The sequence below is a fragment of the Kribbella sp. NPDC055110 genome, from assembly GCF_053607525.1.
This window is the reverse complement of record NZ_JBSGTS010000018.1, coordinates 112961-156271: the sequence shown is the minus strand read 5'-3', so window position 1 is coordinate 156271 and position 43311 is coordinate 112961. Positions and strand designations below refer to the sequence as shown.

The window sequence follows — 43311 nt, the reverse complement described above, 5'->3', positions numbered from 1 at the left end:
GGGTGCCCCCCAGCGTCCGCCCACCGCCCCCCCGCCCCCGTTGGCTCCACCCGGGGGGGCGGCCCCCCCCCCGGTGTTCCGCCCCCCCCCCCCCGGACTGGTGCGCCCGGCCGCCCCCCTGTAGGCGTCCGGACGCAGGTCTCAGGTTCTGGCCAGCTCGTCGAGCAACCTCCCGGCCATCTCGTCGCTACCGGGCAGTCCCTCGATCCAGATCCGGGCCAGCTGGGGTACGTCGGCGTCCAGCCGCCACTGGGTGATCAGGGCTCGTACCGTCGCGACCTGCTCCGGCAGGTTCGGGTCGCGGCCGACGAGCGCCGCCGCGCGGTGTGAGCCGACGCGGCCCAGTACGTCACCGCCGCAGAACACGATCCGCAGGCATTCCGCGACGTCGACGAGGCGGAGTTCGCGGTCGAACGGCGACGTACCCGCGGGATTGAGCGGCTCGACAACCACCAGTGCATGGGTTTGCGATACGGAAGTTCCACGGAATTCCGCCTCTCGGTAGAGCTCGCCGAGCCGGGACCGCAGGTGCGACAGGCTGGACAGCCCGGTCAGCGGGTCCTCGCAGGACAGCGAGTGCAGATAGACAAGGGACGCCTCGGCCCAGCTGGAACTGAGTGCGCGTACCGCGGCGAAAGCCGGCTCGCCCCCGGCGATCGAGCGGTACAGCGCACTCAGCCCATCAAGTGCCTCCACCAGCGAGACTCCGTCGGCCGCCAGGCGGCGTCCGGTCTCGTCCGACGCAGGCACGACATCGGCACCGTCGCGCAGCGCCTCGGCGATCGCGAGATAGGCGCTGTGGTCGATACCAGCTGTGCCGTGCGGCTCCCTCCGGCCGCGCGGTTGCTCTGTTTCATCGAGCTGGGTTTCATCGAGCTGGGTCGACGACGCCTCCGGCGCGAACCGGGCGAGCGACCCCGCCAGGTTCAGGGACGGTTTGCCGGGCCGTAGGTCGAACCGTCGGCGGATGTCCGCGAACAGCGACATGGCCCTCCTCAGTTGTCCCGTCAGTCTCCCGACCGGTCGGCCGGAAGCGTCGTACGGCGATGAGACAGAGCTGGATGAAGTTCATGACGCGGATTCGCAGAAGTTTTTTCGCGTAACTTCTGCACTGGCGTTCTCGTAAGGAAAGGAGCACAGTTCCGCGTCAGGAAAGATGCGCTGGACCGTCCTATCTGGGAGCCTTGTTCCCGGCGGTACGTGACGGTCTGTCACGCGCTGCACACAGAGTTGTCAGAACCCACGGGGGAGATGGATGGAGACGCCGGACGGCCAGCCCGATCCGCTGAGCGACGCCGAGCTGATCGCACGCGTTCGCAACGGCGACCTGGAGGCGTACGGCGAGCTGTACGCGCGGCACCACCACGCCGCCGAGCGGATGGCCCGCCAGCTGGTCCCGGCCAACGACGCCGACGACCTGGCCAGTGACGCGTTCGCCAAGGTCCTGGATGCGCTCCGGGCCGGCGGCGGACCGGACGTCTCCTTCCGCGCCTATCTGCTGACGACCGTACGGCGGGTGCACGTCGACCGGATCCGCTCCGGGAAGAAGGTGCAGACCACCGACGACATCGCGTCGTACGAGCGGGAGCCCGAGACCTTCGACGACCCGACCGTCACCGGTTTCGAGAGCGGCGCCGCGGCGAAGGCCTTCGCCAGCCTGCCCGAACGGTGGCAGGCAGTGCTGTGGCACACCGAGGTCGAGGGTGAGAAGCCGGCCGCGATCGCTCCCCTGCTCGGTCTGACCGCGAACGGCGTCTCCGCACTCGCCTACCGAGCCCGTGAGGGCCTGCGCCAGGCGTACCTGCAGCAGCACCTGGCCGACGTCGCCGGGGACCGCTGCCGCTGGACGACCGAGCGCCTCGGCGCGTACGTCCGCGGCGGCCTGACCAAGCGCGAGAACCGGAACGTCCGCGAGCACATGGACGAGTGTGCGAAGTGCACCGCGGTCTACCTCGAGCTCGTCGAGGTCAACAGTGCGCTGCCGGCACTGCTCGCCCCGGCCCTGCTGGGCACCGCGGGTATCGGCTACCTGGCCGCCGCATCGGGCGCCAAGGTCGGTCTGGTCGGCTTCTTCGTCACCGGCTGGAAGAAGGTCACCGAGAACAGCACGCGCTCCGCGGTCGCCGGCGGCGCGGTCGTGGTCGTCGCGATCGCCGCCGTACTCGCGGCGATGGCGCTGACCGGCAACGACACTCCCCCGGCCGCGATCACCCAGCCGTCGGCGCAACCGACCCAGCCGCCCGCGCAGAAGCCGACCGTGCCTCCGGTCAAGCCGCCCGTGAAACCACCGTCGGCCAAGCCTCCGGCGTCCAACCCGACGCAGGCTCCGACGAGCGCACCGACGACGGCTCCGACCACGACCACGCCGACCACCGCGCCGACGCAGCCCAGTGTCACGCCGACGCCGACGGTCCCGACGCCGCCTCCGACTACGCCGACGCCGCCGAAACCGACCCCGACCACTCCGGTGCTCGACGAGGGTCTGGTGATGATCAGCATCCCGCAGGGCGGTGGCAGCCCGGTGCTCGAGGAGACCCCCGCGCCGCAGCCCCGATCGGCGCGGGCCCAGGCCGGTACCGCCGGCGTACGGTTCGTGATCACGATCAAGACCCCGGCCGGGAACGCGAACCCGGTGGTGATCGGGCTCAAGTACGGCGCCGAGCTCGAGTGGCCGCTGAAGACCAACCCGCCGGGCTGGACCTGCACCCAGGCGTCCGGCTCGTGTACGGCGAGCGACCCGGCGAACCCGAAGCCGATGGCGGTCACGTTCGACGCCCCGACCGGCGGCTCGACCGCCGACCGCACCTTCACCGTCTCGGGGAAGACCGGCCGGCTGTACGACGACGACTCGGCGACCGTGGACGCGAAGCCGACCACCGACGAGAACCTCCTGAAGATCCTCGACGGCAAGGCCGACCCGGACGTCCACCACCGGATCCTGACCGTTGCCCCGCGCACCAACCGCAAGAGCGTCGCGCTGAAGCTCACGTACGGCGACGCGCTCGAGTGGCCGATCGCGGCGAACCCAGCCGGGTGGAAGTGCACCCGGTCGACCGCGACGTGTACGGCGACCAATCCGAGCAAGCCCGCTCCGCTGGCGGCGGACTTCGACGTACCGGACAAGTCGTCGGATGCGGCGCGGACGTTCACCGTGGCGGCGACCGCGGACCTGGTCAGCGACACCGACTCCGACGTGCTGCCTGCGGTCCAGCAGGACGAGTCGCTGCTGCAGATCCTCACGCCGACGCCGCACACCGACCCGAACCCGTTCGTCTACAACCGGTTCCTGAAGGTCAACGGCGCGCAGGGGCGGCAGGTGACTCTCGACATCTCGTGGGGGCGCAACCTGATCTTCCTGCCGTCGTACGACCTGGGCTGGACCTGCGAGCGGACCAGCGACATCCGCAGCGCGACCTGTACGACGACGAACTACCAGAAGCCGCTGAACTCCGAGTGGAACGCCTGGCTGCCCGGCAACGGCTCCAGCAACACCATCACCGTCCACGCCCGGGTCGGCGGCCGCGAGGACACCGACACCGCCGTGATCCCACCGTCGACGTCGCGGCGGTGAAACGCAGTTGCCGGATCCCCTATCCTGGAACTGTTCGCGTTGAGGGAACCGAGTAGCGTCGTACGCCACGTCGGAGAGAGTCGCCGGTAGCTGGGAAGGCGATACGTGGAGCGGTCGTGAAGACACTCCTGAGCGACTGTTGTGCAAGAGGCCGGCCCGTTGGGGTCCGGTGAAGGTGTGGTGGCACCGCGAGATTCCCCTTCGCCCACACCTCCGGGGTTCGGATGTAGACCTGGAGGTGAAAACAGCGATGCGAATTCTCAGCCAAGAGATCCCCTCAGCAGTAGGCCAGACCGTTACGGTGGCCGGCTGGGTGCACCGAAGACGACGGCTCGCCGCCGTCAGTTTCCTGATCCTGCGCGACCGGTCCGGCCTGGCGCAGATCGTGCTCAAGGGCTCTCAGGCCCAGTTGGACGAGCTGGGTGAAGAGACTGTCGTTCAGGTGACCGGTACGGTCGCCGCCAACCCGCAGGCTCCCGGCGGTGTGGAGATCGTCGACCCGGTGATCGAGCCGCTGACCGAGCCGGCCGCGACGCCGCCGATCGAGCTCTGGCGGCCGACGGTCGGCGCGGGGCTGCCCGTCGTACTCGACAACGCGCCGGTCGCACTGCGGCATCCCGCGGTGCGAGCGGGGTGGGAGATCGCCGCGGCCGCGCTGCACGGGTTCCGGTCCGCGCTGGACGGTCAGGGTTTCACGGAGATCCAGACGCCGAAGATCGTCGGTACGGCGACCGAGTCCGGGGCGAACGTCTTCGCGCTGGACTACTTCGGCGGACCGGCGTACCTGGCGCAGTCGCCGCAGTTCTACAAGCAGACGATGGTCGGCGTGTTCGAGCGGGTCTTCGAGGTCGGTCCGGTGTTCCGGGCCGAACCGCACGACACGGTTCGGCACCTGGCCGAGTACGTGTCGCTGGACGCGGAGTTCGGGTTCATCACCGACCACCGCGAGGTTCTCGCCGTACTGCGTTCCGTGATCGCCGAGATGTTGTCGGCGGTGGGCGCGCGAGCGGGTGGCGCACTGGAGCGGCTCGGGGTGACGGTGCCGGAGATCCCGGTCGACGTACCGGTGCTGCATTTCAGCGAGGCGTTGAAGATCGCCGGCGCGGACCCGGAGGAGCCGGACCTCGCGCCCGCGGACGAGCGTGCGATCGGCGAGTGGGCGCTGCGGGAGCACGGCAGTGACTTCGTCGCGGTCGAGGGCTACCCGATGGTGAAGCGGCCGTTCTACACACATCCGCAGCCGTCGGACCCGCGGTGGTCGAACTCGTTCGACCTGCTGTTCCGCGGGGTCGAACTGGTCACCGGCGGCCAGCGTCTGCACCGGTACTCCGACTATGTCGCGGCCCTCGCGGCGCGCGGCGAGTCGGCGGACGCTCCGGCGTACAGCTCGTACCTGCAGGCGTTCAAGCACGGGATGCCGCCGCACGGCGGGTTCGCGATCGGGCTGGAGCGGTTCGTGGCGCGACTGACCGGGGCGGAGAACGTCCGCGAGGTCACGCTCTTCCCCCGCGACCTGCACCGCCTGACGCCCTGATGTTGTGCTGATGGACACCACCGAGTCAGTCGTCGCCGAGCTGAACGTTGCCCTCGGCACCGATTATCAGCTCGTGCAGCAACTGACCGGTGGACTCCAGTCGACCGCGTACGAGCTGACGGGCGGCGTGGTGCTGAAGTGGACCGACAATCCCGCTTGGGCACCACTCGTCCGGAAGGCGGCGGACCTCGTCCGTCGGGCACGCGCCGTCGGGTATCCCACCCCGGCTTGGCTTGCCGTCGGCACGACCGCCGCCGGGGCGCCGTACCAGCTGCAGGAGCTCGTCCCTGGCAGCCCGCCGACGCTCGATGACGCGCTGGCACGGCAGCTGATCGAGATCTGCGAGCTCCAACGGGACCTGATCGCCAAGGACCACGACGTCACCTGGTCGGGGTGGTCGAGCGGCGTCGTCTTCGACGGCTGGGACGGCGTGTGGGAGCGAGTGCTCGCGTACGACGAGGAAGCGTCCTCGCTCCTGCGGCGGTACGGCGAACTGTGCCGGCCCTATAGAGATGTCGAGCTGCCGCACCATGACTTCGTGCACGGTGATCTGAACATGGGCAACCTGCTCGTGGCCGACGGGCGGATCACCGGGATTGTGGACATCGAGGCGGCCGGTGGCGGGGCGCGGGCGTACGACCTGGTGTCGCTGGCGGCCTCCGCGGCGCGCGACGGTGCGGACGCCGGCGTCGACGAACTGTTCCTCGAGGCGGCCTTACGCGCGAACGGACGCGCCGCGGTCGCCGTGTGCGCAGGCGCCGCGTTCGCGAGCGTGGCGGAGTTCGTCCACACGCGCCCGACGTACGCCCAGGAACTGGTCAACCACGGCGGTCGCCGACTCCTCGAACTCCTCAGCGCCTAGTAGGCCTGTTTTCGGAAACAAATTTGCACTCCGCGACGAAAAAGTTCCGCAAAGCACTAGCTGGTGACTGTGACCGGTGTCGCGGTGGTTGGCTGACTCACGTTGGTCACGTTGTCGGTGCTGGTGGCGACGACCCGGTAGGCGCCGGGCGCGGGGGTCGACGTCCAGGTCACCTGGTAGTTGGTGACTGCGGTGGTGGAGGATCCGATGGCGGTCCAGTTCGCGCTTGTGCAGGCTCCGGAGTAGCCGGTGCAGTAGTAGTACGCGACTGACTTCACGCCGGAGCCGGTGCCGTCGGATGCCGTGTCGGTGAGGGTCGCGCCGCTGCTGACCGCGACGGTGATGTTGAAGCTCGCTGATGGCGCGGTCGGAGCGAGGGTGCCCCCTGATGCGGTGAGGGTGAGGCCGAGTGCGGTCGTGTTGATGACCACGGCGCTGAAGGTGGCCTTGCCGGTGGCGTCGGTGTTCGCGGTCGCTCCGGACGTGATCAGTCCAGTCGAGGGATTCAGCGAAACGGGGATCCCGGACGTCGACACGGGGTTGCCGACCTGGTCCTGGACCTGCACGGTGATCGCGGGCGTCAGCGCCGTACCGGCGAACCCGTTGGACGGTCCTTGGACGAAGGCGAGCTTGCTGGCTGCACCTGCCGTCAGGGTGATCGCACTGGCCGGCGAGACCGGGTTGGTGTCGCCGGAGGTGGACACGCTGAACGTATTCGCCGGGTAGGTGCCGACCGGAGCGTTGGTGATCCCGCTCAGTGTGAGGCTCGCGGTGGCGTTCTTCGGAAGCGTGCAACCGGTGCCCGCGAGGGTCACCGTGACGACGTCGGTGGACGCGTTGGTCGAGGCCGTCGCCGTGCACCCGGTGAACCCACTCCCGAGCGTTACCGCTGGATTGGCCGGCTCCACGAATGCGGTGTTGAACGTCACCGCGATCGTGCCACCAGCACCCAGTGCGCCACCGCTGCCGTTGCTGGTCTTGAATCCGATCGTCCAGTCGGCCGTCGCGCCACCGACGAAGGACGAGCTGGTGAAGGTCACGTTGCTGACGCCCGACGCCGCGAAGGCCGCCGGACTCGCGACGATGCCGGCACCGGCCAGCGCTACCGCGCAGCCCACTGTCCACAGACGTTTGATGCTCATCAGGAGTGTCCGTTCACTGTCGGGCGGGCCACGGTCGGCGGGGTCGTGTCGACGGTGAGCGCCGTGGTCGCGCTCGGGCCGCTGACGTTGCCGGCGGCATCGGTCGCCACGGCGACGATGCGGTAGGCGCCGTCCGCGGCGAACGGCGCGCTCTTCGTGACGGCGAAGCTGGCGGCCGCCGAAGTGGACGATCCGACAGCGGTCCAGTTCGTCGCGGTGCAGCTGCCGGTCGCGCCGGTGCAGCGGTAGTAGGCGACCGAGGCGACCCCGGAGAAGTCGTCGGCGGCCGAGTCTGTGAGGGTGACGGCCGTGTTGCCGACGAAGCTCCCGAAGGATCCGGTGGCGGTGGCAACTGGCGCCGACGCAGTGGGTGACGTCGCGTCGTACGTGACCGTGTTGTCGGTGCTCGTCGACGCCGTGTTCCCGGCACCGCCCGAGTCGTAGGCGATGTTGGCCGCGATCGACACAGAGACCGAGGTGCTGCTGGTCAATCCGCTGATGGCCAGGTTGTACGCCGGACCGCTGCCGCTCACCACGACTGTCGCGGTGGCAGGGCTGACGGTGACGTCCGCACTGGTGAAGTCGGTCACCGCCTCGCTGAAGACCGCGGTGAAGTTCACGGGTGCGGTAGCGCTCGGGTCGGCCTGCCCCGCGGCCTGGTTGACCGTCACGGACGGCCGTGAGTTGTGCACGGTCACGTCGGCGCTCGAGCCGGATGCCGTCCAACTCGCGGAGATCGCGGTGACGACGTAGTGGTAGATCCCGTCGGGAACGTTCAGATCACTGCACGAAGTAGCAGTCGTACTGCAGGCGGCTGCCGCCGTACTGTCGCTGTTCCGTACGCGCGTCACGGCGTAGCTCGTCGCCCTTGCCGATGCGGTCCAGGTCACGTTGACCGTTCCGCCGCCGGGCGGAGCCGAGGCTGTTACGGGCGTCGGCGGAGCGAGCGTTCCGGTGGTTGCAGATCCAGAGCCGGCGCCGGCTGCGGACCAGACTGCCCAGGCGGTGCCCCCGCCGGCCATCGCGAGGATGACGAGTCCGAGGACGAGCAGCACACGGCGAGTCATGATCCGCTCCCCGCACCCGAGTAGGCGAGCGTGACGGTGGCGCCCTTGCAGCCGTCCTGGTTCGACGCGGTGTCGAGCATCGTCACCTGCGGCCAGCTCGATTGCGGCACAGAGAGGCTAGACAGTGCGCGACTCGCGGTGCCGGGAACAGCCAGCGGATACGTTCCGCCGTACTGCGTGATCCGGTAGTCCACCGGTCCGCACGGGAGGTTGTGCGCGACGGCGTACGGCGTCCGTGTGACCGAGCTCAGCGCGACCGTCAGGTTGGTCACGGAGATGGGTTTCTTGTTCGGGTTGGTCAACGTGAGGTCGAGTGGTCGCGAGACTCCGGGCGCGAGCAGGCCGGACAGGTTGCCGCTGATCGCGAAGTCCTTGCCGGTGGTCTGCACCACCAGCTTGACGCTCGCGTACGCCGACCGCGTGACACCTGCTGGATCCTGGCCGCTCGCGGTCAGAGAGAGCGTGTAGGTGCCGTCGGAGGCTGTCTCTGGCGTGCTGATCTGCGCGGTCGCGGAGTTTCCGGTGGCCGGGTTCGGCGTGAACGTGGCCACCGCTCCTTGCGGCAGTCCACCAGCGGCGCCGAGGGTGACAGGTCCCGGGAGGTTCGTCCGGGTCAGTTGGATGCTGAAGACCGCGATCGTTCCGGGCGCTTGCGTGATCGAGGCAGGTGTGGCGGTCATCGACAACGAACTGGAGAGTGGGGCGTTCACCACCAGGCCGGCGGTGATGGTGCTGCTGACCTTCGTGCCGGCGCCTTGGACGGTGATCGTGGCCGATCCGGTCGGCGTACTCGCCGTGGTGCTCACGGTCAGCGTCGTGCTCGCCGTACCGCCGGACGTGAGCGTCACCGACGACGGGCCGAAGGACGCGGACGCCCCGTTCGGTACGCCGGTGGCGCTGAAGGCGACCGCGCCGGTGAAGCCGCCGGTCGACGTCACGCTCACCGTGTACGTCGCCGTCTGGCCCCGCGTCACCGACTGGCTGGTCGGGGTGATGCCCAAGGTAATACCGGGCTTCGCCGGCTGGGCGGCGTACGACAGGCCGGCCACCGCGAGCAGCAGGCAGAGACCGGCGATCAGGAACTTGATCACCCGGTAGCGGCCGGTTCGCGTGCCTCGCATCTACTGCTCACTCCCCCAAGAAACTGTCGCGGTCCCGGGCTGGACGGGGCGTTGGGTCGAGGTGGCGCCCCGCCCAGGCCTGGGAAACCGCGGCGGCGAACTAGTTGCTGGCGTACGCCAGGTGGACCGTTGCGCCCTTGCAGCCGTCCTGGTTCGACGCCTTGTTGTTGAACTTCAGCGTCGCGCCGGTGAAGTTCGCGGTGCCGCCGGCCGGCACGTCCGCGGCGATCGACATGACCGGGGTGGCGAGCGTGTAGTCCGAGGCGTCACAGGCGCCGGTCGCACCGGCGGCCTTGGTGACGGAGTCGATGCTCACGGTCACGGTGTTGACGTACGCGCTGTTGGCCGCGTTGTTCGTCACCGTGCCGCTGATGGTCTGGGCGCTGTCGCCGGGGTACATGTTCGAGATCACGCTGGTCTGCGCGATCGCGAGGTTGCTCCCGCCGGCGGACGTGGTGCCCGAGCCGCTGCCGGAGCCCGTGGTGGTCCAGTACGCGAACGCGGAGCCGGCGCCGATGACGACGGTGGCTGCGGCGGCGATGATGATCTTCTTCTTGCGGTGCATTGCGGTTTCCCTTCCCCCCGACCCCGAGCGGGCCGTCTCCCCGGAAGGCTGTCAGCATCGCGGCCGCCGGTCTGTCGGCTGAACGGTCAGACTCTGTCGTCCGAACGGTGGTATTCCTGTGCCGTGACCTACGAGACTGAGCAGGCGGTTCTGGCGGCGGTCGACGACGAGCGGATCGTGGCGGAGCTGCGGGAGCTGGTGCGGATCCCGAGCGTGGACGGGACGGCGGCCGAGGTCGATGTACAGGCGTGGTGTGCTCGGCGCCTGGACGCGTTGGGCATGACCGTGGACCATTGGCGGCTCGATCTGGCGACCGATGAACCGGGGTTCCCCGGGATGGAGGTCGAGCGCGAGGAGGCGTGGGGGTGTGTCGGCGTACTGGGTGGGAATGAGACGCCGGGGCTGATTCTCAACGGGCATGTGGACGTGGTGCCGGGGAACGCCTTCGACGCCCGGATCGAGGACGGCGTGATGTGGGGGCGCGGAACGTGTGACATGAAGGGAGGTGTCGCCGCGATTCTCGGCGCGGTGACGGCGATCGTTGCCGCGGGGATTCGGTTGCGGAAACCGTTGGCGGTGCACACCGTGATCGGTGAGGAGGACGGCGGCGTCGGCGCGTTCGCGACCCTGCGCCGCGGTCATCGCGGCGAGGCGTGCCTGATCGCGGAGCCGACCGCGGGGACCGTCATCCCGGCGAACGCCGGCTCGCTGACCTTCCGGCTGGAGGTGCCGGGACTCGCCACGCACGGTTCGACCCGCAGCCGCGGGGTGAGCGCGATCGAGAAGTTCATCGTGATCCAGACCGCGCTGCAGGAGCTCGAACGCGAGCGCAACCGGGACCCGCATCCGCTCCTCGCCCACCTCGACCTCGCCAACCCACTGTCGGTCGGCACCATCACGGCCGGCGACTGGGCAAGCACTGTGCCCGACCAGCTGGTCGCCGAAGGCCGGTACGGCGTACGCCTCGGTGAAGCACTCGCCGACGCCCGGAGCGCCTTCGAGTCGGCAGTCGCAGAGGCTTGCGCGAAGGACGACTGGCTGCGTGAGAACCCGGTCACGGTCAGCTGGCCAGGGGGCGAGTTCGCCTCAGGTCTGTTACCTGAGGGCGATCCGCTCCTCGCTGACACCGTGCAGGCCGTGTCCGACGCCGGCGGCCCGGTTCCAGCGGTCAAGGGAGCGCCGTACGGGTCCGATCTCCGGCAGTACGCCGCAGCGGGCATCCCCACCCTGCAGTACGGACCCGGTGACGTGCGGTACGCGCATGCCGCCGACGAGCACGTGGTGCTCTCGGAGGTGCTGCATGCCGCTCGCGCTTACGCCTTACTCGTCCTGCGCCGCTGCTCATGAATACGAACCCACCACGGAGCATCCTGTCGGCGCCCAATGACGGTCAGACGGTCCCTGGAGGCTCGTCGGACTCGGGCGAGGGCGTGCGGTAGCGCCGACCAGTTGGGCTGGTCCAGGCCGTCGTGCCATCTGGATCGGATGTGACGGTCCACCCGCCTTCATGTTTGAGGCGATGGTGGTGCCGGCATAGGCAGTGGAGATTGTCGGTGGTGGTGCGGCCGCCTTCTGCGAAGGCGACGCGGTGGTCGACATCGGCGAACTCGGCGGGCTGGTTGCAGCCGGGGAACTGGCAGGTCCGATCGCGCAGGCGGACGAAGCGGTCGGTGGCAGCATCCGGCGTATACCTGTCGGGCTTCCCGATCGGCGGCTCGTCGCTGAGCCGAAGGCCGAGCCGGGACCGGCCGCCGACACCCTCGACGAGACTCCGGGTCAAGGCCCGAGTGAGGTGCTTACGCAACGACTCCTGAGGAATCGGCCCGTAGTGCTCGGCCGTCCCGCCGGTGCCGGCTCGGCCGTCGATCAGCGCGCGAACCTCGGCCCCGGTCGCGTGGATGACTACGGTGGCGTCCGCGCCGACGGCCGAGTCGTCGTGCAGCTCGGCGTCTGCGGTGTCGACCGATTCCCCCGACCTGCGACTGGCAGTCCGCGGCAGCAGCCGATCCAGGGCAATGTCGGCGCGCAACTGGTCCATCGACCGGGGGTCGCCGTGCCGACGCCGGTACGCCGCCGCGCGAGTGAGGCTGTTCATCACCGCGCCCGCGTCCAGCGCGTCCTGGGTATGGATCAGCTCAGCCGTGCCGTCACTGTTCGGGAAGATCCGCACCGACCGCTCATCCATCGCCCGCGCGTGGGACTTGCTGCGCGCGTCCGGTGACCGCCGAGCGGCCTCCCGCTGGGCTTCCTGCTTGATCTTCTGCAACGGATGGTTCCCGGCCCACTCCAGCAGAGCGGCCTCGGCCGCACCCATCGCTTCCGGATCATCCAGGACCGACAACTCCCGCACGATCGTGAACGCGGCCCGCTCGGTCAGCAAGCCCTCCTCCAGCGCCCGCAACGTCGCCGGAAAGTTGTGCACCAACTCGCACGACAGGTGAATCCGGGCCATCGCAGCGCCCCTGTGCAGCTGCCACACCAACGCGAGCTCGTCAGCAGTCGACCGCAGATCACCCGCGACCCATCGACGCTCGCCCGGCTCCGCGGCCCGATCCCCAGGCTCGGGATGGCGGTGCCCGAGATCGGCCGACACCCCGCGCAATGACGACTCATACCCGGCCACCGCCTCTGCCTTCATCGCGGCCAACCGTGCCTCCAGCCGGCCGATCGCCTCATGCCGATCCAGCCACCCCGAATCGTTCAGGCCCGACGTGTCCTGGAACGCCACCGCCTCGAACAGCCCGGCACCACGGTCAGCGTCGTCCGGTACGTCGAACCGGCCGAGTAGCCCATGCCGCGCCGCAAGCCGCGCATCAGCGCGCACCCGGTCGACCAACGCCAAGAACGCGGTATCCCAGACATCGTCGCCATCCCGACCCGCCTCGTCCGCTACCGCCGCTGCCGGCACACCAGGCACCACAGACAACAGCGCACGTCCGATCGCCGCCCCCGACGGGCCGCTGGCCTCGTCCGTTGACTGATCGACCGAAAACTCACTCATGTATCCGATCATACGTTCGAATACATCGCAAGCCAAATCGCGCCGTCCGGACCGCGGCAAGCGGTCCGGCCGACGAGGTCTGTCAGAGAGCCTGGTAGAGGGTGGTCCAGAAGTCGTTCATGAGCTGGATCGAGGACGGGACCGTGGTGCCGACCTGGGTGAGCAGGATGCCGGTGACCTGGTTGACAGGGTCCGCGTACGTCGACGTACCGGCGCCGCCGTCCCAGCCGAACTGGCCGACCGGCGCGTAGTCGCCCCGGTAGGTGCGCACGGCCATCCCGAAGCCCCAGCCGCCCTGCTGACCCTGGCCGAACGAGATGTGCACGTTGTCCCTGGCCAGCGTCTCCCGGGCCGCCAACTGCTCGGCCGTGAGGCTGTTGCTGGTCATCAGCTCCACCGCGGGCTTGGAGAGGATCTGCTCGCCCTGGTGTACGCCGTGGTTCAGCAGCATCCGGAAGTAGGCGTGGTAGTCGTCAGCGGTCGAGTTCAGACCGCCGCCACCGCCCTGGAACGCCGGCGGCGCGCTGTGCCGCCCGCCCTCGGCCTCGTCCCACACCTGGAACTCACCGGTCGCGGGGTCCGGCGCGTACAGCGGTGGGAGCCGGTGCAGCTGGTCGGCGGGTACGAAGAACCCGGTGTCCTTCATACCGAGCGGCCCGAAGATCCGCTCCTGCAGGAACTCGTCGTACGACTGGCCGGTGACCCGGGACACGAGGACGCCGATCAGGTCGCTGCTGATCTGGTACTGCCAGCGCTCGCCCGGCTGGTACATGAGCGGAAGCGTGCCGAGGCGCTTCATCCACTCGTCCTGCTCCGGCATCGGCACCGGCCCGTTGGGCGTGATGCCCTGCTCGAACAGGGCGGCCATGATCGGCGTACCGATCATCGTCATGTCCATGCCGAGCCCGAACGTCGAGGTCAGCACGTCCCGGACGGTGATCGGGCGCTTGGCCGGCACGGTGTCGTCGACCTGGCTGTCGATCCGCTTCAGCACCTGGCGGCCGGCCAGCTCGGGCAACCAGGCCTCGACGGTGTCGTCGAGCCGCAGCCGGCACTCGTCGAGCAGCACCATCGCCGCCGACACCGAGACCGGCTTGGACGTCGAGGCCATCCGGAAGATCGTGTCCCGCTGCATCGGCGCGCCGCCCTCGTGACGCATGGTCCCAAGCGTCTCGACGTACGGCTCACCGTCGCCCCGGCTGACCAGGGCGACGACGCCGGGGATCTTCCCGGAGTCGACGTGCCGGGCCAGTACGTCGTGCAGCCGGCGCAACCCGGCCTCGGTGAAGCCGGACGGTGTGGTTGACATCGTGGTGCTCCTTCGAATTGAAACGTTCAGGTTGCGGGTCAGAGACTACGGGCGACGATGTCGCCGACCGTGGTGGTCGCGTGGATGGTGAGCTCGGCGGCGGCGCCCTCGGTGTTCTTGAGCGCGTTGTCGATCCGGCCGGTGGCGGTGCCGGCGTTCAGCGTCGCCGAGGACTCGGCGGCGGCACCGATCTCCACCTCGCCGACATCGGTGCGCAGGACGACGTTGCCGCGCACGGCCTCGGCGATCCGGATGTCGCCCTTGCTGGTGCGGATCTCCGCGGGACCGTTGAGACGGCCGACCGAGATGTCACTGGCGGACGACGTGACGCGGGCGCTCGCGACCTCCTCGAGGTCGATCGGACCCTGCGCGCTCTCGATGGTGACGTCGCCGAAGCGTCCGGTGGCCCGGACCTCGGCGCTGGCCGCCTTCAGCTCGATCTGAGAGCCGGCCGGCAGCTGCACCGTCACCGCGACGGCTCCGGACGGCCCGAAGTACTGGTTCTTGGTCACGACCGCGATCCGTAGGACGCCGTCGGCGTACTCGACCGTGGTCGCCTCGGCCGCCTTCACGTCGCGGCTCTTCGCGGCGTTCGCGGGTTGTACCTCGACGGCGGTGTCGGCGCGGTCGGCGGCGACGAGCTGGACGGTTCCGGCGGGGATGTTCAGGACTGCGGAGATCGGCTCGGGGGTGGTGAAGTTCGGCATCGTGGTGCCTTCCTGGTGTCTTCGACTGGTTGTTGACACCAAGATCCAGGCGGGCACTGACACCGAACCGCCGCGGCGCTGACACGGCCACCTACACCGCTGACGCCGATCAGAGGATGCGTTCGAGGGCCTCGCGTCCGACCGGGCCCCAGTGGGTCTTGCCGCCCGGGATGCCCTTCTCGCCGTTGATGCCCATCGCGATCAGGAACAGTGCGCGCGTCACGGCCCACCCGCGAGCTCGCCGTACCGTCGCCTCGTCCGCCCCATAGGCGTGGAGGAAGCGGTCCGCCTCCGGGAGCAGGATCCATGCGGCCGCCAGGTCGGTCGCCGGGTCGCCGGCGCCGATCTCCTCGAAGTCCACGACGCCGGTGAGCATGCCGTCGGCAACGACCACGTTCGCCGGGTGCAGGTCGCCGTGCACCCACACCGGTGCCCCATCCCACAGCGGCGCCGCGATCGCGTCCTCCCAGACCGCCTGGATCTCGTCGGCGCGGCCGAGGTGCGCCTGCACCTCGTCCCAGCCTGGGGTCGGCGCGAGCGTGCTGCGCTCGCTCACGGGCGCGTCGGCCGGCGCCTCGGTGTGCAGCGCCTTCAGGAAGTCCGCGAGTACGTCGGCAGCGGCCGGATCCGTGATCGGGGCGTGGTCCGCGGGTTCTCCGTGCACCCAGGTGGTGATCAACCACGCGCGCGGGAAGCTGTCCGACGGGTCACAGAGGTGCCGCGGGGTCGGGACGGGCAGCGGGAGTTGGGCGGCGAGGCGGGGCAGCCACCGGTGTTCTCGGCGGAGAGGTTCGGCGGCTTGGTTCATGCGGGGCATCCGGACGGCCAGGTCCTCGCCCAGGCGCCACATCTGGTTGCCCCAGCCGCCGACGACCTCCTTCAGCTCCAGGTCGGCCAGGTCCGGGTGCTGCGCTTTCAACAGGGTCCGCACGAGTTCGTCGTCCATGGACCGTCAGACGCGTCACAACAGTCGCTGGTTGGGAATAGGTCCAGAGAGCGGACAGTTGCCGACAGTTATGCGCATTGATGTGTGGTCCGACGTCGTCTGCCCGTGGTGCTACATCGGGAAGCGCCGGCTCGAAGAGGCTCTCGCCGACAGCGGCGACAAGGCCGAGATCGTCTGGCACAGCTTCCAGCTGGACCCGTCGTCGACGAACGACGACCCGCGGGACCTGGCGACGCGACTGGGCGAGAAGTACGGTCGCGGCCGCGAGTGGGGCCTGCAGGCGAACGCCCACGTCGCCGAGGTGGCGGCCGAGGTCGGGCTCGAGTACCACCTGGACCAGGCGAAGGCCGTCAACACTGTCGACGCGCACCGCATCCTGCACCTGGCCCGCGACCTCGCGGACGCCGGTGAGGTGCCAGCAGACACGCAGGGCCGGCTCAAGGAGCGACTGCTCAAGGCCTACTTCACCGACGGCCTCGCGGTCGGTGACCACGCCACGCTGACCGAGCTGGCCACCGAGATCGGTCTCCCCGCCGAGCACGTGCGTGAGGTTCTCGCGGGTACGACGTACACCGACGAGGTCGCGGCGGATCAGGCGCAGGCACTGGCGTACGGCGCCAACGGCGTACCGTTCTTCGTCATCGACGAGAAGTACGGCGTGAGCGGCGCCCAGCCCGTCGACGTCTTCAAGGAAGCACTGCGCCGGGCGAACGCGGACCGCAAGCCGGTGACGCTCATCACTGCACCGGGCGCGACCACCGACGGTGACGTCGAGTGCGGCCCGGACGGGTGTCCTATCTGAGTAGTTGCTGGACTACTGGTGTATGAAGGACACATGACTGTCGTGCGCGCACTGGCCAGGCCGTTGCTGTCCGTCATTTTCGTCGTCCAGGGCGCGAACGCGATCCGGAATCCCGAGCCGCTGGTTCCCAAGGCGCAACCGGTGACCGACCGGATGGTGCCGATGGTGAAGAAGTTCGCGCCGCCGCAGGTGAGCGACCGGATCCCGGACACGACCGCCAACCTGGTCCGGCTGAACGGCGCGGCGCAGGTACTCGGCGGTGTCGCGCTCGCGAGCGGCAAGGGCCGCCGGCTCGGCGCGGGCCTGCTGGCCGCTTCGCTGGTACCGACGACGCTCGCCGGCCACTCGTTCTGGCTGGAGAAGGACAAGACCGTCCGCAACCAGCAGCGCATCCAGTTCATGAAGAACCTGGGTCTCCTCGGCGGTTTGCTGCTCGCCGCGGTCGACACCGAGGGCAAGCCAGGCGTCGCCTGGCGGGCCACGCACGGTGCGCGGGCGGCGAAGCGCGAGACCAAGCGCGGCACGAAGGCCGCCAAGCGCGAGGCGAAGCAGTTGGCCCGCGAGGCGAAGCAGGCCGCCCGTCTTGCGAAGGCGGAGCTCAACCTCAGCTGATCCCGATGCCCTAGGCTCAGGGCAGTACAAGCCGAGCTTGAGGGAGTGGGATGAGCGAGCAGGGTTGGCCGGCGCCGCGGGTCGATGGAGCGGTGACCGGTACCGTCACGGTGCCCGGATCGAAGTCGATCAGCAACCGTGCGCTCATCCTCGCCGCGCTCGCGGACGGCCCGTCACACCTGACCGGCCTGCTCGCGGCCCGCGACACCGACCTGATGCGGTCCGCCCTGGTTTCGCTCGGGGTGGGCATCACTGAGAGCGGTACGACGGTCACCGTCACCCCGGGTTCGCTCAAGGGCCCGGCGTACGTCGACTGCGGTCTGGCCGGCACCGTGATGCGGTTCGTGCCGCCGGTGGCCGCGCTCGCCGACGGCGTGGTCGCGTTCGACGGTGACGAGTACGCGCGGGAGCGGCCGATGGGCGTCATCCTGGGCGCCCTGCGGACCCTCGGCGTACAGATCGACGACGGCGGAACCGGCCGGATGCCCTACACCGTGTCCGGCACCGGTTCGGTGCGTGGCGGCAAGGTGACGCTGGACGCGTCCGGGTCGAGCCAGTTCGTGTCCGCGCTGCTGCTGGCCGGCGCGCGGTACGACGAGGGCGTCGACATCCGGCACGACGGGAAGCCGGTGCCGTCGCAGCCGCACCTGGACATGTCGGTGGCGATGCTGCGCGAGCGCGGCGTCACGGTCGACGACGCGGAACCGAACCGCTGGGTCGTTGCTCCTGGCCCCATTCGGGCGCTGGACACCGCGATCGAACCGGACCTGTCGAACGCGGCGCCGTTCCTGGCCGCGGCCGTCATCACGGGCGGTTCCGTCACCGTGACCGGTTGGCCGGCGGAGACCACGCAGCCCGGTGGTCAGCTGCCCGAGATCTTCACGCGGTTCGGCGCCGAGGTGACGCGGACCGAGGACGGCATGACGGTGCGCGGAACCGGACGGGTGCAGGGCTGTGACCTCGACCTGAGCGAGGTCGGCGAGCTGTCACCCGTGATCGCCGCGGTGGCCGCGTTCGCCGACGGACCGTCGTACCTGCGGGGTATCGCGCATCTGCGCAACCACGAGACCGACCGGCTGGCGGCGCTCGAGACCGAGTTCAACGCGCTCGGCGGGGACGTCACGCAACTCGAGGACGGGCTGGCGATCCGGCCGAAGCCCTTGCACGGCGGGCTTTTCCACACGTACGCCGACCACCGGATGGCGCACGCCGCCGCCGTCGTCGGCCTGCTCGTCGACGACCTGCAGATCGAGAACATCGCCACCACGGCGAAGACCCTGCCCGAGTTCCCCGCGATGTGGTTGGGGCTCACGAGCTGATGTCGCGGTACGACGAGGAGGCCAAGTACGACCGTCCGAAGCGCCGTACGCGGCCACGGACCAAGGACCGCCCCTCGTACGACGACGCCGTGATCGGGTTCGTGTTCACCCGCGACCGCGGGCGCTACGCCTGTTGGGTCGACGACCCGGACGGCGGGCGGGAAGTGACCGCGATGAAGGCCCGTCAGCTCGGCCGCACCGGCGTGATCGTCGGCGACCGGGTCAAGCTCGACGGCAACGCGAGCGGCGACGAGGGCTCTCTCGCGCGGATCGTCGAGGTCGTGCCCCGGACGACGCTGCTGCGCCGCTCGGCCGATGACGACGACCCGGTCGAGCGCCCGCTGGTCGCGAACGCCGACCAGCTCGTGATCGTCGTCGCGGTCGCCAACCCGGAGCCCCGGACCGGACTCATCGACCGCTTCCTGGTCGCGGCGTACGACGCCGGCATGCGGCCGCTGCTCTGCCTGACGAAGACCGACCTGGCCGACCCCGACCCGCTGCTCTCGATCTACCGCCCGCTCGGCGTCGAGTCGGTCGCCACGCACCAGGGCGGCGACCTGAGGGAGCTCCGCGAACAGCTCGACGACCGGACGAGCGTGCTGGTCGGCCACTCGGGCGTCGGCAAGTCCACACTGGTCAACGGCCTGATCCCGGGGGCGGACCGGGCAATCGGCGTCGTCAACGAGGTGACCGGCCGCGGACGGCATACATCGACCAACACTCTGGTGCTGCGGCTGCCTGAGGGCGGCTGGATCATCGACACCCCGGGCATCCGCTCCTTCGGCCTGGCCCACGTCGACCCGGACAAGCTGATCGGCGCGTTCCCCGATCTGGCCGACCTCACCGCGGATTGCCCCCGGGGCTGCACGCACACCGAGACCGCTCCCGACTGCGCTTTGGACGACGCGGTTGCCGCCGGCCGAGCCGACGCCGACCGGGTCGCGTCCTTCCGCCGCCTCCTGGCAAGCCGCGAAGGACGCGAGACCCGCCAGGACGCCGTACCGGAGCAGGACGCTACTTCTTAGGCAGCGTGCCGCTCCACACGGCCTTGGCGCCCGCGTCACCGGTGCGGATCGTCTGGTAGATCACGACGGCTCCGAGTACGACGACCGCCGCGGTGACGACCAGTTCGAGCGGACGGTTCTTGGTTGCCTTCGCACCCTTTCCGTTCGCCAGCGCCGTCGGCCCGCTCAGCAGCAGGAACGCGGCCACCACCAGCACAGCGAACGCCAGGACGAACCACAGCAGCAGGTTCCCCCGGGACCGGTGCAGGGCGACCAGCTTGTCCAGTTGCGGGATGGCCGCCACGAACGCGTCGCCGCTCTTCTTCGCCACGAACGCGCACACCAGCGCACCCACCCCGAGCACAAGGGCCGGCCAGCGAAGGAACCAGCGCCACTTCGGCACCAGCGCGAAGACGATCGCGGTGAGCGCGGCCACCGGCAGGACCACCACCGCGAGGTGGATCACCAGCACATGCAGCGGCAGATCCCCGAAGCGCTCGAACATGGACAGCCTCCATGGCAGTCGTGTGACGTGATCAGACACTAATGGCACGTTCAACGAGCCCGTTCGGTTCAAACCACACCGCAACCGATCCGCAACTGATCCCGGACACCCGGCCCCGCTCGGGAGCGGTTCAGGCTAGCCTTCCGGCATGCCTTCGCACACGGATGACCTGCGGCTCGCCCACATCCTGGCCGACGACGCGGACTCGACCACGATGGACCGCTACAAGGCGCTCGACCTGCACGTGGCCACCAAGCCCGACCTCACCCCGGTGAGCGAGTCGGACAAGAAGGTCGAGGACGTGATGCGTAAGACGCTCGCCCGGGCCCGTCCGCGGGACGCGTTCGTGGGCGAGGAGGAAGGCACCACCGGCTGGGGCGTCCGGCGCTGGGTGGTCGACCCGATCGACGGCACCAAGAACTACATCCGCGGCGTCCCGGTCTGGGCCACCCTGATCAGCCTGATGATCGAGGACCAGGTCGTGGTCGGCGTGGTGTCGGCTCCCGCGCTCGGGAAGCGCTGGTGGGCGTCGTACGGCGACGGCGCCTGGACCGGCCGCGCGCTGCACTCGTCGCAGCCGTGCCGGGTCAGTGACGTGAGCAAGATCGAGGACGCGTCGCTGTCGTACGCCTCGCTCAAGGGCTGGGAGAAGCTCGGCAAGAAGAACCAGTGGGCCGACCTGATGGACTCGGTCTGGCGGACCCGCGCGTACGGCGACTTCTGGTCGTACATGCTCGTCGCGGAAGGCGCCGTCGACATCGCCGCCGAACCGGAGCTCAACCTCTACGACATGGCCGCCCTGGCGATCATCGTCGACGAAGCCGGCGGCAAATTCACCTCCGTCGAAGGCGCCCCCGGCCCCAACGGCCCCAACGCCGTAGCCACCAACGGCCGCCTCCACGAAGAAGTCCTCAAACGCCTCGCGTAACCGGCCGGAGAAACGTCTTTGGGCACGGGCCAACCAGATCTTGCGGTGGATTTTGGTTGGTGGGGGCTCAAAGTTGTGCTCGCCGCTGCAGGAACTCTGCCTCGGTGGGGTTGGTGGTGAAGGCGAGTGCTTCTTCGTACGCCGCGCGCGCCTCGTCTGTGCGCCCGAGCCGGCGGAGCAGTTCGGCGCGCGTGGAGGCGAGATACGGGTACGTCGCCAACGCCGGGTCGTCCGGTAGTTGTTCGAGTGCGGCTGCGGGGCCTGCCACGTAGCTGAGCGCCACCACCCGGTTGAGCGCTACCACCGGCGACGGCCATTTTGCGAGCAGTACGTCGTACAGCCCGAGGATCTCGACCCAGTCGGTGTCCTCCCACCGCGCCGCCTCCGCATGCACCGCCGCAATCGCCGCCATCAGCCCGAACCGCCCACCCGGCCCCACCGCTCCCGGCACCAACTCGAGCCCCTCGGCGATCAACCCCTGATCCCAGAGCGAGCGGTCCTGATCTTCCATCAGCACCAGATGCCCGGAATCGTCCACACGAGCAGGCCGCCGCGCCTCGGTCAGCAGCAGGAGCGCAAGCAGTCCGGCAGCCTCCGCATCGCGCGGCAACAGCAGCCGAATCATCCGCGCAAGATCAATCCCCCGCTCCCCCAGAACCGGCCGAGTGAGGCTCGGTCCGGGGCCTGCCGACTGGCTCACCTCACCGTCGGTCGCGGTGTGTCCGGCTGTGTAGACGAGGTGGATTACGTCGAGGACTGCGGTGATGCGGTCGGGGAGTTCCGGCGTACGGGGGATGCGGTAGGGGATGCTGGTGCGGGAGATCTTGTGTTTGGCTCGGGTGATTCGGGCTTGCATGGTGGCTTCTTTGACCAGGAACGCCTTGGCGATCTCCGCTGACGACAGGCCGCATACCAGGCGCAGCGTCAACGCGATCTGGGCTTCCTGCGACAGCGCCGGGTGGCAGCAGGTGAAGACCAATCGGAGGCGGTCGTCCGGGAAGGTCTCGTCGACGACGTCCTCGTCCGGAATCAGCAACGGGAGCTTCCGGCGTACGACGTCCGCGCGCCGCCGGTGCTCCAGCGCGCGCCTCGTCGCGACCGTCGTCAGCCACGCACCCGGCTTCCTCGGCACGCCGTCGGAGCGCCAGTGCACCAACGCCTTCGCGTACGCGTCCTGAACGCAGTCCTCCGCCAGGTCGAGGTCCGCCGCCACGCGAGCAGTCGCGGCGAGTACGGCTGCCCACTCGGTCACGTGAGCCGCCGCAACCGCCTCCGCCACCGCCTCCGCCACCGGATCAACCACCTCCCGCTCCGCGCGGACCGCCGTACGCCTCGATCTCAGCCACCGTTGACCAGCGGACGGACCTCGACGCCGCCCATCGGCGACGGGACCTGCTTGGCGATCGCGAGCGCCTCGTCCAGGTCGGCGGCCTCGATGATGTAGTACCCGCCTATCACTTCCTTGGTCTCGGCGAAGACGCCGTCCGTGACGACGTACCCGCCGTTGCCGTCGGAACGGATCGAGGTCGCGGTGTCACTCCCGTCGAGCTGCCCGCCGCCGCGGACCGCGGACCCGTTGGCCTCGACGAAGGCCTGATGGTTCTTGTGGTTCTGCTCCATCACCGCCCCGTCGTCCGCGGCCCATTTCGCCTCGTCGTCGTAGATCATCACCAGGTACTTGCCCACGTGTAGGTCACCTCTCTCGGTTACAGCATCTACCACTCCGATGCGCGACCCCGGCCGAAATCGACATCACCTGGCGCGAATTTCGCGACCACGTAAGGTGGCCGGTATGCCCTTGACGTACCCCATCGCGGAGCAGACGCTCGACAACGGCCTCCGAGTCGTCGTGAGCTCGGACCGCGCGGTCCCGATCGTCGCCGTCAACCTCTGGTACGACGTCGGGTCGCGCCACGAACCACCGGGGCTGACCGGGTTCGCGCACCTCTTCGAGCACCTGATGTTCCAGGGCTCGCGCAACGTCGCCTCCGGTCAGCACTTCAGCCTGCTGGAGACCGCGGGCGCCAGCCTGAACGCGAGCACCTTCTTCGACCGCACCAACTACTTCGAGTCGCTGCCCAGCGGCGGCCTGGACCTCGCGCTCTGGCTCGAGGCGGACCGGATGGGCTACCTGCTCGACGCGGTCAACCAGGAGAACCTGGACAACCAGCGTGACGTGGTCAAGGAAGAGAAGCGGCAGTCGTACGACAACCGTCCGTACGGCGACTCGTACGAGCGGCTCGTGAAGCTCGCGTTCCCCGAGGGCCACCCGTACGCGCACATGACGATCGGCTCGATGGCCGACCTGGACGCCGCCTCGGTGGAGGACGTGCACGCGTTCTTCCGGAAGTACTACGGGCCGAACAACGCCGTCCTGACGATCGTCGGCGACGTGTCCGAGGAGGACGCGTTCGACGCCGCCAAGCGGTACTTCGGCCATCTGCCCGCGATCCCCACGCCGCCGCCGGCGCCGGACGGGACGATCGGCCCGATGACCGACGTACGGCGGGACGACGTGACCTCCGACGTACCGTCCGACCTGATCACGATGATGTTCCGGCTGCCGGTGGACGGTACGCCGGAGCTCGACGCGGCCGGCCTTGCGCTCGACATCCTCGCCGCGGGGCAGAGCGGCCGGCTGAACCGGCGCCTGGTCCGCGACGAGCAGATCGCGCAGTCGGTGTCCGGTGGTGCGCTGCCGCTGATCGGCGGGGTGTCGTTCGGGACGCTGACCGGGATCGCCTCGGACGGTATCGACCTGCAGAAGGTCGAGGACACGCTGCTCGAGGAGATCGAGAACCTCGCCGAGAACGGTGTCACCGAGGACGAGTTGGCGACCGTGCAGGCGCAGGCCGAGCGGGACTGGCTGGAGCAGCTGGCGACGTGCGCGGGCCGTGCCGACGAGATCTCGCACCACGCGTTGCTGTTCGGCGATGCGAACCGGATCAACACGCGCATCGACCAGGTGCAGGCCGTCACCGTCGAGCAGGTGCAGGAGGCCGCGCGGAAGTGGATCCGCGCCGAGGGGCGTGTGCAGGTCACGTACCGCCGTACCGAGAGCGCAGGGGAGCAAGAGTGAGCCAGGTTCTGACCACCCCGCCGGCCGTCGGTGCGCCGCGTCCGTGGCGGTTCCCGGAGGCGGTGACCACGCGGACCAGCGTCGGCGCACCGGTGCACGTCTTCGACCGTCCGGGGCAGTACGTCGCCACTGTCCGGGTCACGATCGCGATGCCGCTGATCGCCGAACCGCGGGAGCTCGAAGGCGTCGCGACGATCATGTCGCGGACGCTCGACGAGGGCACCGAACTGCATTCGGCCAACGAGTTCGCCGCCGCGTTGGAACGGCACGGAGCGGCGTACGGCGTCGACGTCAGCTCGGACGCCCTGCATGTAGAGATCTCGGTGCCGGTGTCGCATCTCGCGCCGGCGGTCGAGCTGCTGGCCGAGGCGATCACGCGGCCCGCGTTCAACCAGGCCGATGTCGGGCGGCACGTGACGATTCGGCTCGGCGAGATCAACCAGGAGCGGGCCAACGCCGGGTACCGGGCGCGGGAAGCGTTCTCGGCGCACCTGTTCGCCGCGTCGACGCGGCGGTCCCGGCCGACCGCGGGCCGGCCGGACACGATCCGTCCGCTGACAAACGTCGAGGTGGCCAACTTCTACCGGAACAACATCGGCCCGGAGCGCGCGGAGATCCTGTTCGCCGGCGATGCGACCGGCGTGGATGTCGCCGGCATCATCGATGCAGCGTTTTCCGGCTGGACGTCGTCGGCCGGTACGGCGCTGGAGACGCCGGAGCCGATCTACGTTCCGGGCAACCGGGTGGTGCTGGTCGATCGGCCGGGCTCGGTGCAGAGCCAGCTGCTGATCGGATGCGCCGGCCCCGACCGGAGGGACCCGGCGTGGGGTGCGGCCGCGGTCGCGAACCACGTGGTCGGCGGGACGATCACGTCCCGGGTCGACACCGTGCTGCGCGAGGAGAAGGGGTACACGTACGGCACGCGGACCAGCTTCGCGGCACCCCGCAAGGGCGGGACCTTCAGCCTCGGTGGCGCCGTACGGACCGAGGTGACCGGGGCCGCGATCGGTGACGCGCTGCGGATCCTGCGCGAGGCCCGCGACGGGCTCACCGAGCAGGAGGTGCAGGAGGCGAAGGACAGCCTGATCCACACCGCTCCCCTGCGCTACGAGCAGGCCGATTCGGTCGCCCAGCAGGTCGGCAGCAACATCGCGAACGGCGTACCGATCGACTTCGCCGACACGTACCTCGCCCAGATCGCCGCCACCACGGCCGCCGAGGCGACCGAGGCCTACCGCCGGTACGTCGGCACCGACGGGCTGCTCGTGGTCGTGGTCGGGGAAGCCAAGGACGTCCGTCCGCAGCTGGAACTGCTCGACCTCGGCGACCTGATCGAAGTCAGCTGATCGAGTCCCGCTGCCCCCGGCACGGTGGGGGCAGCGGGACCGACAGGTCAACTGCTGATGTAGTTGGACAGCTGCTCGGTCTCGAACTCGAGCTCGCCGATCCGGGACTTGACCACGTCACCGATGCTGACCAGGCCGGCAAGGTTGCCGTCGACAACGACCGGCACGTGCCGGATCCGGCGGTCGGTCATCAGCCGCATCAGGTTGTCGATCAGGTCGTCCGGCGTACAGGTGTGTACCTCCGACGTCATGATCGCGCTGACCCGGACGTCGCCCGCGTCCGGCGTACCGTTCCAGAGCCGGACGATGTCACGCTCGGAGACGATGCCGTCCACCGACGCTCCGTCCGCGCTCACCACGACCGCACCGATGTTGCGTTCGGCCAGCAGCGCGAGCAGTTCGGTGACAGTGGCTTCTGGGGAGATGGTGACGACCTGGTTGCCCTTACCGCGCAGTACGTCATTGATCTTCACGGAGCCTCCTGCAAGTTCGAAGGACCAATACCCCAAGGTACCGGCATTCGCCCGGTCACCCCCAGTGACAACGACGGACAAGCGTCCACCCCCGCGACAGCACTGTCGGCGGCGTTTAGCTGTTTGAACGCTCAAGTTGGGGTTCGGGGGTGGTCCTCCGGGCGTTCGCTACTTAGGGTGATCGCAGAGCGTGTGCGCGGAGGGGTGCACATGGTCGCCGGGAGGGTACCGATCGTGGGGGCGGTGAAGAGGGGGGATCGCCCGCACGATCGGTCGCTAACGTTCGTCGCGGAGCAGGTCGATGGCTGCCTGGCGGTCCTTGACCCGGAGTTTGCGCAGTACGGACGAGATGTGCACGCGGACCGTCGTCGGTGACAGGAACAGGCGCTTGGCGACCTCCTCGGTCGTGTGTCCTTCGCCGAGCAGGCCCATCACCTCCCACTCGCGGGACGTCAGTAGGGCCGCCTTCGACCGCCGGACCGTACGCCGGCGCCCCGGTTCCCGGAACTCGTCGAGGATGCGCGCGACCAGCGACCGCGGGATCGCCGCCTCCCCCGACAGCACGCCGCGCAACGCCGCGGGCAGCCGGCCGGGATCGGTGTCCTTCAGCAGATAGCCGGATGCGCCCGCGCGGAGCGAGTCGAACAGGTCGTTGTCGTCGCGGGACACGGTGAGCATCACGATCGCGATCTCCGGCAGCAGCCGGGACACCTCCGCGGCCGCCCGGATTCCGCCGCCGGGCATGTGGATGTCGAGCAGTACGACGTCCGGCCGGTGCTCCTCGGCGTACCGGACCGCCTGCGGCCCGTTGCCCGCCTCGGCGCAGACCTCGAAACCGCCCGCCTCCAGGGCCTGCCGGATGTGCGCCCGGAGCTGCGGGTGGTCGTCCGCGATCACCACGCGGCTGGGACCCCCTGGTTCCGCGTTCACCACCTGACCACCACCGTCGTCCCCTCGTCCGGCCGCGAGGTCAGGTCGAACGTCCCGGGCAGCGTCTCCGCACGCTCCCGCATGCTGATCAGCCCGAACCCGGTGCGCGATCCCCCGGGATCGAACCCGTCCCCGTCGTCGGAGATCCGCAGCCTGCTGCCCTCGCCGTCACGGCCCAGTTCGACCCTGACCCGATCCACCCTGCCATGCCGGACCGCGTTCAGCACCGCTTCCCGGGCGATTCGGACCAGGGAGTGCCGCTGCGCCCGGTCGACCACGATCGACTCGTCGAGCTCGAGATCCAGCGTCGCGCCGTACCGCTGGGCCAGCTCCTCGACCGCCCGGTGCAGCACGAGACCGAGCGGCTCGTCGTCCGACCGCCCGAGCGCCTCCAGCATCTGCCGCGCCTCGTCCTGCGCGCGGTCGCTGGCGGCGAGGATCCGTTCGGCGCGTGGGCGATCGGCGAAGGACGAGATCTCCGAGCGGATGTAGCCGAGCTCCTGCAGTACGCCGGCGTGCATCTCGCGAGCCAGCCGTCGCCGGTCCTCGGCCACCGCGGCCTCCGCCTGCAAGGCCCAGTGCCGGCTGATCTCGCGGCCCGCGGCGACGAGCAGCAGGAGGTACGACGCGGTGCGCAACACGGTGCCGGAGTACAGCCAGTCCTCGCGCGCCGGCGGAAAGATCAGATAGTTCAGCCGCGCGAACGCACCCACCGCGCAGGCGGGACCGAGCCAACGCAGCAGTACGTCGTCCCGGCTGCCAGCCTGCAACGTGAACGCCACCGCGGCCACCGCGAAGCACGTGAACGTCACGAGCGCCGGGATCAAGGGTGCATTCGTGGAGGAGAACTCCGGCAGCGAGTCTCTCCGCCAGTACAGGACCGCGCTGATCACGAGCATCACCGCGATCACCGGCGCCAACGCCCAGTGCCGCCAGCCGCGCCGACGTGCCTGGCGATCCGGGACGAGCGCCGACGCCGCGATCAGCAACGTCCCGACGGTCCGCAGCGCGGGCGGAAGCCAGTTGCCGAACGCACCGACCGGCTCGTTCTTCGCGAGCGTGACGCTCAGCAGAGCGTTCGCCGTACCGAGAACGATCAGGCCCTGCAGCAGCAGAAGATCCTGCCAGGTGTTGGTACGCCGGAATCGCCCGTAGACCAGGAACGCGAGCAGCAGCGCGACACACGAGTTGACCGTCTCGAGCACGAGGTACGCCGCCGGGCTCTGGTACCCGAACTCGCGCTCCCACCGCCCCACGGCCACAGCCGCGGCGGCCATCCCGGCTACGAGCAGCGCCAGCGTGACGCTTCCCCGTGCCGCCCAAAAACCACTCAGACGCCCCCTCACAACTACCGACCGTACTCCCGCACCACCCACCGGACCGGAGCTTTCCGGAAAGAAATCGTCACCACGCGGCAGAAAAGTTCCGGAGATCCGTGGTCCTCGGCGCGGATAGGATCACGAAGTTTGCGAGAGGGGTGGCGGGGTGGGATTTCGGCAGGATCTGGCCGTACTGCGGCATCGGGACGTCCGGATCTTCGTGTCGGCGCGGTTCATCTCGATCCTCGGATCGGCGATCGCCCCGGTGGCGCTGGTGTTCGCGGTGCTGGACGTGTCGCATTCGGCCGGCGCGGTGGGGACGGTACTGGCGGCGCGGAGCATCCCGAACATCGTGTTCCTGCTGATCGGCGGCGTGATCGCGGACCGGCTGCCCCGGCACCTGGTGCTGGTCGCGGCCAACACGATCAGCGGACTCACCCAGGGGCTGGCCGCGACGCTCGTCCTCACCGGGCACGCGACGATCTGGCAGCTCGCGGCGATCGAAGCGGTGAACGGAGTGGCGGCCGCGTTCGTGATGCCCGCGATGACCGGGATCCTGCCGTCGATCGTGGACCGCGCCGAACTCCCCCAGGCGAACGCGATCGCCGGGTTCGCGCGCTCGGCGGCGATGATCGGCGGCGGCGCGGTCGCCGGTGTGATCGTCGGGCTGACCGGTCCGGGCATCGGGCTCGCGGTGGACGGCGTCACGTTCCTGATCGGTGCGCTGCTGCTGTTCCGCCTGACGATCCCGCGGATCGAGCGGGCGGCGAGCTCGGTGCTGACCGACCTGCGGGAGGGGTGGAAGGAGTTCGCGTCCCGGCAGTGGGTCTGGGTGATCGTGCTCGCGTTCGCGCTGCTCAACCTGATCTACACGGCCTGCTACCAGGTCCTCGGCCCGGTGATCGCGGACCGCACCTTCGGCCGGACGGGCTGGGGTGTGGTCAGTGCCTGCTTCGGCGCCGGACTGATCGCCAGCGGCCTCATCATGCTCCGCCTGAAACCACGCCGCCCGCTCCGCATCGGGATGCTCGGCATGCTCCTCACGGTCCCGGTGATGCTGTGCCTCGCACTGCTCCCCCAGCTGTGGGCGATGGCGATCGCGGCGTTCGTGCTCGGCGTCGGTTTCGACATCTTCGGGATCAGCTGGGAGACCGCACTCGGCCAACACGTCCCCATCGACAAGCTGTCGCGCGTGTCGTCGTACGACATGCTCGGCTCGTTCATCGCCGGACCGGTCGGCCAACTCACGGTCGGGTACGTCGCCGTAGCGATCAGCGCGAAAGCCGTCGAACTGTACGGCGCCGCACTGTTCGTCCTCATCACCGTCATCACGCTCGTCGTCCCGTCCGTGTGGAACCTGCGTAGTGCCCCGTAAGCGCTGTAGGTCGAACGATAGCGGTGTCCAGGTGCGTGCATCGGGGTGCTTGGTCAGTGGCCTCGATGCGGAGCATCGTGGGCGCTGGGCAAGTGCCGCGAGGTGCGTGCCTGGGCGCCGATAGCGTCGAGCTACAGCGCTTACGGGGCACTAAGGTGGATGTGTGAGCTCAATTGTTCCTGGACCGCAGAAGAAGATCGGCGAGGAGATCGATGCGGCTCGCGCCGGTGCCAAGCCGCTCGACCCCAGTGCCCTCAACCCGTCCGCGCCCCGTCAGGAGGAGCTGACCGGTCTCGACGACTGGCCGGAGTCGCTGCGCGCGGCGATCGAGGCGGAGCACGCGCGCGTCGCCGCCCTGGACTCGAACCGCCGCCGGACCGCCGACAAGGCCGTACCCGAGCTCGTCCGCACCCTCGACATCCTCCTCGACGAGATCGCCGACCGCCTCCAGACCGACAAGCCCCGCCTGTTCGGCAAGGCAACTCCGGCGGCCGAACCGTCGGAGGATGTCGCGGAGCTGCTAGGCATCCCAGCCGACGAACTCGACCAGCCCTCAGGCCGCGGCGAGCACCGTACGGCGCTCCGCACGATCAAACAGCTCCGCGGCCAACTGAAGGACCTGGAGACAACCCCCGACCACTCCCGCCTGACCCGCCTGGCAACCTTCACCATCCGCCTGGCCCTAGTAGTAGAATCCGCCCCGGAATCCGCCGGCACCCTGGCCCCCATCGCCCTGTCCCGCTTCACCCAAGGCGTCTCCGACTTCCAATGGGAAACCCCTTTCGCCGCCAAACTCCAATCCTGGCAACAAACCCGCACCACCCTCACCACCCACTGACGCAGCCCCCGCCCGCCCACCGGCGACCCGCCACGACCTCAACTGCCCTGCTCTCGCCGGCCTGGCTTGTCGACACACGGACCGGCACAAGAACGGATATCCGGGTCTTCTGTCCGATGTGTGGGTGGTCGTCGCCCCCCACCAGGGACCCGGGACAGGTTGTGCGGGGCCGCTGCCCACCACGGCGGCTCACCCGTGAATGACGGAGGTCAGTGGGAGAGAACTCCCGCTCGCTCCGCGCCAATCCTCAACAGCGGGGAAACAAAGTTGCACGGAACGACGATTTCTTTCCCCGCCGCACCAGCTCGCACGGCCCGCCCGTGCAGCCTCACGTCGAGTCGTGGCGCCGCCCAACTCAGCCCAGCCGACCCACACCTGCGTCACAAGGCGGTTATCCGCTCGCGTTGGGGGTTCTCCCCTGGTGTACGAGCAGAGAACCCACCATTCGAGGGGATATCCGGTCTTCTGCCCGAGGCGGGGGTGTGGTGGTGCCGGCTGGGGGATCGGGTTGGTGGCGGCGTGGCGGCGTGCGGCGTGGTGGCTTGCGGGCGGGGGTGATGTGCAAGGTCGACAGGTAGTGCACCGGCGAGACGGTGTACGCGCGGGCACGTTCACGCTCAGGTGCACTACCCGGCCGCCCGACACCTCCTGTCGAGCGTGCACATCACGCCGAGCCCGGTACCGCCCCGGGACCTGTCGACCACCCACACACCGGTCACAAGAGCCGGATATCCATTCCCGTGCCCAGCCGGCCAACAGAACAGCTGCCGCGAAGCGGTGTTTGTTCGCGGCAGCTGTTCAGCCTTTGATGGCGCCGCCGAGGGCGAAGGCGCCGCCTAGTTTGCGGCTGAGGAGGAGGTAGAGGAGGAGTACGGGGGTGGTGTAGATGAGGGAGTACGCCGCCAGTTGCCCGTAGTTCGGTTCGCCGTACTGGCCGAAGAACGTGAAGATGCTGACCGACGCCGGCAACCGCTCCGGGGACAGCAGCAGCATGAACGGGACGAAGAAGTTCCCCCACATGCCGATGAAGGTGAAGATCAGCACGACCGCGATCCCCGGCCACATCAACGGCAGCACGATCGCCCGCAGCGCGCGCATGTTCCCGGCGCCGTCGACCCAGGCCGCTTCCTCGAGCGAGATCGGTACGCCGTCCATGAACGTCTTCGTCAGCCAGATCGCGAAGGGCAACGCCGAAGTCGCCATGAACATGATCGTGCCGCCGAGCGTGTCGACCAGGTTCAGCTGCACAAACAACCCGTAGACCGGCACCATCACCGCAGTGATCGGCAGCCCGGTGCAGAACAGCACGGTGAGCAGGAACGGCCGGTTGAACCGCGTCCGGAACCGCGACAACGGGTACGCCGCCAGCACCGCGCAGACCATCGTCAGCAACGCGGCCCCACCGCACAGCACGATGCCGTTCAGCACCGGCCGGTACGTCGTGTCGGTGTTCAGCACCGCGCTGAAGTTCCCGAGCGTCGGATGCGTCGGGAACTCGACCCGCAGCCCCGCGGTCCGGTTGATGGACGCGAACAGCACCCACAGCAACGGGAGCACGAACAGTACGCCGATGGCCAGCAGCACCAGGTTCGATGCCAGCTTGCTCATCTTGTCTCGGGCGATCATGGGGCCTCCCGGTCTGGACTGAGGAGCGCAGGGAGCGAAGCGACCGGAGCGACGAGGGAAGACCGGGAGTTACAGCCCCATGATCCCCCGCGACGGAGTCGCGGCATGTGCACTGTCATGCGGCCTCCGAATTCAGTCCGCGCAGGTAGATCAGTGAGAAGACGGCGCCGATCGCCAGCATCACCAGGGCGATCGCGGTGCCGTAGCCGATCTGGGAGAAGCTGAACGCCTGCTCGTACATGTACAGCGGCAACGTCTGGCTTTTGGTGCCCGGGCCGCCCCGGGTCATCGCGAAGATCAGGCCGAACACGCTCAGCGTCTGCAGCGTGATCAGCATCAGGTTGGTCATGATCGCGCGGGTGATCATCGGCAGCGTGACGAACGCGAGCCGCCGCCAGCCGCCGGCGCCGTCCATCTCGGCGGATTCCTCGATCTCCTTGGGGATCTCGCTCAACGCGGCGGAGTACACCAGCATCGAGAACGCCGTACCGCGCCAGATGTTGGCCAGTGAGACCGCGATGATCGGTGCCCCGTACAACCAGTCCTGACCGGGCAGGCCGACCCAGTGCAGCATCACGTTCAGCGTGCCGTCGTCGTTGAAGAACGCGCTCAGCAGGTACGCCGCGACCACCTCGGGCAGCACCCACGCGCCGATCACCGCCGTACCGACGAAGTTCCGGACCACCTTCGTCGACTTCCGCATCAGCAGCGCGAGGCCGAGGCCGAGGCTGTTCTGCCCGATGATCGCGGAGATCAGCGTGAACACCAGCGTCAGCCAGATCGCGTTCGTGAACGCGCCGCTGCTGAACGCCTTGCGGAAGTTGTCCAGGCCGACGAACTGCACGTTCGCCGCGCCGGTTCCGGTCAGCGCCATGTTGGTGAACGCGGCGTACACGCAGTACAGGATCGGGCCGGCCAGGAAGACCAGCATCAGTCCGATGGCCGGCGACAGCGGCAGCATCCGGACCAGCTTGGCGGCCCTCGGCTTCCCGCTCCCTCCGGTGGACTTACCGGAGGGAGCGGTGGCCGAGGTCGGGGCGACGGTCGTCGTCACAGGGGAGATGTCCCTTCGAGCCGGAGGCTACTGGCCGGTGCTCTGCGTCGTCGTCTTGTCCTTGCCGCCGACGATGCCTTCGACCGCCTGGTCGTAGTTCTTCGCGGCACCGTCCGGCGGGGTCTGACCGGTCATCACCGCTTCCATCGCGGTGATGATCTCGTTCGAGACCTTCGGGTACTCCGGCAGCGCCGGGCGGTACACGGTCACCGACACCAGGTCGGTGAAGAACTGGGTGCTCGCCGAGGACGACTTGTACGCCGCATCGGACGCAACGTCCTTACGTACGGCGATCTGCGCGCCGTCGGTGGCGTACTTGGCGGCGTTCTTCTGCGTCTGCAGGGTCTTGATGAAGTCCCAGGCCGCGTCGGGGTTCTTCGACTTGGCCGGGATCGCCCAGGTCCAGCCGCCGGAGAGGCTGACCTTGCCCTTGCCGCTGCCGTCCTGGGTCGGCATCGCGGTCTGGCCCATCACGGTGCTCCACTGCGGCCACGGCTTGGCGCCGGACTTCAGCCAGTTGCCGTAGATCCACGAGCCGTCCAGGTCGATCGCCAGCTTGCTCTGCGGCAGCAGTTCGGTGCCGACCTTGCTGCCCATGTTCGGGCTGAGCGCGTCCTTCGGCGACGGCGCCAGGCCCTCGGAGAAGACGGTCTTGACGAAGTTCAGCGAGTCCTTGAAGCCCTGGCTGCCGACGACCCACTTCTTCTGGTCGAAGTTGTACAGGGTGTCCTTCGTGCCGTAGAGCAGCATCTCGAAGCCCTGCATCGCCGAGGCCTCACCCATCGGCTTGCCGGAGTACATGTTGAACGGGATCACGCCCGGCACCTTCTGCTTGATGGTGCGCGCCGCGCTGAGCACGTCGTCCCAGGTCTTCGGCTGCCAGTCGGCGGGCAGGCCGGCCTTCGCGAAGATCTGCTTGTTGTACCAAAGTGCCCGAGTGTCGGTGCCGTCCGGAATCCCGTACGTCTTGCCGTCCTGGCCGCGTGCCGCACCCTTGGCGGTGTCCTCGAACTGGCTCCACTGGTCCCACTTGGCGATGTAGTCGTCGAGCGGCTTCAGGTACCCCGCGGTGATGTCGGAGTTGATCAGGAAGGTGTCCTCGTAGACGATGTCCGGCGCCGTGTTCGGCGAGCGCATCATCAGCTGGATCTTGGTGTAGTAGTCGTTCTCGCTGGCAACGACCGGAACGATCTCGACCTGCGATCCAGGGTGCGCGGCTTCGTACTCGCTCTTCACGCCGGTGAGGAAGTTCTTCATCACGACGCCCGGGCCCCACTGCTGGTACGCGATCTTGATGTGCGCGGGACCGGAGCTCTGCGAGCTGCCGGCGTCCGGCTGCTTGGTCGTCGACCCCTGGCTGCAGGCCGTGACCGCCAGGAGCAGTGCGCTGGCCACGGCGGCCACTTTGAAACGTTTCCTAGACATCATTCAGGTCCACCTTCGGGCAATCGTTGTCATGCCGGTACCACGACCCAAACCCTGCGGGCTTTCCCGCGACCGTAGGAGCCTCGATCGGCCGAAGTCAATGCTTGACAGACAACGTTGTCGCCGCAGGTACGCGGTAACGCGGTGACCGGGACGTAACGATCCGGTCACCGCGTTGTCATACCCCTACTTTGTCAGGCCGCGACTGCAGAGGCCTCGTGACGAGCCGGTACGGCGCGTCCTCGCGAGCGCAGCGCACCGAGTCCGCAGAGCAGGACTCCGGCGAGTAACCAGCACGTCAGTACGACGAGTGGCCGGGCGGCACCGGCACCGTCGAAGAAGCTCACCGAGCGCAACGCCGTACCGGCTGCTCCGGGTGGCAGGAGCTGACCGAGCGTGCCCCATCCGCTCGGCAGCATCTCGGGCGCGCTCGTCATCCCGGAGAGCGGGTTGCCGAGCAGCATCATCACGGCGCCGCCGAGCGCGAGTCCCGCCGTACCGAGCAGCCACTCGAGTCCGAGCAGCGTGAGACTGATCGCCGCGATGGACATCGCGATCACGCCCGCGTTGCCGAAGTAGCTGCCCTCGAACGAGCCGAGCCAATACTGCAGTACGGCGGCCAGCGCGAGCCCACCGGTGACGGCGAACGTGACCGCGCCGATCATCCGCTTCGCACCGGTTCGCACCAGCTGGGTGAGCGCGGCGGCGGCGATGATCCCGCCGAGCACGAGCGGCAACGCACCGGCAGCAAGCCCGGCACCGCGCGGGTCGTCCTTCGGCAGCGGCACGATATCGGTCACCTTCGCCGGGCTCTCCATCCGCGTGGCCAGCTGGGTCAGGAGTTGCGCCACGACCGGGCCGCCCGCGGACGCCGTGAGTACTTCGGGCTGCGCCGCGTCCAGCACAATCGCGCCGTACGCGTCCCGGTCCTCGATCCGCTGCACGGCCGCCTGCCGATCCGGTACGGCGGTGATCTCGAAGCCGCCGGGCATCGCCTGCTCGAGCCCGGCCTCGATCTGCGCGACCGCCGGGGTCGGGCCGGACACCGCGAGCGGGACGTTCCGCGGTTCGGAGCGTGCGGACGGCCAGGCGAAGGCGATCAGGAACACCGTGAGGACCGCGGTCAGCAGCGTGATGACGGCGATCAGCGGCGGCCGGCGACGTTCGGCCGCGTGCGCCTCAGTGGTCATGGTGGTACTCCCTCGGGCATTAAAACCGAATGATCGTTCTTTATACGTCCGAGCCTGGCAACGGCCCGGCGACTTGTCAAGAACGGACATTCGTTTTATGTTTCGAGCGTGCCCAAGGTCACCGAGGAACACCGGTTGGCGCGCCGCGCGCAGATCGTCGCGGCGGCCCGCACCTGCGTGCTCGGCGAGGGCTTCCACAAGACGACGATGGCGGACGTGATCCGCGAGTCCGGCCTGTCCGCGGGCGCCGTCTACGGGTACTTCAAGAGCAAGGAAGAGATCGTCGCGGCGATCGCCGAGGACGCGCTCAGCACCGTGGACGAGGTGTTCCAGAAGATCCTCGCCACCGAAGAGCCGCTGACGCCGCTGATGGCGCTGGAAACCGCGCTCGATCACGTGGTCGAGGTGTCCGAACGGCCCGGCGGCGACGTCACGCGGGTCGCCGTCCAGGCCTGGGCCGAGGCGCTGCGCAACCCGGCGATCATGACCACCGCCTGCGGCAAGTACACCCAACTGCGCGACCGGTTCGAGGAAGTCGCCCGCCGCGCCCAGGCCGACGGCACGATCGACGCCGACGTCGATCCCCGCCACGTCGCCCAGGTCCTGTTCGGCCTGATCCCGGGCTTCGTCCTGCAGCGCCTCATCATCGGTGACGTCACCCGCTCGACCTACAGCGCCGGCCTCCGCGCCCTCCTCCGCCCCTAACCCGTTACGTCCGAAGATTCGGCGGAACGTGTCTCCAGATGTTCGGACGTAACGGCTGTTGGTGGGGTTTCGTCCACCATCGGGCGGCGGTTCAGCACCATGGGTTGGTACGCCGCTGATCCGTAGCGTCGGCGACATGAAGAAACGGACGCAGGAAGCAGTCGACGGGACCGGGTACTCGGTCGTCCTGCAGGAGGTACGACGGGTCTACGGCCGTGGCGGGAACGCCGTCACCGCCCTCGACGGGATCTCGATGAAGTTCGCCCCCGGCACCTTCACCGCGGTGATGGGTCCGTCCGGCTCGGGCAAGAGCACCTTCCTGCACTGTGCCGCGGGACTCGACCGGCCGACGTCCGGCACTGTCTCCATCGACGGCCAGCCGCTCGCGGGGCTGAGCGAGCGCAGGCTGACCGAGCTCCGGCGGGAGCGGATCGGGTTCGTGTTCCAGTCCTTCAACCTGCTGCCCGCGCTGACCGTCTGGCAGAACGTCTGCCTGCCGCAGGAGCTCGACGGGCGCCGCGTGAACAAGGCCGCTGTACGCCAGGTTCTGGAGCGCGTCGGTCTCGCCGACCGGTCCAAGCACCGCCCGGGTGAGCTGTCCGGCGGCCAGCAGCAGCGGGTCGCGATCGCCCGCGCGCTCGTCGCCCGGCCGGCCGTGATCTTCGCCGACGAACCGACCGGCGCTCTCGACACCCAGACCGCTGCCGACGTCCTCGAGCTCCTGCGCGAGCCGGTCCGTACCCAGGGCCAGACGGTCGTCATGGTCACCCACGACCCGGTCGCCGCGTCGTACGCCGACCAGGTGGTCTTCCTCGCCGACGGCGTGCTCGCCGGCAGCCTGATCGCCCCGACCGCCGAAGCGGTCGCCGACCGGATGACCCACCTCGGTGCACGCTCGACCCTCCAGGCGGTGGCGGGATGATGCGCCTGGCCGTCCGCACCTTGCGGCATCGCAAGAGCGGATTCGTCGCCACGTTCATCGCGGTCGTCTTCGGTACGGCGATCGTGATGGCCTGTGGCGGCCTGATGGAAACCGGCATCCGGTCCAACGTGGAGCCGCAACGCCTGGCCGGCGCCTCGCTCGTTGTCACCGGCAACCAGTCCCACCTTCGCCCCGGCACCGAAGACGCCACGCCCCTCCCCGAGCGCGTCGGCGTACCGGTCGATCTGTTGGCCAAGATCCGTTCCACCCAAGGCGTTTCCGCCGCCGTCGGCGACTACACGTTCACCGCCGTCGGCGCTTCGGTTGCCGAGGGCCACAACTGGTCGTCCGCCGCGCTCGCCCCCTACCACCTCAGTTCTGGGACTGCGCCGCGATCCGGTCAGGTAGTGGTTTCGACCGGAAAGGTGGGCTCGCCTTTGACCCTCCTGATCAACGGCGAACCGAGGACCTTCACCGTGAGCGGCATCGCCCCGCAGGCGTCCAGCCACGCGTTCTTCTCCGATCGAGACGCAGCGCAGCTTGTCCGCAACCCGTCCCGCTTCGCCGATGTCGGCGTACTGGTTGCTCCAGGCACCGACCTCTCCTCCGTGAAGAACCGATTGGAAGAGGTCGACGGCAATCTGACCGTCCGCGCCGGAGTCGACCGCGGCCTCGCGGAACACCCCGACGCCGAATCACGCCGTACGGCGTTGATCGCGGTCGCCGGCTCGTTCGGCGGGATCGCGACGATGACGATGATGTTCGTGGTCGCGTCCACGTTGGCACTCGCGGCGCAGCACCGGGAGCGTGAGTTCGCGCTGCTCCGCGGGATCGGTACGACGCCTGGTCAGGTGCGGCGAATGATCCTCGGCGAGGCGCTCATGGTCTCGCTTCCGGCCGTCGTTCTCGGTTGCCTTCCAGGGATCTTCCTCGGCCGGTTCCTCTTCGACAATCTCACTTCGCACGGGGTCGCCTCGCCGGTGATCGAGTTCTCGCAGGGCTGGATCCCGTTCGCGGCCGGCGCCGGCGCGGCGGTCCTCGCGGCCATCGGCGCGGGGCTGATCGCGGCGCGGAAGTCGGCGAAGATCAAGCCGGTCGAGGCGCTGGTCGAGGCGTCGTTACAGCGCAAGTGGTTCAGCTGGATCCGGTTGCTGTTCGGCCTGCTGTTCCTCGGCGGTGGGTTGGCGTTGCTGATCGTCACCGCGACTGTGATGTCCGGTCCGCTCGCCGCGTCGACTGCGGGTCCGTCCATCCTCTGCTGGGCGATCGGTGTCGCGGTACTCGGGCCGTTCTGGACCAAGGCGGTGCTGGGGATCTGGCGCTGGCCGGTCCAGGCGCTGACCCGGGTGAACGGCCGGCTCGCGATCCGCAACCTGTCGGCGCGGTCGGTGGCGCTGTCGGCCGCGGCGATGCCGGTGATGCTTGCCGTCGGCATCTCAACCGCCAACCTGTACATGCAGACCACGCAGGTACACGCATCCTCGGAGGCGTTCACCCGGGATCTGCGCGCGGACGCCGTACTGGTATCGGATGCAGGTCTCTCGCCGACAGTTCTGTCACAGGTTCGGGCTGTGCCTGGCGTGGCGAGTGCTTCCTCGTTCGTGCGCAGCATGGGTGCTGTCGACGAGCCTCGTAACGCTCCGTTCGACGAGGACGGTGCGCCGGTGATCGGCGTGGATGCGCAGGGCGCGAACGGTACGGCGCCGGTTCGGTTGACGAGCGGATCGCTGGCCGGTCTGACCGGGGCGACCGCGGCGGTTCCGGAGTACATGGCGAACAAGACCGGTCGTGGCGTCGGCTCCTCCGTGACAATGACACTGGGCGACGGGACCACGGTGAAGCTGCGGGTGGTCGCGACATTCGCGGCCGAGCGCGGGTACGAGACGATCATCCTGCCCGCGTCGCTGGTCGCGGCGCATACGACGGACGGGTTGACGAAGCAGATCTTGGTACGGGCCGCACCGGGCGTCGACGTACGACCGGGTCTGGCGAAGCTCGCCGCCGCCCACCCGGGTGTCCAAGTAGCCGACCGCAGCACGCTGGTCGCCTCGAACGTCGAGGACCTGCAGACGCAGGCATGGATCAACTACATGCTCGTCGGCATGCTGATCGCGTACACCGCGGTCTCGGTCGTCAACACCCTGGTGTCCACCACACTGCGCCGCCGCCGCGAGTTCGCACTGCAACGGCTGACTGGCTCGACGCGCTTCCAAGTGCTCCGCATGCTCACGACCGAAAGCACTCTGGTCACGCTGACCGGAGTCACTCTGGGGACCGTGGTCGCGCTTGCCTGTCTGCTGCCGTTCTCCGCCAAGGTGTCCAACGACGCCCTGCCCACCGGCCCGATCTGGATCTACCTCGTGGTCGTCGGCTCCGCCGCGCTCCTCACCTTCGGATCCACCCTCATCCCAGCGACCACCGCCCTCCGCCACTCCCCCACCCAACCGTCATACGCCGACTGACGTCTGCTTTCCGGAACAAAGTTTGCGCTGGGTGGCAAAAATCTTCCGGAAAGCCGCCCTCGTGATGAGATGGACGGATGAGGTGGCTGGCCGAGAAGTCTCCGCAGGCAGTTGCCGACGCACTGCGAGTGGTTGCCCCGGAGTTGAGCGGGCACGAGGTTGTCGTCCGGGAGACGCTGGGCGAGGACGATCCACAGTGGTGGGCCGCCAGCGCGATGGTCGGGGAGCAGTACGTCGCGAAGTTCGCGTGGTCGCAACCCGCAGCGCTCCGGGTTGCGCACGAGATCGACGTACTGGCAGCCCTCACGGACGATCCTGGCGTCCCGTTCCTCCCGGAGGTCGTTGCCAGCAGCACCGATCCGGTCCTTCTGCTGACCAGACGTGTTCCTGGTACGGCGTTGTTCGACATCGTCGACTCGATCGACCGGGATCACGCCGGTCGGCAGCTCGCCTCCTTTCTGGCCGGCCTGCACCACCCGGCATCCCTCGAGCGGGTCGACCGCCTCGTCGGCGGCGTCGCACCCGTACTGCTACCACCCGCGACGACGGACACGATCCGCGCCGGCTTCGCGCAGTGGGTCCGGCCGGATCAGGTCGAGTCCGTGATGCGCTGGTGCGACTGGGCCGACGGCGTCCTCGCATCACCGGCGCCGACCGTACTGGCGCACGGTGACTTCCATGGCGGGAACCAGGTCTGGCACGACGATGAGCTCCGCGTGGTGATCGACTTCGAAACAGTCGGCACGGCCGAGCCGGAGTATGACCTCCGCACCTTCCCGGGGACCGGGCCAGGCGTCGAGCTCCTGCAGGCGACCATGCAGCACTACCAGCAGATCTCCGGCCGCAACCTGTCTACCGCGCGGGTCATGGCCTGGCATCTACGCACCGCGCTCGGCGACGCTTTGTGGCGGAGCGAAGCCGGCGTACCGCTGCCGGATCATCGAACACCGATCGCCTGGGTCGACGACCTGGCCGCCCGCTTCAACGCCCTGAGGTCAGGCTTTCACTGCACGACAGGTCAGCAGGAGCGGTAGCGGGTCGCCTGGTAGGCGCCAGAATCCGTCGGCGTCCTGGATCATCTCCGGGCTGCGCTGGCGTAGGTCCACGGGGAGCTCGTCCAGGCGTTCGACTCGTAGGCCGGCTCCGGCCAGTGCGTTCACCAGCCCGCTGACCGTCCACGGCCAGGTGCTCTGCACATGCTCCTCGACCTCCTGGCCGGTGTAGCTGGTCCGCACGTTCCGATCGGCGGCTCCTTTCCGGAAGTACGACGTACGCACCCGAAGGTCCTCGTCCACCATCGTCTGCAGCGGATGGAACTCCGCGAGGAACACCACCCCGCCCGGTCGCAGCATCCTCGCCACCACGCGGGCGAACTCGTCCAGATCAGGGAGCCACACCAGGACGCCGTACGTCGCCACCACCACGTCGTACGACGCCGGCTCCAGTACCTCGGCCACGTCGTACACATCCGCCTGCACGAACCGCGCCGGCAACCCGACCTCGTCAGCCAACCGTCGCGCGGCCCGGACCGCTTCGCCGGAGAAGTCCACGCCGGTGACGTCGGCGCCCAAGCGCGCCCACGACAACGTGTCCAACCCGAAATGACACATCAGGTGCAGCAGCCGCTTCCCACGCACATCCCCCAACGCCTCGACCTCGAACACCCGCAGCGAACTACGCCCCGCCCGAAACCCGTCGACGTCGTAAAACCCCGACGACACATGCACCGCAGCCCGCAGATCCCAACCCACCCGATTCCACTCGACCCGCTCCCCATCCCCCACACCCGACCACCCTGATCCCGACCACCCTGATCCCGAACGCCCGCCGCCCGCTCTTCCGGCACCCGCTCGCCCGCCGCACGATCGTCCGGCGCCCGATCGTGCTGATCCTGATCTCCCATGGGGCGACGATTGATCCGGCGCGTCCGGCGCGTCCGGCGTGCGCCGGGTACTGCGCTAGCGGGCAGGCGTCGGTTCGGCGACCGGCTGGAGGGCGATCGTGGTCGCCTGGACGATGCCCGCGTTGTCGCGGATCCAGCCGGACAGCACGACCTGCAGATCCTCGAGATCGCGCTCCTCCAGAATCACCCCGGGCACCGGAACACTCGCACCCAACTCCGCCAGCACCGGACGAAGATGCTGATCCGCCAGCAGCTTGTGGCTCGGCGCAGCCGACACCGTCACCGGCACGACCACGGCGCCTGCCAACGCGGAGGGCCGCAGTACGTCGAGGAAGCTCTTCAGCAACCCGGTGTAACTACCCTTGTAAACCGGAGTCGCGACAACGATCACCGACGCCGACGACACCAGATCGATCGCACTCTCCAGCGCCGCCTGCGCCTCGGCATCGGCATGCTCGCCCTGGAAGATGGCCGGCGCGATCGTCACGAGATCGATCAGCTCGTCGATCCGGTACGGCGTACCGAGCTCGGAAGCGAGCAACTCGGCGACGGACGCCGCAGCAGCCGCTGTCCGCGACCCGGCCCGCGGATTGCCCACCAGCGTGACCACCGACTGCGGCCAGACCGGTGGCTCCTGCGCACCTTCCGGCACGACCTGTGACTCGAACGCGACTGACGGCATCTGACCCATCTCCTGAAACCTCGGCGGCAACTCCCTCGAGAGTAGTCAAAGTCGAGCCGCTTACTGGACTTTCTCAGGATCCGAACGCCGAGCCCGCAGCTGCGCCACGACGAACCACCCCGCTCGCGCCCACCGCGGCGACGATCACGAGCCTCTGGAACACCCCCACCGACGACTCCACCGGATGCCACCGCCCGCCAAGCTGATAGCCCTCGAGGATCAGCACCGAGTTCCACCAGGCTCCCGACGGCCGTCAGCGGGAGGAACAGCACGATCGGCATCCGCTCGACACCGGCCGGCACCGAGATCAGGCTGCGTACCACCGGAACCAGCCGCCCGAGCAGGACCGCCTTCGCCCCGTACCGCCCGAACCACTCCTCGGCCGTGTCGACATCCCGCACCTCCACCAGCGGCAGCCTCCCAGCGAGCGCCCGCGTCCGATCCCGCCCAAGCACCGCGCTCAGGCCGTACAACGCAAGCGCCCCCACAACCGACCCAAACGCGGTGAACACGATCGCAGCCACCAGCCCGACATCACCCCGCGCCGCCGCGAACCCGGCCAGCGGCAAGATCACCTCACTCGGCAACGGCGGAAACAGATTCTCCAGCCCCCGCCCCCAACCCCTCCATGAGTCCAACCGCCCACCCAGCCGGCTCCTGCACACGCCCCCGAACACCCGATCCGTCCTACCCCAACGCTATTTCCGCCACCCCCACCCACACTCCACCCACCCACCGACCCACCCGGGAGGTAACCCCCGGCACGCGAGCGCAGCGCACCGCCTCGCCCGAGGCCAGCGGACACCAGGAACGAGCACACCCGCCGGGGACCGGGCACAAGCCATAGCCTGTGCCCAGTCCCCGGCACCTGTTCTCAGACCGGCACGAGGCCGGCAGACACCAGGCGTCAGCACACCCGCCGGGGACCGGGCACAAGCCATAGCCTGTGCCCAGTCCCCGGCGCTTGTTCTCAGTCCGGCATGAGGC

At 68.9% G+C, this 43311-nt stretch carries 39 protein-coding genes and 1 pseudogene; 17 read left to right on the top strand and 23 right to left on the bottom strand.

Annotated elements, in window-relative coordinates; all coding sequences use genetic code 11:
* Nucleotides 1-141: 141 nt before the first annotated feature.
* Nucleotides 142-987 (bottom strand): hypothetical protein, encoded by an 846-nt coding sequence (locus ACWF0M_RS26170; protein WP_452238348.1) that lies wholly within the window; start codon nucleotides 985-987, stop codon nucleotides 142-144.
* A gap of 268 nt (nucleotides 988-1255) precedes the next feature.
* Here ACWF0M_RS26170 and ACWF0M_RS26165 point away from each other — a divergent pair, with 268 nt between their 5' ends.
* From ACWF0M_RS26165 to ACWF0M_RS26155, 3 genes are all read left to right on the top strand, one after another.
* Nucleotides 1256-3571: a sigma-70 family RNA polymerase sigma factor gene (locus ACWF0M_RS26165; RefSeq protein WP_452238347.1), complete on the top strand. Its 2316-nt coding sequence runs from the start codon at nucleotides 1256-1258 to the stop codon at nucleotides 3569-3571.
* Nucleotides 3572-3821: 250 nt separating this feature from the next.
* Nucleotides 3822-5105: an aspartate--tRNA(Asn) ligase gene (gene aspS / locus ACWF0M_RS26160; RefSeq protein ID WP_452238346.1), complete on the top strand. Its 1284-nt coding sequence runs from the start codon at nucleotides 3822-3824 to the stop codon at nucleotides 5103-5105.
* 10 nt (nucleotides 5106-5115) lie between these two features.
* Nucleotides 5116-5967, top strand: coding sequence for a phosphotransferase family protein (locus tag ACWF0M_RS26155; RefSeq protein ID WP_452238345.1), 852 nt, complete (start codon nucleotides 5116-5118; stop codon nucleotides 5965-5967).
* A gap of 56 nt (nucleotides 5968-6023) precedes the next feature.
* Here ACWF0M_RS26155 and ACWF0M_RS26150 read toward each other — a convergent pair whose 3' ends face one another.
* From ACWF0M_RS26150 to ACWF0M_RS26135, 4 genes are all read right to left on the bottom strand, one after another.
* Nucleotides 6024-7109, bottom strand: coding sequence for a hypothetical protein (locus ACWF0M_RS26150; protein WP_452238344.1), 1086 nt, complete (start codon nucleotides 7107-7109; stop codon nucleotides 6024-6026).
* The gene (locus tag ACWF0M_RS26145; protein WP_452238343.1) at nucleotides 7109-8176 is read right to left on the bottom strand and encodes a hypothetical protein; all 1068 of its coding nucleotides are present in this window, start codon (nucleotides 8174-8176) and stop codon (nucleotides 7109-7111) included. Before ACWF0M_RS26145 ends, ACWF0M_RS26150 begins: the two co-directional genes overlap by 1 nt.
* The gene (locus ACWF0M_RS26140; RefSeq protein WP_452238342.1) at nucleotides 8173-9297 is read right to left on the bottom strand and encodes a COG1470 family protein; all 1125 of its coding nucleotides are present in this window, start codon (nucleotides 9295-9297) and stop codon (nucleotides 8173-8175) included. The genes ACWF0M_RS26145 and ACWF0M_RS26140 overlap by 4 nt, the downstream gene beginning before the upstream one ends.
* A 100-nt stretch (nucleotides 9298-9397) precedes the next feature.
* Complete coding sequence (locus ACWF0M_RS26135; protein ID WP_452238341.1) at nucleotides 9398-9862, bottom strand: hypothetical protein; 465 nt, start codon at nucleotides 9860-9862, stop codon at nucleotides 9398-9400.
* Between the two features lie 123 nt (nucleotides 9863-9985).
* Here ACWF0M_RS26135 and ACWF0M_RS26130 point away from each other — a divergent pair, with 123 nt between their 5' ends.
* Nucleotides 9986-11209, top strand: a complete 1224-nt coding sequence (locus ACWF0M_RS26130) for an ArgE/DapE family deacylase (RefSeq protein ID WP_452238340.1) — start codon at nucleotides 9986-9988, stop codon at nucleotides 11207-11209.
* A gap of 43 nt (nucleotides 11210-11252) precedes the next feature.
* Here ACWF0M_RS26130 and ACWF0M_RS26125 read toward each other — a convergent pair whose 3' ends face one another.
* From ACWF0M_RS26125 to ACWF0M_RS26110, 4 genes are all read right to left on the bottom strand, one after another.
* Entirely contained in the window at nucleotides 11253-12863 is a 1611-nt protein-coding gene (locus tag ACWF0M_RS26125) for a DUF222 domain-containing protein (protein WP_452238339.1), read from the bottom strand.
* Between the two features lie 82 nt (nucleotides 12864-12945).
* Complete coding sequence (locus ACWF0M_RS26120) at nucleotides 12946-14172, bottom strand: serine hydrolase domain-containing protein (RefSeq protein ID WP_452238338.1); 1227 nt, start codon at nucleotides 14170-14172, stop codon at nucleotides 12946-12948.
* Nucleotides 14173-14210: 38 nt separating this feature from the next.
* A complete protein-coding gene (locus ACWF0M_RS26115) occupies nucleotides 14211-14879 on the bottom strand; it encodes a DUF4097 family beta strand repeat-containing protein (RefSeq protein ID WP_452238337.1) in 669 nt (222 codons plus the stop codon).
* Between the two features lie 109 nt (nucleotides 14880-14988).
* Entirely contained in the window at nucleotides 14989-15825 is an 837-nt protein-coding gene (locus ACWF0M_RS26110) for an aminoglycoside phosphotransferase family protein (protein WP_452238336.1), read from the bottom strand.
* A gap of 70 nt (nucleotides 15826-15895) precedes the next feature.
* On the opposite strand from ACWF0M_RS26110, the gene ACWF0M_RS26105 reads away from it, so the two are divergent.
* The 4 genes from ACWF0M_RS26105 to rsgA are packed head-to-tail and all read left to right on the top strand — an operon-like array spanning nucleotide 15896 to nucleotide 19583.
* Nucleotides 15896-16627 carry a DsbA family oxidoreductase gene (locus ACWF0M_RS26105; protein WP_452238335.1) on the top strand — a complete coding sequence of 244 codons (732 nt, stop codon included), beginning with the start codon at nucleotides 15896-15898 and terminating at the stop codon, nucleotides 16625-16627.
* Nucleotides 16628-16660: 33 nt separating this feature from the next.
* On the top strand, nucleotides 16661-17239 hold the full coding sequence (locus ACWF0M_RS26100) for a DoxX family protein (protein ID WP_452238334.1): 579 nt from the start codon (nucleotides 16661-16663) through the stop codon (nucleotides 17237-17239).
* A gap of 50 nt (nucleotides 17240-17289) precedes the next feature.
* Nucleotides 17290-18558 (top strand): 3-phosphoshikimate 1-carboxyvinyltransferase, encoded by a 1269-nt coding sequence (gene aroA / locus ACWF0M_RS26095; RefSeq protein ID WP_452238333.1) that lies wholly within the window; start codon nucleotides 17290-17292, stop codon nucleotides 18556-18558.
* Nucleotides 18558-19583 (top strand): ribosome small subunit-dependent GTPase A, encoded by a 1026-nt coding sequence (gene rsgA, locus ACWF0M_RS26090; RefSeq protein WP_452238332.1) that lies wholly within the window; start codon nucleotides 18558-18560, stop codon nucleotides 19581-19583. Before aroA ends, rsgA begins: the two co-directional genes overlap by 1 nt.
* On the opposite strand, the gene ACWF0M_RS26085 is transcribed toward rsgA, so the two are convergent.
* Nucleotides 19573-20067, bottom strand: coding sequence for a DUF2231 domain-containing protein (locus ACWF0M_RS26085; RefSeq protein ID WP_452238331.1), 495 nt, complete (start codon nucleotides 20065-20067; stop codon nucleotides 19573-19575). The genes rsgA and ACWF0M_RS26085 overlap by 11 nt on opposite strands.
* A gap of 148 nt (nucleotides 20068-20215) precedes the next feature.
* Here ACWF0M_RS26085 and hisN point away from each other — a divergent pair, with 148 nt between their 5' ends.
* Nucleotides 20216-20995: a histidinol-phosphatase gene (gene hisN, locus ACWF0M_RS26080; protein ID WP_452238330.1), complete on the top strand. Its 780-nt coding sequence runs from the start codon at nucleotides 20216-20218 to the stop codon at nucleotides 20993-20995.
* Between the two features lie 67 nt (nucleotides 20996-21062).
* On the opposite strand, the gene ACWF0M_RS26075 is transcribed toward hisN, so the two are convergent.
* The gene (locus ACWF0M_RS26075) at nucleotides 21063-22298 is read right to left on the bottom strand and encodes an RNA polymerase sigma factor (protein ID WP_452238329.1); all 1236 of its coding nucleotides are present in this window, start codon (nucleotides 22296-22298) and stop codon (nucleotides 21063-21065) included.
* A gap of 35 nt (nucleotides 22299-22333) precedes the next feature.
* On the bottom strand, nucleotides 22334-22681 hold the full coding sequence (locus tag ACWF0M_RS26070) for a YciI family protein (RefSeq protein WP_452238328.1): 348 nt from the start codon (nucleotides 22679-22681) through the stop codon (nucleotides 22334-22336).
* 106 nt (nucleotides 22682-22787) lie between these two features.
* Between ACWF0M_RS26070 and ACWF0M_RS26065 the strand changes: the two genes are divergently transcribed.
* Together ACWF0M_RS26065 and ACWF0M_RS26060 are read left to right on the top strand one after the other, a co-directional pair.
* Nucleotides 22788-24074: a M16 family metallopeptidase gene (locus tag ACWF0M_RS26065; RefSeq protein WP_452238327.1), complete on the top strand. Its 1287-nt coding sequence runs from the start codon at nucleotides 22788-22790 to the stop codon at nucleotides 24072-24074.
* The gene (locus ACWF0M_RS26060) at nucleotides 24071-25420 is read left to right on the top strand and encodes a M16 family metallopeptidase (RefSeq protein ID WP_452238326.1); all 1350 of its coding nucleotides are present in this window, start codon (nucleotides 24071-24073) and stop codon (nucleotides 25418-25420) included. Before ACWF0M_RS26065 ends, ACWF0M_RS26060 begins: the two co-directional genes overlap by 4 nt.
* Before the next feature lie 47 nt (nucleotides 25421-25467).
* Here the strand turns inward: ACWF0M_RS26060 and ACWF0M_RS26055 are convergent, their stop codons facing one another.
* The 3 genes from ACWF0M_RS26055 to ACWF0M_RS26045 all read right to left on the bottom strand — a co-directional run bounded on the left by ACWF0M_RS26055 (nucleotide 25468) and on the right by ACWF0M_RS26045 (nucleotide 28100).
* Complete coding sequence (locus ACWF0M_RS26055; protein WP_452238325.1) at nucleotides 25468-25893, bottom strand: CBS domain-containing protein; 426 nt, start codon at nucleotides 25891-25893, stop codon at nucleotides 25468-25470.
* A gap of 276 nt (nucleotides 25894-26169) precedes the next feature.
* The gene (locus tag ACWF0M_RS26050; RefSeq protein ID WP_452238324.1) at nucleotides 26170-26826 is read right to left on the bottom strand and encodes a response regulator; all 657 of its coding nucleotides are present in this window, start codon (nucleotides 26824-26826) and stop codon (nucleotides 26170-26172) included.
* The gene (locus ACWF0M_RS26045) at nucleotides 26820-28100 is read right to left on the bottom strand and encodes a sensor histidine kinase (RefSeq protein ID WP_452238323.1); all 1281 of its coding nucleotides are present in this window, start codon (nucleotides 28098-28100) and stop codon (nucleotides 26820-26822) included. Before ACWF0M_RS26045 ends, ACWF0M_RS26050 begins: the two co-directional genes overlap by 7 nt.
* Nucleotides 28101-28308: 208 nt before the next feature.
* Here ACWF0M_RS26045 and ACWF0M_RS26040 point away from each other — a divergent pair, with 208 nt between their 5' ends.
* Both ACWF0M_RS26040 and ACWF0M_RS26035 read left to right on the top strand, forming a co-directional pair.
* Entirely contained in the window at nucleotides 28309-29517 is a 1209-nt protein-coding gene (locus ACWF0M_RS26040) for an MFS transporter (protein WP_452238322.1), read from the top strand.
* Nucleotides 29518-29680: 163 nt separating this feature from the next.
* The gene (locus tag ACWF0M_RS26035) at nucleotides 29681-30355 is read left to right on the top strand and encodes a hypothetical protein (protein WP_452238321.1); all 675 of its coding nucleotides are present in this window, start codon (nucleotides 29681-29683) and stop codon (nucleotides 30353-30355) included.
* Between the two features lie 798 nt (nucleotides 30356-31153).
* Here ACWF0M_RS26035 and ACWF0M_RS26030 read toward each other — a convergent pair.
* The 4 genes from ACWF0M_RS26030 to ACWF0M_RS26015 all read right to left on the bottom strand — a co-directional run bounded on the left by ACWF0M_RS26030 (nucleotide 31154) and on the right by ACWF0M_RS26015 (nucleotide 35650).
* Nucleotides 31154-31981, bottom strand: a complete 828-nt coding sequence (locus ACWF0M_RS26030) for a carbohydrate ABC transporter permease (protein WP_452238320.1) — start codon at nucleotides 31979-31981, stop codon at nucleotides 31154-31156.
* A gap of 115 nt (nucleotides 31982-32096) precedes the next feature.
* Nucleotides 32097-33035, bottom strand: coding sequence for a carbohydrate ABC transporter permease (locus ACWF0M_RS26025; RefSeq protein WP_452238319.1), 939 nt, complete (start codon nucleotides 33033-33035; stop codon nucleotides 32097-32099).
* A 27-nt stretch (nucleotides 33036-33062) separates the two neighbouring features.
* The gene (locus ACWF0M_RS26020; RefSeq protein WP_452238318.1) at nucleotides 33063-34430 is read right to left on the bottom strand and encodes an extracellular solute-binding protein; all 1368 of its coding nucleotides are present in this window, start codon (nucleotides 34428-34430) and stop codon (nucleotides 33063-33065) included.
* 224 nt (nucleotides 34431-34654) lie between these two features.
* Nucleotides 34655-35650 carry a hypothetical protein gene (locus ACWF0M_RS26015; protein ID WP_452238317.1) on the bottom strand — a complete coding sequence of 332 codons (996 nt, stop codon included), beginning with the start codon at nucleotides 35648-35650 and terminating at the stop codon, nucleotides 34655-34657.
* A 108-nt stretch (nucleotides 35651-35758) separates the two neighbouring features.
* Between ACWF0M_RS26015 and ACWF0M_RS26010 the strand changes: the two genes are divergently transcribed.
* From ACWF0M_RS26010 to ACWF0M_RS25995, 4 genes are all read left to right on the top strand, one after another.
* The gene (locus ACWF0M_RS26010; RefSeq protein WP_452238316.1) at nucleotides 35759-36355 is read left to right on the top strand and encodes a TetR/AcrR family transcriptional regulator; all 597 of its coding nucleotides are present in this window, start codon (nucleotides 35759-35761) and stop codon (nucleotides 36353-36355) included.
* A 136-nt stretch (nucleotides 36356-36491) separates the two neighbouring features.
* Nucleotides 36492-37277 carry an ABC transporter ATP-binding protein gene (locus ACWF0M_RS26005; RefSeq protein WP_452238315.1) on the top strand — a complete coding sequence of 262 codons (786 nt, stop codon included), beginning with the start codon at nucleotides 36492-36494 and terminating at the stop codon, nucleotides 37275-37277.
* On the top strand, nucleotides 37274-39739 hold the full coding sequence (locus ACWF0M_RS26000; protein WP_452238314.1) for an ABC transporter permease: 2466 nt from the start codon (nucleotides 37274-37276) through the stop codon (nucleotides 39737-39739). The genes ACWF0M_RS26005 and ACWF0M_RS26000 overlap by 4 nt, the downstream gene beginning before the upstream one ends.
* Nucleotides 39740-39816: 77 nt before the next feature.
* A complete protein-coding gene (locus ACWF0M_RS25995; protein ID WP_452238313.1) occupies nucleotides 39817-40773 on the top strand; it encodes a phosphotransferase family protein in 957 nt (318 codons plus the stop codon).
* On the opposite strand, the gene ACWF0M_RS25990 is transcribed toward ACWF0M_RS25995, so the two are convergent.
* From ACWF0M_RS25990 to ACWF0M_RS25975, 4 genes and pseudogenes are all read right to left on the bottom strand, one after another.
* A complete protein-coding gene (locus ACWF0M_RS25990; RefSeq protein ID WP_452238312.1) occupies nucleotides 40735-41523 on the bottom strand; it encodes a class I SAM-dependent methyltransferase in 789 nt (262 codons plus the stop codon). The two genes, ACWF0M_RS25995 and ACWF0M_RS25990, sit on opposite strands and share 39 nt — an antisense overlap.
* 174 nt (nucleotides 41524-41697) lie before the next feature.
* Complete coding sequence (locus ACWF0M_RS25985) at nucleotides 41698-42324, bottom strand: NADPH-dependent FMN reductase (protein ID WP_452238311.1); 627 nt, start codon at nucleotides 42322-42324, stop codon at nucleotides 41698-41700.
* A 73-nt stretch (nucleotides 42325-42397) separates the two neighbouring features.
* A complete protein-coding gene (locus ACWF0M_RS25980; RefSeq protein WP_452238349.1) occupies nucleotides 42398-42550 on the bottom strand; it encodes a hypothetical protein in 153 nt (50 codons plus the stop codon).
* A gap of 64 nt (nucleotides 42551-42614) precedes the next feature.
* Nucleotides 42615-42899: pseudogene (locus ACWF0M_RS25975) on the bottom strand (DedA family protein); the annotation flags it as partial.
* Between the last annotated feature and the right edge of the window lie 412 nt (nucleotides 42900-43311).

What these genes read in the sequence shown, in the direction of transcription:
- ACWF0M_RS25995 (WP_452238313.1), top strand. Translation starts at nt 39,817, where the DNA reads ATGAGGTGGCTGGCCGAGAAGTCTCCGCAGGCAGTTGCCGACGCACTG.
- ACWF0M_RS26065 (WP_452238327.1), top strand. Translation starts at nt 22,788, where the DNA reads ATGCCCTTGACGTACCCCATCGCGGAGCAGACGCTCGACAACGGCCTC.
- ACWF0M_RS26000 (WP_452238314.1), top strand. Translation starts at nt 37,274, where the DNA reads ATGATGCGCCTGGCCGTCCGCACCTTGCGGCATCGCAAGAGCGGATTC.
- ACWF0M_RS26015 (WP_452238317.1), bottom strand. Translation starts at nt 35,650, where the DNA reads ATGACCACTGAGGCGCACGCGGCCGAACGTCGCCGGCCGCCGCTGATC.
- ACWF0M_RS26030 (WP_452238320.1), bottom strand. Translation starts at nt 31,981, where the DNA reads ATGATCGCCCGAGACAAGATGAGCAAGCTGGCATCGAACCTGGTGCTG.
- ACWF0M_RS26145 (WP_452238343.1), bottom strand. Translation starts at nt 8,176, where the DNA reads ATGACTCGCCGTGTGCTGCTCGTCCTCGGACTCGTCATCCTCGCGATG.
- ACWF0M_RS26085 (WP_452238331.1), bottom strand. Translation starts at nt 20,067, where the DNA reads ATGTTCGAGCGCTTCGGGGATCTGCCGCTGCATGTGCTGGTGATCCAC.
- ACWF0M_RS25985 (WP_452238311.1), bottom strand. Translation starts at nt 42,324, where the DNA reads ATGCCGTCAGTCGCGTTCGAGTCACAGGTCGTGCCGGAAGGTGCGCAG.
- ACWF0M_RS26135 (WP_452238341.1), bottom strand. Translation starts at nt 9,862, where the DNA reads ATGCACCGCAAGAAGAAGATCATCATCGCCGCCGCAGCCACCGTCGTC.
- aroA (WP_452238333.1), top strand. Translation starts at nt 17,290, where the DNA reads ATGAGCGAGCAGGGTTGGCCGGCGCCGCGGGTCGATGGAGCGGTGACC.
- ACWF0M_RS26170 (WP_452238348.1), bottom strand. Translation starts at nt 987, where the DNA reads ATGTCGCTGTTCGCGGACATCCGCCGACGGTTCGACCTACGGCCCGGC.
- ACWF0M_RS26140 (WP_452238342.1), bottom strand. Translation starts at nt 9,297, where the DNA reads ATGCGAGGCACGCGAACCGGCCGCTACCGGGTGATCAAGTTCCTGATC.
- ACWF0M_RS26120 (WP_452238338.1), bottom strand. Translation starts at nt 14,172, where the DNA reads ATGTCAACCACACCGTCCGGCTTCACCGAGGCCGGGTTGCGCCGGCTG.
- hisN (WP_452238330.1), top strand. Translation starts at nt 20,216, where the DNA reads ATGCCTTCGCACACGGATGACCTGCGGCTCGCCCACATCCTGGCCGAC.
- rsgA (WP_452238332.1), top strand. Translation starts at nt 18,558, where the DNA reads ATGTCGCGGTACGACGAGGAGGCCAAGTACGACCGTCCGAAGCGCCGT.
- ACWF0M_RS26045 (WP_452238323.1), bottom strand. Translation starts at nt 28,100, where the DNA reads ATGGCCGCCGCGGCTGTGGCCGTGGGGCGGTGGGAGCGCGAGTTCGGG.
- aspS (WP_452238346.1), top strand. Translation starts at nt 3,822, where the DNA reads ATGCGAATTCTCAGCCAAGAGATCCCCTCAGCAGTAGGCCAGACCGTT.
- ACWF0M_RS26165 (WP_452238347.1), top strand. Translation starts at nt 1,256, where the DNA reads ATGGAGACGCCGGACGGCCAGCCCGATCCGCTGAGCGACGCCGAGCTG.
- ACWF0M_RS26125 (WP_452238339.1), bottom strand. Translation starts at nt 12,863, where the DNA reads ATGAGTGAGTTTTCGGTCGATCAGTCAACGGACGAGGCCAGCGGCCCG.
- ACWF0M_RS26105 (WP_452238335.1), top strand. Translation starts at nt 15,896, where the DNA reads ATGCGCATTGATGTGTGGTCCGACGTCGTCTGCCCGTGGTGCTACATC.
- ACWF0M_RS26115 (WP_452238337.1), bottom strand. Translation starts at nt 14,879, where the DNA reads ATGCCGAACTTCACCACCCCCGAGCCGATCTCCGCAGTCCTGAACATC.
- ACWF0M_RS26110 (WP_452238336.1), bottom strand. Translation starts at nt 15,825, where the DNA reads ATGGACGACGAACTCGTGCGGACCCTGTTGAAAGCGCAGCACCCGGAC.
- ACWF0M_RS26100 (WP_452238334.1), top strand. Translation starts at nt 16,661, where the DNA reads ATGACTGTCGTGCGCGCACTGGCCAGGCCGTTGCTGTCCGTCATTTTC.
- ACWF0M_RS26155 (WP_452238345.1), top strand. Translation starts at nt 5,116, where the DNA reads ATGGACACCACCGAGTCAGTCGTCGCCGAGCTGAACGTTGCCCTCGGC.
- ACWF0M_RS26150 (WP_452238344.1), bottom strand. Translation starts at nt 7,109, where the DNA reads ATGAGCATCAAACGTCTGTGGACAGTGGGCTGCGCGGTAGCGCTGGCC.
- ACWF0M_RS26005 (WP_452238315.1), top strand. Translation starts at nt 36,492, where the DNA reads ATGAAGAAACGGACGCAGGAAGCAGTCGACGGGACCGGGTACTCGGTC.